We start from the raw sequence: 57,416 nt of genomic DNA on the forward strand, positions 1-57,416 counted from the left end.
TTTTTATTTGACGTTTCAAATCAGTTCGCTGCACCTGATACGGCTTCTTTGGCCAGCTCAGTAATCCGTACGTAATCGCCGCTTTCCAGCGCGTCCGCAGGCACCAGCCATGAACCGCCGATACACAACACGCTTTTCAGCGCCAGATAGTCACGGTAGTTCTTCGGTGTGATCCCGCCGGTCGGGCAGAAACGCACTTGCGGGAACGGCCCTGCGATCGCCTGCAACGCTTTCACGCCGCCGTTGGCTTCCGCCGGGAAGAATTTGAACTCGCGCAGGCCGGCATCCAGACCCATCATCAGTTCAGACACGGTGCAGATCCCCGGAATAAGCGGGATGGAACCGGCATTGGCCGCTTTTAGCAGCGCGTCGGTCAGGCCCGGGCTGATGGCAAACTGCGCACCGGCTTCAGTGACGTCGGCCAGTTGCTGTGGATTCAGTACGGTACCGGCACCAATGATCGCTTCAGGCACTTCTTTCGCAATGGCACGGATAGCGTCCATCGCACACGCAGTACGCAAGGTGACTTCCAGTACACGCACGCCGCCGGCAACCAGTGCCTTCGCCAGCGGAACCGCGTGTTCCAGCTTATTGATCACAATCACAGGAACAACCGGCCCTGAGGTCAGAATTTGTTCCGCGCTTGTTTTCCAGTTTTTCATCTTGTTCTCCGTTCATGCCCGCAGGCATCGTTGTGATTGATGGCGCGCCCCTGCCACAGGGTCCGGCAAATGAAACTTTGCCGGAAACCGACCACACCCGATTGGACAATACTACTATTCCTAACTGCTAAAAGCCTTGATGTGACATAAAAAAACGCTGCATAAGCAGCGTTTTTCTGATGAAGCCTAGTTACTCGAACTCGTTCCATGAACGGCCGTCGCGGGTGATCATCGCCACAGACGCCACCGGACCCCATGTCCCGGACTGGTACGGTTTTGGTGCTTCGCTTTCCGCCGCCCACGCGTTCATGATGGAGTCGACCCATTTCCAGGCTTCTTCCACTTCATCACGACGGACGAACAGTGCCTGGATCCCACGCATGGTTTCCAGCAGCAGACGCTCGTAAGCATCGGCGATGTGCTGCTCGTTGAAGGTTTCGGTGAAGCTCAAGTCCAGCTTGGTGGTTTGCAGACGGTGTTTGTGTTCAAGACCCGGTACTTTGTTCAGCACTTCGATCTCGATACCTTCATCCGGTTGCAGACGAATGGTCAGCTTGTTTTGCGGCAACTGCTGGTAAGAATCACGGAACAGGTTCAGTGCAGGGTTTTTGAAATACACCACGACTTCAGAACATTTGCTCGGCAGACGTTTACCGGTACGCAGGTAGAACGGCACGCCCGCCCACTGCCAGTTATCGATATCTACGCGAATAGAAACGAAGGTTTCCGTGGTACTGGATTTTTTTGCACCCTCTTCTTCCAGATAGCCAGGGACTTTTTTGCCCTGCACAAAACCGGCGGTGTACTGACCGCGCACGGTATTTTCGCGCACGTTGGACTGGTCGATGCGGCGCAGAGAGCGCAGCACTTTCACTTTTTCGTCACGGATGCGGTCAGTGCTCAGATCAGCCGGTGGAGACATGGCGATCATGGTCAGGATTTGCAGCAAGTGGTTCTGGATCATATCGCGCATCTGACCCGCTTCATCGAAGTAACCCCAACGGCCTTCGATACCCACTTCTTCCGCCACGGTGATTTGCACGTGATCAATGGTACGGTTGTCCCAGTTACTGGCGAACAGGTTGTTGGCGAAACGCAGCGCCAGCAGGTTCAGAACCGTTTCTTTACCCAGATAGTGGTCGATACGGTAAACCTGAGACTCGGCGAAGTATTCCGCAACCTGATCATTGATGACCTGAGAAGATTCGAGGGAATGGCCCAGCGGTTTTTCCATCACGACGCGCGCAGGTTCTTTATTCAGCCCTGCTTCACCCAGACCCCGGCAGATCGCCCCGAAGTGGCTTGGCGCAATGGCAAAATAGTTAATGGTGGCGCGATTTTTCTGGTCGAGCATCTTGCCCAACACTTTAAAATGCTTCAGATCGTTGACATCAAGGTTACAGAAATCAAGACGGGCACTGAGTTTTTCCCACAGTTCCGGATCAATTTTTTCTTTCATGAAGGTGGTCAGCGCTTCTTTGACCACTTCGGTATAGGCCGCTTTGTCCCATTCCGCACGTCCGACGCCGATGATTTTGGTGTCAGGGTGAATGTGACCTGCTTTCTCTAACTGATACAGGGAAGGCAACAGTTTACGGCGCGCAAGATCGCCTTTTGCACCGAAAATAACCAGGTCACACGCCTGGGCTGTCTGGGTTACCGCCATGTTCTTCTCCTTAATGCAGGAATACCTTTCATAGTTCGGGCTGCCAATGCTTAAGCTGCAAGCCGAATATCGCGGGTACATATTGTAATTTTATTTCAGCAACAATGTACTCTGATTGCCTGTAAGCCGTAAACCTTGATCTGACTGCGTGATAAGTCTCCGGAAAACCGTCTTTTTATCATAACTCTCTGGGATGCCGACAAAACACACCACATCCTGTAATTTTATGACAAAACCGAATGGAATTTACCATACTGAAAGTTAGACCTCGGTCAAACTCTGACAAAAAAAGCCGTTATTTCGCCTGACTGACGCTGCCAACGGGATAATGCGCGTAGTATATTTTCATCAAACAGACATGATTTCCTCTTTTCAAAGAAATCGTCGAAACCTATGAGTGGCATGCTTATGAATACGTTGGAAAAAATCCAGACCCATCTCGACATTCTGAGCAAATCAGAACGAAAAGTGGCCGAAGTTATCCTGGCATCACCAAACATAGCTATCCACTCCAGTATCGCCACTCTCGCCCGCATGGCCGATGTCAGCGAACCTACTGTAAACCGTTTTTGCCGTCGCCTCGACACAAAAGGGTTTCCAGATTTTAAATTGCATCTGGCCCAAAGTCTGGCAAACGGCACGCCTTACGTGAACCGTAACGTTGACGAAGGTGACAGCGTCAGCGCCTATACCAGTAAAATCTTCGAATCGGCCATGGCCAGCCTTGATCAGGTGAAAAACACCCTCGATATTGCCGCCATCAACCGCGCCGTTGATTTACTCACTCAGGCCAAAAAGATTTCTTTCTTTGGGCTGGGCGCTTCCGCCGCCGTGGCGCATGATGCCATGAACAAATTCTTCCGCTTCAACATCCCGGTGGTGTATTTCGACGACATCGTCATGCAACGTATGAGCTGCATGAATTCCAGTGAAGGCGACGTCGTGGTGCTGATTTCCCACACCGGGCGCACCAAGAATCTGGTTGAACTGGCGCAGCTGGCTCGTGAAAACGACGCCACTGTCATCGCCATCACCTCTTTTAATACACCGCTGGCGCACGAAGCAACGCTGGCGCTGTTACTGGATGTTCCGGAAGACACCGACGTTTACATGCCGATGGTATCTCGCATTGCCCAGCTCACGCTTATCGACGTACTGGCCACCGGTTTTACGCTGCGCCGGGGTACAAAATTCAGAGATAACCTGAAGCGCGTCAAAGAAGCGTTGAAAGAATCGCGCTTTGATAAAGGGACAGTCGTCTCTGTGCAGCCTGAATAAACCAATATCTCAGTAACAAGTTGCAGATTTAATAGGGAGTCTGGCCGGAAATCTTCGCGCAATGTGCGCAGGTTAAACGTCAGACACGAGGTCAGCGGGTCACACAGGTGAAACCCTTTTGTATTACAATTACACCTCAACCCAATGTGGACTCGCTGTTTTTTGCAGTAAAGGCACCAGTTAACGAACGGAGTAAGCATGTCCAGAAGACTCAGAAGAACGAAGATCGTTACCACACTCGGTCCCGCCACCGACCGCGATAATAACCTTGAAAAGATCATTGCTGCCGGCGCCAACGTCGTACGCATGAACTTCTCACACGGCACCGCTGAAGACCACATTTTGCGCGCTAACAAAGTGCGTGAAATCGCCGCCCGCCTTGGCCGCCACGTGGCAATTCTTGGCGATCTGCAAGGCCCGAAAATCCGCGTATCCACCTTTAAGGAAGGCAAAGTCTTCCTCAATATCGGTGACAAATTCCTGCTCGATGCCAACATGAGCAAAGGCGAAGGTGACAAAGAGAAAGTCGGCATCGACTACAAAGGTCTGCCCGCTGACGTTGTGCCGGGCGATATCCTGCTGCTCGACGATGGTCGCGTACAGCTGAAAGTGCTTGAAGTTCAGGGCATGAAAGTCTTCACAGAAGTGACCGTTGGCGGCCCGCTGTCCAACAACAAAGGCATCAATAAGCTGGGCGGCGGTCTTTCCGCTGAAGCCCTGACTGAGAAAGATAAAGCAGACATTATTACTGCGGCCAAAATGGACGTAGATTTCCTGGCAGTTTCTTTCCCACGCACCGGCGAAGATCTTAACTATGCACGCCGTCTGGCGCGTGCTGCAGGCTGTAACGCACAGATTGTCTCGAAAGTAGAACGTGCAGAAGCCGTGGCCAGTGATGCGGCGATGGATGACATCATTCTGGCGTCTGACGTCGTCATGGTCGCCCGCGGTGATTTAGGGGTAGAAATCGGTGACCCGGAACTGGTGGGTATTCAGAAGAAACTGATCCGCCGTGCCCGTCAGCTGAACCGTGCGGTGATAACCGCCACGCAGATGATGGAATCGATGATAACCAACCCGATGCCAACCCGTGCGGAAGTCATGGACGTGGCGAACGCCGTGCTTGACGGCACCGATGCGGTGATGCTTTCTGCCGAAACCGCCGCCGGTCAGTATCCGTCAGAAACGGTTGCCGCGATGGCACGCGTCTGTCTGGGTGCGGAAAAGATCCCAAGCATCAATGTGTCCAAACACCGTCTGGACGTTGAATTCGATAACACCGAAGAAGCCATCGCCATGTCCGCCATGTATGCGGCCAACCACCTGAAAGGCGTGACGGCGATAATCTCCATGACCGAATCCGGGCGCACTGCGCTGATGCTTTCCCGCATCAGCTCCGGTCTGCCTATCTTCGCCATGTCCCGTCATGAGCACACGCTGAACCTGACCGCTATCTACCGTGGCGTCACGCCAGTGTTCTTCGACAGCCATAACGACGGCGTGGCGGCGGCGCAGGACGCAGTGAACCTGCTGCGTGATAAAGGTTATCTGCTTTCCGGCGATCTGGTGATCATCACTCAGGGTGACGTCATGAGCACCATCGGTACGACAAATACCAGCCGCGTCTTACGTGTTGAATAAATGAAAGTGTAATAAGATATTTATTTCAAGCCCACAGCGATGTGGGCTTTTTTATTTAGACTGAAAATCATTTTCTCGCCCTGTTATTTATAAGGTCATAGACAGCCTCATATTGATCATTATTTTGCCATTCTGCTGTCATATTTTTAAGGTTTTGTTCCCTTCTCGCTTCACCTGCGTAAAATACCCCTTTCCTTTCTGCGCCTAAATATAACTTTTTACCGTCTCAGGCCGCACTTTAAACGCATTAAAATGAATAAGAAATACAGATTACTCTGGTGTGATTATAAATAATTTAAATACTTTCAGCCTTTTTGTGTGATTCGCGTCACATAAAATCATGAAATCCGCGTGGATGTGATAAATGTTCAATGCCAACGTTGAATGATAATGATTTGCATTTATAATGATTCCCATTCGTTAAATCCTTGTATAAATCCGCACCAAGGAAATCACACAAGAGAAACCACTTTAAATTTACGTTAATAAAGACATAAAAATACATACCTGACAGGCATGGCCATAAGCCCTGCCCGATAACGCATACGTTCAAAACATGATCCCTGAAAAATCCGGGCGGACGCCCCACGCCCGCAGCGGAATAACCGCCACATAACAAGGTGCCAAACATGAGCCAGATAAATAATTGGGAACTGATGCAAACCTCTGCCATTTCCCCTGCCGGAATAAGCAAAAATGAGGGATTTATTTTCAATCAAAACAGCACATCGGAATGGCAGGCACACATTGAGCAAGGCATTGAATTAATTAAATCTCACATTAACCATACGGAAAAACCTTTTTCCGGCGTGTCCCCGGCGGAATTAGCGGAACAATTTCGCCATATTGATTTGACCAAACCTTTAGACGGAACGCGGCTGGCGCTGGAAGAACTGGATGATTTATATCTGCAACATGCGGTCTATTTTCATCACCCAAAATATCTCGCTCACCTCAACTGCCCGACCGTGGTGCCCTCACAGCTGGCAGAGCTGTTTATCAGCGCGATTAACTCCTCAGTGGATACCTGGGATCAGAGCGCAGGCGGCACGCTGATTGAGCAAAAGGTGATTGACTGGACGCTGGCACGTATCGGGTTTGGCGCGCAGTCGGACGGCATTTTCACCAGCGGCGGCACCCAGTCTAACCTGATGGCGATGCTGCTGGCACGCGACAGCCACTGCAAACGTACCCGCCCGCAGCACAGTATTAAATATCAGGGCCTGCCGCCGGAAGCCAACCGCTGGCGTATTTTCAGCTCACAGGTCAGCCACTTCAGCATTCAGAAATCCGCCGCCCTGCTCGGCCTGGGCTATGACGCCGTGGTACCGGTGGCCTGCGACAGCGCATTTCGCATGGACATCGGCGCGCTTAAAACTGAAATCGACCGCTGCCACGCAGAAGGCCTGATCCCGATTGCGATTGTCGCCACCGCCGGCACCACCGACTTCGGCAGTATCGATCCCCTTCATGAGATCGCCGAAATCTGCCGCAAGGAGAAAATCTGGATGCACGCCGACGCTGCTTACGGCTGTGGTTTGCTGGTTTCTCCTCAGCACCGCCAGCGCATTGACGGCATTCATCTGGCGGATTCCGTCACCGTTGATTATCACAAATCCTTCTTCCAGCCGGTGAGTTGCAGCGCATTTCTGGTTAACGACCACAGCCATCTGGAGCACGTGACGCATCACGCAGAATACCTCAATCCGCTCAGCGCCAAGCTCGAAGGAACGCCTAATCTGGTCAATAAAAGTATTCAGACCACCAAACGTTTTGATGCCCTGAAGATGTGGCTGACGCTGCGCGTGATGGGTCAGCAGGCGCTGGGCGAGTCTTTCGATGTGCTGCTCGAACGCGCCACACAAACCCATCAGATGATGGAGAACAACCCGAATATTGACGTCCTTCACAAGCCAGAACTCAGCACGCTGGTGTTCCGCTTTGTGCCGCGCATGTCGATGAGCCATGAACAAATTGACGCCATCAATGCCGACATCCGCAAAGCAATTTTCCGTGACGGCAGCGCCGTGATAGCAGGCACCAAAGTTCATCAGCGCCAGTACCTGAAATTCACCTTACTGAATCCGATGACCACCACCGAAGACATCGCCGACGTACTCGGTCTCATCACGCATTACGGCAAAGAACTGACTGCTGCCGCGCTGAGCGCCGCTAAAAACCGGTAACAGGAGTTGCACCATGAACATCAACCCGACCCAACAGACTTACGATTTTATCGCCATCGGCATAGGCCCGTTTAACCTCGGTCTGGCCTGTCTGACCGAGCCGGTCAAAGCGCTGAACGGCCTGTTTTTAGATCAAAATGACGGCTTCGACTGGCACACCGGCATGATGCTGGAAAGCGCCCATTTGCAGACGCCGTTCATGGCCGATTTAGTGACGCTGGCCGATCCGACCAGCCCTTATAGCTTCCTGAATTACCTGAAGCAGCAAGGCAAACTCTACTCTTTCTACATTCGTGAAAACTTCTTCATGATGCGCAAAGAGTTCAACCAGTACTGCCAGTGGGCGTGCGAACAACTGACCAGCCTGCAATTTTCCACACGCGTGGAGCTGGTGACCTGGGATGCCGCACAGGAATGCTATCTGGTGCAGGCGCGTTCGACTAAAAGCGGCGACAAGCAAATTTATCGCGCTAAACGTCTGGTGCTCGGCACCGGCCCTTCGCCGTGGGTACCCGCCTGCACCCGTGACGCCGGAAGCAACGTGCATCACTCCTCGGCGTACCTGCCAAACAAAGAACAGGTACAAAATTCCAAATCGATCACCGTGGTCGGCAGCGGACAGAGCGCGGCGGAGATTTACTACGACCTGCTCTCTGATATCGATAAGTACGATTATCAGCTGACGTGGGTGACGCGCGCGCCGCGCTTCTACCCGCTGGAATACAGCAAACTGACGCTGGAAATGACCTCGCCGGAATACATCGACTACTTCCACGATCTGCCGATGAGCAAACGCGACCAGCTGAACCGCGAGCAGAAAGGCTTGTATAAAGGCATTAACGCCAGCCTGATTAACGACATCTACGATCTGATGTACACCAAGCGTCTCGACGGACCGCTTAAGGTCGATATGTATACCCATTCAGAGCTGACCGCCCTGACCCGCAATCGCAGCGGTCAGCTCGAGATGAGCCTGTTGCATCACGAACAACAGCAGGAATATCGCCACAAAACCGAATCGGTGATCCTCGCCACCGGCTACAGCTATCAGCCGCCGCAGTTTATCGAAGGGATTTATAACCGCATTCAGTGGGACGACGCCGGACGCTACGCCGTTAACCGCAACTACAGCATTGATGCTCACAATCAGATCTTCGTACAAAACGCCGAGCTTCACACCCACGGCTTCGTCACGCCGGATCTGGGCATGGCGTGCTATCGCAACAGCTCGATCATCCGCGAAATGCTTGGCAAAGAATTTTACACAGTGGAGAAATCCATCGCGTTCCAGACGTTCTGCGCCCGTAGCCTGGCCGACCAATAACGGAGAAATCACCCATGTTTGATATGACTCCCGCATCCGTTTTCTCCTGCCCGCGCGAGGCCGGACTCCTGACGTTGCGCCCGCTTAATCTGGCGAAAGACGCCGCCGTGCTGCACGGCTGGATGACGCAGCCCTACGCCAGTTTCTGGGGAATGCAGAACAGCAGCGTCGGCGAAGTGGATGCGTTTTATCGCGACCTTACCGCCGGTAAACCGCACGCGGCGCTGATGGGCGAAATCGACGGCCAGCCGCGTTTTCTGATCGAATGCTATCCCGTGCAGGACGATCCGCTGCATGAACATTACGACGTGCAGCCGGGCGATATCGGCATGCATATTCTGCTCGCACCGGCAAACCCGCCGGTCGCCGGTTTCAGCTGGCAGGTGTTTTCCGCCGTAATGGAATACCTGTTCAGTCTGCCCGACGTGAAACGTGTGGTCGTTGAACCGGATGTCCGCAACGAGAAGATCCACAAACTGAATAAACGCGCCGGTTTCCGCTATCAGAAACAAGTGCAACTGACACACAAAACTGCATGGCTGGCGTTCTGCCAGCACGAAGATTTTTTGCAGGCCAGCCAGAAGGAACACGCCACCATGACGACCTCAACACTGCAATCCGGCCAGCACTTACAGCCTGAAATCTGGGCGAAAGCCAACGCCCTGTTACTGCGTAAATGCCTGTCCGAGCTGACTCACGAACGCCTGCTCGAACCGAAAGCGTTACAGTCCAGCGGCACCTGGACTGACTATCAGCTGGCGGTTCCGGCATCAGAAGTCGAATACCGTTTCCGCGCGCGCCAGCTTCCGCTTAACGACTGGATGATCGATCTGGACAGCATTCAGCGTCTGGACAATTTAACCGGGCAGCCGCTCGATGCGCTGAAATTCATTATTGAATTCGCTGAACAAATTGGCATTTCACAAGCCATGCTGCCGACTTATATGGAAGAAATCAGCAGCACGCTCTACAGCAGCGCGTATAAGCTGGCGAACAATCACATCACTGCCAAACAGCTGACGGAGGCGGATTTCCAGACAGTGGAAACCAGCATGACCGAAGGCCATCCGAGCTTTATCGCCAACAACGGTCGCATCGGTTTTGACGCCGGTGACTACGTGCGTTACGCACCGGAAGCGGCGAATCCGCTGAAATTAGTGTGGGTGGCGGTACATCATGACAAAGCCCATTTCGCCACCACCGAAGGTTTGCCGTACGAAAAACTTATCGCCGAAGAACTGGGCGATGCGCAGATTTGTGCCTTCACACAGAAGCTGGTGGATATCGGCGTCGACCCGAAAAACTATTACTTCATGCCGGTACATCCCTGGCAGTGGCAGAACAAACTTCTGACGGTATTCGCCCCGGACATCGCCCGTCAGTTCCTGATTTATCTCGGCGAAGGCGAAGATCAGTATCTGGCGCAGCAGTCGATCCGCACCTTCTTTAATGCCAGCCAGCCCACGCACCGTTACGTGAAAACTGCACTGTCGATTCTGAATATGGGCTTTATGCGCGGGCTCTCTCCGTACTACATGGCGACCACGCCGGGCATCAACGAATGGCTGGCAGAGCTGGTGGAAAACGATTCCTATCTGCAATCCACCGGTTTTAAGATTTTGCAGGAAGTCGCCTCGCTCGGGTATCACAACCATTACTTCGAAGAGGCGATCAAAGGCGACAGCGCTTACAAGAAAATGTTTGCCGCGCTGTGGCGTGAAAATCCCGTGGCTCAGCTGCAACCCAATCAGCGCCTGATGACCATGGCTGCGCTGCTGCATACCGATAAACACGGCGATGCGCTGATTGTGGAGATGATTAAATCCTCCGGTCTGGCGACCGGCGACTGGCTGAAGCGTTACATGCACGCCTACCTCAGCCCGCTGCTGCACTGCTTCTATCAGTATGATCTGGTGTTTATGCCGCACGGCGAAAACCTGATCCTGCGCTTTGAAAACAATATTCCGGTAAACGCATTCATGAAGGATATTGCCGAAGAAATCGCGGTGATGAACCCTGACGCCAGGCTGCCGGAAAAAGCCAAACGTCTGGCGGTGGATGTGCCTGAAGAACTGAAGATCCTGTCGATCTTCACCGATGTCTTCGCCGGCGTATTCCGCTTTATCGCCCGTATTCTGGAAGAGCACGGCGACTATCCGGCCGGACAGTTCTGGGGCGTGGCGGCGGAAGTCGTGCGCGATTACCAGCTGCAATACCCGGAGCTGGCGGAGAAGTTTGCGCGCTATGACATGTTCGGCGCGGAGTTCACGCACTCTTGCCTCAATCGTCTGCAACTGGCAAATAACCAGCAGATGATCAACCTGGCGGATCCGGCACAAAACCTGAAATTCGCCGGGACGCTGGAGAACCCGATCGCGGCCTACGCCAACCGATATTAAGCAGACTTTTAATCCTGTGCGTTTTTTTAGCGCGGCCTGAGAGGGTCGCGCTTTTCTGATTTTGAGTGATGGAGAATTCTCGTTATGTCGTCCGTTTCTGAACCGGCCTCACGGCTGAGTTATCGCCAGTGGCTGTTCCCGCTGTCACTGGTATTATTCGAATTCGCCACCTACATCGCCCACGATATGATCCAGCCGGGCATGTTGCAGGTGATCAGCGATTTCAGCGCCAGCGCCGACTGGGTGTCGACCTCGCTGACCGCCTATCTGTGCGGCGGCATCTTACTGCAATGGCTGCTCGGTCCGCTGTCCGATCGCCTCGGGCGGCGACCGGTTTTGCTTACTGGCGTGGCCTTTTTCACTCTCACCTGTTTTCTGACCGTCTTCACACAAAGCATCGAGCAATTCATTTTAATGCGTTTCCTGCAAGGGATGAGCCTGTGCTTTATCGGCGCAGTCGGGTACGCCGCTATTCAGGAAGCATTCAATGAAACGCTGAGCGTCAAACTGATGGCGCTGATGGCCAACATCACGCTGATCGCCCCGCTGCTCGGGCCGCTGGCCGGTGCCGCCTTCATCCATTACGCGCCGTGGAAAGCCATGTTTGCGCTGTTCTCGCTGATTTCTGCGCTGGCGTTCTGGGGATTGTGGCGCAGCATGCCCGAAACCGCGACAGGCCGCGATGGCCGCTTTTCGATGCGCAGATTGCTGACGGATTACCGCGAAGTACTGACCAATCAGGGCGTCGTCACCGGCTCGCTGTCCATCGGGCTGGTCACCCTGCCGCTGCTGGCATGGGTGGCGCAGTCACCGGTGTTACTGATTCAGGACGCAGGCATGTCACCGCTGCGCTACGGCTGGTTGCAGGTGCCGGTATTTACCGGGCTGATTATCGGCAATATCGCACTCAGCAAACTCAGCGGAAAAGTGAACATCCGCACGCCAATCTGGCTGGGTATCGTTCCGATCACGCTGGGGCTGGCGATCGCCGCAGGTTCGGCGCTGTTTATGGTTCATGCATGGGATTGGATAATCGGCGGGCTGAGCCTGTACGCGCTGGGCACCGGGCTGGTGAACGCCGGGCTTTACCGCCTGACGCTGTTTTCAAGCCCGACAGGCAAAGGCACCGTCGCGGCGGCACTCGGGCTTATCACCATTGTGGTATTCGCCGTAGGGATCGAAGTGGCGAAGCAGCTGTACTTTGCGTGGGGTAACGGCATCTTTATGCTGGCGGGACTTATTTCCGGGCTGACCGGTGCGCTGATGATTACGGCGTTTATGAAAAGGCCCCAAAAAGCCTGATCGCGTTTTCTGCACGCTTTTCTGAAAACATAAAGGCTGAGGTTTTACACTCAGCCTTTTTCGTTATGCCCGTCGCAACTATTTTTTCGGGAACAACTCTTTGCGCGCGTAAGGTTCTGTCTCGCCCGGCTTACGGGTTTTGAGCAGCTTGAGGATCCAGGTGTATTGCTCAGGGTTTGGCCCGACCAATATTTCCACCTCTTCATTCATGCGGCGTGCAATGGTGACGTCATCGGCAGTCGCCAGATCGTCCATCGGCGGACGCACAAAGATATCCAGACGCTGTTCATGGCCGTTATACACCGGGAACAGAGGCACAATTGCGGCACGGCAGACTTTCATCAGACGCCCGACCGCCGGAAGCGTGGCTTTGTAGGTGGCGAAAAAATCCACGAACTCGCTGTGTTCCGCGCCATGATCCTGATCCGGCAAATAGTAGCCCCAGTAACCCTGACGCACAGAACTGATGAACGGCTTGATGCCGTCGTTGCGCGCATGCAACCGTCCGCCAAAACGACGGCGCACGGTGTTCCATAAATAATCGGTCAGCGGATTTTTCTGGTTGTGGAACATCGCCGCCATCGGCTGACCACTGGCGGCCATCAGCATCGCCGGGATATCTACGGCCCAGCCGTGGGGAACCAGAAAAATCACGTTTTTGCCGTCGGCCTGCATCTGATCGATAATTTCTTTGCCGTGCCAGTGCACGCGTTCCATGATTTTCTCTGGATTGCGCAGCGCCAGCTCGGCCATCATCACCATCGACTGCGGCGCACAGGCAAACATTTCATCGATGATGTGTTCGCGCTCGGCTTCCGGCGTTTCAGGCAGGCAGTACAACAGATTGATTTGCGCACGACGACGCGCGCCTTTGGCGAATTTCCCGGCCAAACGGCCAAGACTGCCTAACATAGGATCGCGCACTTTGGCAGGCACGTAAGCCATCCCCGCCATCGCACCAACGCCCAGCCAGACGCCCCAGTAACGCGGATGGTAAAAGGCTTTCTGAAATTGCGGAATAAATTCTGCGGTCGAACGTTTTTCTTTTTCTGGCTGCATGCTCAGGCTCTTATGACAAATTCTGGCTTAATGATAAGTGCAGTGATTTATTTTGCAATAAATCACTGCACATCAGCATTTAGCCGGGATGTATGTTCCTGAACAATCAGTCCAGCTTCAGTTGCGGAACGACCTGGCGAACGGTGGCCAGATACGTACTGCGATCTTTACCGGTCAGCCCTTCGGTGCGAGGCAATTTGGCGGTCAGAGGGTTGACGGCCAGCTGGTTGATCCACATTTCAAAGTGCAAATGAGGACCGGTAGAACGTCCGGTGTTGCCGGAAAGCGCAATGCGGTCGCCGCGTTTCACTTTCTGACCCGGCTTCACCAGCAACTTACGCAGGTGCATATAACGTGTCATGTACTGACGACCATGACGGATAGCCACGTAGTTACCTGCTGCTCCGCCATTTTTGGCGATCACTACTTCGCCATCACCGACCGCCAGCACTGGCGTACCGACCGGCACGGCGAAATCGACGCCACGGTGCGGCGCGATGCGACCCGTTACCGGGTTCAGACGACGTGGATTGAAGTTAGAGGAAACACGGTACTGTTTTCCGGTAGGGAAGCGCAGGAAGCCTTTCGCCAGCCCGCTGCCGGTGCGGTCATAAAACTTACCGTCTTCGGCACGCACGGCATAATAATCTTTGCCGCCGGTACGCATACGCACCGCTTGCAGTTCGCTTTGCTCATTCTTGCCGTCCAGCACTTCGTGAGACATCAGGACGGCGAAGTCATCACCTTTCTGCAATTTACGGAAATCGAGCTGCCACTGCAGCGCTTTGATAACGGCGCTGACTTCAGCACTGCTCAGCCCGGCAGCTCTGGCGCTGGTGACAAAACTGCCATTCAGCGTGCCCTTGATTACCGAGTCTTTCCATTCCCCTTGCAGGGTTTGTAACGAGGACTTAAAGGTGTTGCCTGAACGGTCAAAGGTATAGGTTTCGCGACGGGATTTCTCCCATGTCAGACGTTGTAAATCGCCCGCATCATTGAGCGTCCACGAGATTTGCTGCCCGATTTTCAGGTTACGCAAATCACGGTTCGCGTCAGACAATGCCGCGATTTCCGACATATCAATGCCGTACTGATTCAGGATGCTGCTGAGGGTATCGCCGGTGGAGACCACATACTCATGCACACCGGCTTCGTTGACGATTTTATCGTCCAGATCATCTTGCGGGATGTCATCGTCGGCAGGTGCGGTTTGATCGATAGGCTCACTGGCTTCAGGAAGCAGCGAACGTAACTGTTCGTGATCGAGGGCAATGCTTTTTACAATCGGTCGGGTATCTGAGAGGTCATTGTCCGGGTGATAGGCTAACGGTTTCCAGACGGCCACAGCCAGTGTGACGACGGTAAGCGACCCCAGCATGATGCGGTGGGGCCGTGGAAGGTTGCTATACGCCAGAGCGATAGATCGGGCTATCAGCTGCACTTAATTCTGTCCTTTTAGCTTACTTCAGGCAGCTCAGGTATTGGTTCGTCAGCTGTGACAGGAAGTTCACGTAGCTGTCCGCGCCCAATGCAATGCCGCTCCCCAGCGGATCCAATGTGCCCATACGCACTGTTGTTCCCTGGGCAACAGCCGTGATGACGGCTGGCCTGAATTGTGGCTCAGCAAAAACGCATGTCGCTTTTTGCTCAACCAACTGAGTTCGAATGAGATGTAAACGCTGTGCGCCGGGCTGTATTTCGGGATTGATCGTAAAGTGACCAAGTGGCGAAAGGCCGAAGTGTTTTTCAAAGTAGCCATAAGCATCGTGAAAAACAAAATATCCCTTACCCTGCACAGGCTGCAGCATATTACCAATATTTTTGTCAGTTTTTGTCAGGCTTTCCTCAAAACGTGACAAGTTTGCATCTAATTGTTGCTTCTTCTGCGGCATGAGTTCGAGAAGTTTGTTGTGGATCACAATCGCGGTCTCACGAGCGATCTCCGGCGACAGCCAGACATGCATATTGTACTGGCCGTGACTGTGTTCATCCTCGTCATGCCCTTCGCCGTGATCGTGGTCATGCTCGTCCTCGTCGGAGCCTTTCATCAACAGCGGTTTGACCGCCGCCAGCGTGGCAATTTCTACCTGACGATTGGGCGACAGCTGCGCCGCAGACTTGGTCATGAAGACTTCCATTTCCGGCCCGACCCACACCACCAGATCCGCACTGCGTATGCGCTGGATGTCAGAAGGACGCAGCGCAAAATCGTGTGGCGAGGCGCCATCCGGCAGCAAGATTTCCGTTGGCGTCACACCTTCCGCGATGGCTGAAGCGATAAAACCGAGTGGACGGACAGACGCCAGCACGGCGGCCTGCGCGCTGAAAGCCGCACCGGCACTCAGGATGGCGGCTGCCAGGAACAACCGTTTAACGCTTTTTTTCTGTATCATGCGGGGTGAACTCATCTTCATGTTGGGGGAAAACTGGTTATTTTTCGCGAAACGCAATATTATAACATCCGATTTGTTCTGCAAGACCCAATGACATGCCCACATTAGCGACACTTAAAAATATTTCGGTAACTTTCGGTTCCCGCCGCGTGTTGTCCAACATCTCGCTGGCTTTGCAACCGGGAAAAATACTCACCCTCCTTGGCCCGAACGGCGCGGGGAAATCGACATTAGTGCGCGTCGTGCTTGGCCTGATTGCGCCCTCCGAAGGCACGATGACCTGCGAACCCGGCTTACGCATCGGCTACGTTCCGCAAAAAATTCATCTTGATCCCACCATGCCACTGACCGTCAGCCGCTTTATGCGCCTGAAACCCGGTGTCAAAAAATCCGACATTCTGCCCGCGCTTAAACGCGTTCAGGCTGCGCATCTGCTGGATCAGCCTATGCAAAAATTGTCCGGTGGTGAGAATCAGCGCGTCCTGCTGGCGCGGGCATTAATGAACAGCCCGCAGTTACTGGTGCTTGATGAACCGACTCAGGGCGTGGACGTCAACGGGCAGCTGGCGCTGTATAACCTGATCGACAGCCTGCGCTGCGAGCTGGGTTGCGCGGTGCTGATGGTGTCACATGACCTGCATCTGGTGATGGCAAAAACCGACGAAGTGCTGTGCCTCAATCAGCACATCTGCTGTTCCGGTTCACCGGAAGTGGTCTCCACCCATCCCGAATTTATCGCTATGTTTGGCAACCGCGGCGCGGAGCAGCTGGCAATTTATCGCCACAATCACAACCATCGTCACGATTTGAAGGGAAAAGTCATTTTGCGCAACAGCGGAGGTCGTGACGCATGATCGCTCTATTATTACCGGGCTGGCTGGCCGGTGTTTTACTGGCGATCGCCGCCGGTCCGCTGGGCTCTTTTGTGGTCTGGCGCAGAATGTCTTATTTCGGTGATACGCTGGCGCACGCGTCATTGCTCGGCGTGGCATTTGGCCTGTTGCTGAATGTGAATCCGTTTTATACCGTGATCGCCGTGACCCTGCTGCTGGCAGTGGTACTGGTCGCGCTGGAACGTAAACCGCATCTGGCCGTCGATACTTTGCTCGGCATCATGGCGCACAGCGCGCTGTCGCTCGGTCTGGTGGTGGTCAGCCTGATGTCCGGTGTACGCGTTGATCTGATGGCGTATCTGTTCGGCGATCTGCTGTCGGTCACCTATAGCGATATCTGGATGATCGGCATTGGCGTCGCCGTCGTGATTGCGGTTCTCTGCTGGCAATGGCGTTCGCTGCTGTCCATGACCATCAGCCCTGAGCTGGCACACGTCGATGGCGTTAATCTGCAACGTTCGCGGGTGATCCTGATGCTGGTCACGGCCCTGACCATCGGGCTGGCGATGAAATTTGTCGGCGCACTGATCATCACCTCCCTGCTGATTATTCCTGCGGCCACCGCCCGCCGCTTTGCTAAGACGCCAGAGCAGATGGCGTCTTTCGCAGTGGTTATCGGGATGGTGGCGGTCACGGCGGGCCTGACGTTTTCAGCGTTTTACGACACGCCCGCTGGCCCCTCAGTCGTGCTCTCGGCCGCCGTGCTGTTTATGTTAAGCCTCGGCAAAAAACAGATCGCCTGACCTCAACGTCAGAAACAAAAACGGACGCCACTGAGCGTCCGTTTTTGCTAGTACGGCCAGGTTTACGTTTCCTGATCCTGTTCCTGCATAGCCTCACGCCTCGCCTGCCGCCAGTGCATCACCGGCGACACGGTCAGCCCGTGAACAACCACACTGGCGACAATCACCGTAAACGCAATATTGGTCATGTAACCGGCTTCCGCGCCCTGCAACCCGTGCGTATACGCGTAGGCGATGTAGTTCATGCTGCCGATCCCTCGGATCCCAAACCAGCCAATCATCAGCCGTCGTCCGCGCGGTACGCGCATCCCAAAGGTGGTGATGTACACCGAGAGCGGACGGATCACGATAAACAGTAACGCGGCGAAAACTAATCCCATCGGTTCCCAATGCTCGGCCAGCGTGATACCCAGCACCATCACAATCCCGGCGGCGAACAGCCGTTCAATGGTGTCACCAAAGGAGAGCGCATCCCCGACCATCAGCCCGATAGAGTTGGTTGGCCTCTCCGCCGACATGGAATGGCGCGTATGCGGATTTACCATCCCTTCTGCCGGCGGCGGTCGGGTGCCTTCGGTGAGATCGTCCGGCGGATTCAGTGTCACGACTCGCACCTCGGCACTGCGCAAACCGACGCCCGCCGCAAACGCGGCCAGGAACCCGGAGGCATCCAGACTTTGCGCAGCGGCGTAGCTCAGCGCGATCAGCGCCAGCGCCAGAAAATCACTGGGGGCGACTGAACGCTGACGGCTGTGAAAACGTGTGGCACTTAGCCCGACCAGCCGCCCCATGGCATAACCAATCGCCAGACCGCCCAGCAAGGCCCAGACGACATCGCGCCACGCCCAGTCCCAAATGGCCGCCGATGACAGGCCGTCGTGTGCGGTAAACAACATCAGCGCCAGCATCAAAATCGGCAGCGCGGAACCGTCGTTCATGCCCGCTTCGCTTGAGAGCGCTACGCGCAATCCGTCGTCATCATTAGCGTCATTGACGGCAATCATACTGGCCAGTACCGGATCTGTCGGCGCGATGATCGCCCCCAGCGCCAGCGCTAACGGCCAGGATATCCCCGCCAGATAATGCGCCAGTGCGGTCACACTCAGCACCGTCAGCAACATCGCCGGGAACGCCAGTAAGGCACCCACACGCCAGCTCTGCGAGCGAAACGGCAATCTGAGTTTAAGGCCGGTAATAAAGAGCGATGCGGCCATCGCGATTTCTGTGAACCGCGCGGTCAGCGTCGAGTACTCAACCAGATCCACGTGCAGCAGATTCAGCACCCACGGCCCGCAGACAATCCCTGCAGCCAGATACAGTCCAAAGGTGGTCACAGGCGCGCGCGAAATCCAGCCTGATGCCAATGACATAATTAACAGCAGTCCGCCGACTGCCGCCGTCCATCCTAAAAATCCCATGTAAGCTCCCTGAAAAATAACATCTTTTAAGCGTAGTACATCGGAGCCAACCGGCATGGCCGGGCACAAAAGGCGCGGCACAAGCCGTTATCGTGCGCTAATATTGATGCCTGACTTATGCAAAAAGGTTCATCAAAAATGATTAAATACAGCGTGTTATACCCAAATATCGAAAACGGAACCTTTGATCACGATTACTATCGCAATGTGCATTTACCGCTGATCAAAAAGAAGATGGGGGAATTTTGCCACTCCTACGCCATCGATAAAATTCAGGACAATGCCCCGGCGGACACGCCTTTTGTCGCGGCCTGCCATATCTATTGCCACTCAATGGAAGACTTCGAGAAAGGCATGAAAGATCACGCAGCAGAGTTTGTGGCTGACGTGGCGAACTTCACTAATATCGAACCCGTTAAAATGATTTTCGATGTAGTTGTGTGATTTTCTGTTCATTCTGTGAAATATAAAAAAAGCCATTTCCGTATTCAGTTACGGATAATGGCCTTTTTCACTGAGACTTCGAGGATGTGTTGTGTCGTTTTGTTTGCACTAAACGATCAATTTGATTTTGTTAGTAATTTTTTAATCGACGTACTTGGTTCCCGCTTAATCGTGTGCAAAAACTCCTGAGCTTTATCATTAGCCGCATATTCCGCACTGACACCGAAATCCTGCACCATCGCCCACTTTTCGAACATGGCCTCATCACATTCACGCATAAACCACAGCATTCTTACCGCCGTCACCGCCACCTGTGGAATTTGGGTCACCGTACCGTTTATCCACTTATTTAAGGTGCTCCGTGGCAGTCCCAGCAGAATGCATAACGCGGGCTGATCGATACCGAGTCTCTGAACATAGTCCAGAAACTCATTTGCGTTATCTGCCATTGCCTTACCTCCTGTTTTCTAAAACCACACGCATTGTACAGGAATCTCATAGAGATTTCAGCCTGTCGCTATTCGCTACGAAAACTTTTGAATACGATTCATTTCGACACTGGATTTCGTGTCCACTAGCTACAAATAAGCGCGCTAAGTGAAACAATTTCATGTAGCGGTATAAGCTTACGTTTCTTGACATAAGTCAAACATGCAGTGGATGTGTGAAGCAAGTCACATTCACCGTATGTATGATTTATGAAAAGAGACAATTAAAGCGTTCTGTGAGCGCGTTAATACGTCGCTAACAGATACTTATTTCAATGTGGGAAAAAACTCATGAAAGCACAGCTTACAGAACGTAACACTCAGATCATTGCGGCTTACATCGCGGGCAACACCAACAAAATCGAACTGGCTCATTATTTCGGTGTATCGGCTTCGACAATCCGACGTGTACTGGCAGGTTTTGCAATGGCTGTGGCTATGGTTCCACTGGCTCAGGCGAGTTTGCTTGATGATGTTAACAATGGCATTAGCTTTCAGGAATTCACGGCAAAATGGGAAAGCATGACGTTAAGTCAGCAGCAAACTGAACGTGCACTTCTGCGAGCTGCGGGTGAAGAGAATATTTTACAAGACCTTAGGGACAATGTTGCGATACATGCACCCGATGCTATCCCTCAAGCTACACCACAATTATCACCGCAGGCGATCCCACAGGCCATCCCGCAAGCTACGCCACAGTTAACGCCGGTCGCGCCTGTTCAGACTGTACAACTGACGCCGCAGGCCATCCCGCAAGCTACGCCGCAGTTAACACCAGTCGCGCCTGTTCAGACGGCACAAGCCACGCCGCAGGCTGCGCCACACGCTACGCCGGAGAAAATCCCCTCCAGGGAGCCAGTTCATCCGGACGGTCAGCATTTTACTTCTGAACCACAGGCTCATTTAGATGGCAAACACAATGTTGAAATCAACCCTGGTCACGCCAATCCTGAAGGCACCCCTGTTGATAACAGAGCCATAGCACAACGCCAACTCACAGCGGATAAATACATTTCTGCCAGCCGACAAACCGTAGCGGAAACTACCGCAACCCCTGCCCAACAACCTGTTATCCCTCAGCAGGTTCGTTCAGCTTATTACGACAAACAGATCACCGCGCTTAATGCAGAAGCTGAGCAGAACCACGCTGAAGTATTAGCAGAGTCTCATAGCCGCGCAGTGGGCGATGCGCAGACGCTGAGCCAGGCCAATGACTACACTAATAAGAGATTCTCTGATCTGAAATCTCAGGTTGATGACAACAAGGATCAGGCTAACGCAGGTACCGCTTCTGCTCTGGCCGCTACCGGTATCCCACAGGTAGAGGCAGGGTCTGATTTCATGGTCGGCGCAGGCGCCGGGACTTATGGTAATCAGTCCGCCATCGCCGTTGGTGTATCGGGACACCTGACGGCAAAGACGGTCACCAAACTGGCGGTTTCCGGCGATACGAACAACGGTTTTGGTGCATCTGCCGGCATTGGCTGGAACTTCTGATTGTTCATGCGGCTGGCTCAGTCCGGGCTGGCCGCCTTTAATGTGAGAAATGACTATGACTAAATTTTTCGTACTGACCGCCGTTATTTTGCTTGCCGGGTGTTCATCTCAGGCTTCAAGAATGGCCGATTGTCAGGCTCAGGGTGTGTCTCGCGATGCATGTTATATCGCTGAACAAAACCGTCAGACCAGTATTACCGCTGCCGCAGAAAAACAGGCAATGGAAAATGCCGCTAAACAGTATGCACAGGCGACGTCTAAGGTCGTTAAAGTCCGCATCGCCGGTGTCGCGTTGAAAATCTATCCTGCCGATAAGCAGTGCTATGTCGATGGCGTAGCTGCAGCGATGACCGAAGATAACGTCGACGCGACCACCTATAAGCAGGGTTTCTACGATGTTATCCATTACAAGCGCACCCACAAAATTGTGTTGCTCAATAAAGGACAGATTATCGGGCGAGCCAAAGGATGAATAGACAGCATTCTGACCAGTTCCGTCACCTTCCCCCTGACCAGCAATACGCCTGTCTGCTGATGCTCAGACGGCTCGAAGAAACGCAGTTACCGGCAGGCGTGAACTGTCTGGCTTTTTCGGTGGTCATGCAAAATGGTCATATGGCGACACTCAGTAAATTCGATGTAAAACCGGATGAAATCTCTGTGGTCGTGAGCTGGGATAAAGACCGTCAGCTCACACAAGCACTTCCGCTATGAACAGCAATGAAACACGTAGTTAATTGTCCTGACAGGTCTTTAGATTTTAAACAGCGCGCCCGACGTTCTACCGGCGTGCTTTTTTTTTGCATCCGTTAAAAGTGTCGCTTTGCAGGCAACATTATTGACGTGAGAAGTGAGTCGGTCATACTGCATTCGAAAAATAGCCCTGATGAACGGTGCCCACTACATTCATCTTCAAACGCGGTGGAAAGCATTATGTTTTCACTCAAGAAACCTTTTCCTTATCTCAAGTGACAACTGATGAAAACCACAAAGACTCTTACTCAAGGCCAACTGAAAAAAGTGCGCAGGCGGGAACGTCTGGCGGCGATGACGCCGGGTGAACGTAAAGCGAATGATAAGTACAGAGCGGAGAGTAAAGCGCAGGCAAAAGCGCAGAAGACCTCCCCTGTCGCCAACGCCCCCTCTTTAGCCCCGCAAGATGTGCAGGAATCAAATCCGGGAGTTATCCCTGGAGACATTCCAAACCATTATCAGGGAAAACCTGCTGTTCATCTGACTGGCGAGGCCGACCGTCAGACTCTCGCCTATCGCCCCCTCATCGCAGTGCAAAAACTTCAGGGCTCCTCCGCTCAGGATGAGGAAAAAATACCCGAAGCCTACCACTACAAGCCACGCAAAGTTCGTGCAGGTGCCGAGGGGGATTTTGACCGTTATTGGAACGACGCTGTAAAGAAGAAGCTTAATCCTTACGTGTACGTTGAAGAAATCACTGCACGCCGTAAAGCAGAAAAATTAACCGAACAAGCGAAACTGGCTGCTGATTGAAAATCACAGGTTCTGTACCTCGATACCGACTCCCAGGATTCTCTGCTTCAGAGGATCCTAACTGCATTTCATCCCCACCAACTCTCGCCAGTCACTACACTTTCAATACCCATTGCCCTAATTAATTGATGAGTCTGTTCAAAAATTTGCGTTTGTAACCCTGGCGTCATGCGCGGAGGATGGAATCTCTTGCTCATCACGGCGCAGACCACCGCGCAGGAGTCAATGTGGGATTTCTCAACGAATTTTTCTCGCGCATTTTTGGCAGTACATCGGTCGAAAAAGCGCAACGAACACCACCACATGAGGAGTTGAAAATGGCAAAAGTACTGGTTCTCTATCATTCCATGTATGGTCATACTGAAACGATGGCGCAAAGCATTGCCGAAGGTGCCCGCAGCGTTCCCGGCGTTGAAGTAACGGTAAAACGCGTGCCGGAAACCATGCCAGAGGAAGCTTTTAAAGCGGCTGGCGGTAAAACCGGACAAACAGCGGACATTGCATCACCGGGCGAACTCGCCGATTACGATGCCATTATTCTCGGTACCCCAACCCGCTTTGGTAACATGACCGGGCAAATGCGTAATTTCCTCGACCAGACCGGTGGACTGTGGGCGAAAGGTGCGCTGGCCGGTAAAGTCGCCAGTGTATTTACCTCAACAGGTACAGGCGGCGGGCAGGAGATGACCATCACCTCCACCTGGACCACTCTTGCCCATCACGGGATGATCATCGTTCCAATCGGTTACACCACGCCGGAACTGTTTGATATCTCGCAGGTTCGCGGTGGCACGCCTTACGGTGCATCAACCATCGCCGGTGGCGACGGTTCGCGTCAGCCAAGCGCTGAAGAGCTGCGGATCGCCGTGCATCAGGGTAAACATGTCGCGACCATTACCCGCAAGCTGGTGAGTTAGTCTTCCCGAAAGCAGAAGGCGCAGAACTTGCGCCTTACATGCCCTTCACTTATGAATCCATCGCGACGCTCACATCACCGCGATGGATTTTGCATTCATGACAAGATTTCCCCGTAACGCAGAGGCACTGACGCCGGGCTATGCAGAACGAAAAAAAACGGCCCTTTCGGACCGTTTTGTATCAGACGCAAAGTACACGTTTGAGATCTTTAACCCCGCGACGCGATGATATTTTCCGCGACGTTACGAGGTGCCTCAGCGTAGTGGTTGAACTCCATGCTATAGGTTGCACGACCCTGCGACATGGAGCGTAATACGGTGGAATAACCGAACATCTCAGAGAGCGGCACTTCGGCTTTGATGATTTTACCGCCGCCGCCCGCAATCTCGTCCATGCCCTGCACCGTGCCGCGACGGGAGGATAAATCGCCCATCACGCCACCGGCGTACTCTTCCGGAGTTTCCACTTCCACTTTCATCATCGGCTCAAGAATAACCGGATCCGCCTGTCTGGCCGCTTCTTTGAATCCAAAGATGGCCGCCATTTTGAACGCCATTTCCGAAGAATCGACCTCATGGTACGAGCCGAAGGTCAGCGTGACTTTCACATCCACCACCGGATACCCGGCCAGAATGCCGTTGTTCAGGGCTTCCGTGACGCCTTTCTCGACGGCCGGAATAAACTCACGCGGCACCACGCCGCCCTTAGTGGCATCGGCGAACTGGAAACCCGTCCCTGCCGGTAACGGTTCAAGCGTAAAGACCACATGGCCGTACTGCCCTTTACCGCCGGACTGACGCACAAACTTGCCGTCCACATCTTTGACCGTTTTACGCACCGTCTCCCGATACGTGACCTGCGGTTTACCGATGTTGGCCTCCACGCCGAACTCGCGTTTCATGCGGTCAACAATGATTTCCAGATGCAACTCACCCATCCCGGAAATGATCGTCTGGCCGGACTCTTCGTCAGTCCGGATTCGGAACGACGGATCCTCTGACGCCAGCCTGGAGAGCGCAATGCCCATCCGTTCCTGATCGGCTTTGGTCTTCGGCTCGATGGCCTGCGAAATCACCGGATCCGGAAACTCCATGCGCACCAGCGTGATGATGTCGGTCGGATCGCATAACGTTTCACCGGTGGTGACATCCTTCAGCCCGACGCACGCCGCAATATCACCGGCGCGGATTTCGTCGATTTCAATCCGGTCATTAGCGTGCATCTGCACAATACGGCCAATGCGTTCTTTTTTACCGCGAACCGGGTTGTAAACACTGTCGCCTTTTTTCAGCACGCCGGAATACACACGTACAAACGTCAGCTGACCGACATACGGATCCGTCATCAGTTTGAACGCCAGCGCCGAGAACTTCTCGCTGTCGTCTGAATGGCGGAAAATTTCGTTGCCGTCTTCATCAGTCCCTGCGATCGGCGGAATATCCAGCGGTGAAGGCATCAGTTCGACCACGGCGTCGAGCATGCGCTGCACGCCTTTATTCTTGAATGCGCTGCCGCACAGCATCGGCTGGATTTCGCCGGCGATAGTGCGAATACGCAGACCCTCGGTGATTTCATCCTCGGTCAGCGCGCCTTCTTCGAGATATTTATCCATCAGCGCATCCGTCGCTTCGGCGGCGGCCGAAACCATTTTTTCGCGCCACTCTTCTGCCTGCGCCTGCAACTCTGCCGGGATCGGCGCGTAGCTGAACGTCATGCCCTGAGTTGCGTCATCCCACAAGATGGCGCGCATTTTGCGCAGATCGACCACGCCGGTGAAATGCTCCTCGCTGCCGATCGGGATAACAATCGGGACAGGATTGGCTTTCAGGCGATCAACCATCATCTGGCGCACCCGGAAGAAATCTGCGCCCTGACGGTCCATTTTGTTGACGAAGGCCAGACGCGGCACTTTGTATTTATTCGCCTGACGCCAGACGGTTTCAGACTGCGGCTGCACGCCGCCGACCGCGTCATACACCATCACGGCACCGTCGAGTACGCGCATGGAACGTTCCACCTCAATGGTGAAATCCACGTGCCCCGGCGTGTCGATAATGTTGATGCGATGTTCATCAAACGAATGATCCATTCCGCGCCAAAAACAGGTCACAGCCGCCGACGTAATGGTGATGCCGCGTTCCTGTTCCTGAGCCATCCAGTCCGTGGTCGCACCGCCGTCATGCACTTCGCCCAGCTTATGGTTCATGCCGGTATAAAAAAGAATACGCTCGGTGGTCGTGGTTTTACCTGCGTCGATGTGTGCTGAGATACCGATATTGCGGTAGCGCTCGATTGGCGTTTTGCGAGCCATATAACGTCCTTACTGGTTGATGGCTAAGTTGGCGGGGAGTGTTTTCACGGCCCGTCACAAAGTTCTGGGTTGTCGATCATAAGTAATAAAATTCTTAACACGGAGAGTATACTACAATTGTACGAGTATATTCGTACAATAAGTTTTTCTATCGATGAAATCGGTGGGACGTCGTCACGTTGTACAGTGAAGGAGGGATACGTTATATTGCGCGGCCGCCGATAAATGCACATTCATGAGGATAAGCCAATGATAGCCAACCACCCTGAGCGCGAGCAGATCCGCCTCGAAAATGTGCTGACGGCGCTGGGAAATCCGCTGCGCCTGGCAGTCGTTCGCACGCTGGCCAAAGGCGGTGAACATCCCTGCGGCACCCTGTTGCAGGGTTTATCGAAATCGACGCTCACGCATCACTGGCGTGTGCTGCGTGACAGTGGCGTTATCTGGCAACGTCCGGACGGACGCGCGAATTTACTCTCTTTGCGCCGCGACGATCTCGACGCCCGCTTCCCCGGCCTGCTTGATTCCCTGCTGAACGCCATCGAATCCGACGGCATCACGCTGGAATCCACACAGAAGCATATCTCCGAGCAACACCTTTAGTTTCCGCTAAGCTGCGATTTCACCAGCTGACAGAACGTATTGATTATAGACGATGCGTGGCTGTCCACCCTGCGGGCGAGATACAGCGGCGCGCTAAGCTGCGTGCTCGCTGCCAGCGGCAGAAAAACCACGCCGTCGCCGCCCAGCCGGGTCATAGATTCCGGCACAATCGAAATCCCCAGCCCCGCGCCGACCAGGCTCAGACACGACGTCAGGCGCGGCGCTTCCTGCACAATGTGCGGGCTGAATCCGGCGCGGACATACGCGGCGAGTATCGCATCGTACAGCCCTTGCCCCGCCCGTCGCCGGTATAACACAAATGGCTCGTTGCTGAGATCCTCCAGCTTCAATGGCTGCTCAGCCGGTTGTGATGCCAGCCGGTGCCCGGCAGGCACCGCCACCCACATCGGCTCTTCCAGCACTTTTTCCATCACTAATTCAGGCTTGTCTTTTACGCGCATTCGCACAAACGCGACGTCCAGCTGCCCGGCGACGACCGCCGCCAGTAATTCCCCGCTGCCACTTTCCTCCAGCTGAGTACTGACCGAAGGGTAAATCTCACGATAGCGCCGCAGCAGCGCAGGCACGAAGGTATGCAGCGCGGCGGAGCTGGTGAAACCGATGCGGATCCGCCCCTGTTCCCCCAGTGCGGCACGCTGCATGGCGGCACTTAGCTGCCCGGCGCGCGCCAGCACCGCACGAGCTTCGTGCAGCAGCACTTCTCCGGCTTCGGTCGGGATCACCCCGCGTGGCAGACGCTGTAACAGCGGCACGCCAAAATCATGCTCCAGACTCTGCAAAAGGCGGGTAAGCGGCGGTTGCTGGATAAACAACAGTTCGGCGGCGCGGGTAATACTTCCGGCTTCCACCACCGTCACGAAAGCGTTGAGACGTTTCAGTTCAATCATTGCCATATCTTCCGGGTATCTTTCATTACTATTATAGGCATTAGACATCATGGCATGTCGGCGCGCATCATCCATATGAAATTTATGCCTTTGGCGTGTCTGGATACTATTGTAGGGAGAGTGGGAAAAATGGCTGATGTCACGCAGGAAAAAATAATGCTCGATACCGATAATGACACCGCGCCGCAACCCGATTGCGGACAACTGTTTATGGGATTTTTTGTGCTCGGACTGACCGGGTTTGGCGGCGTACTGCCGATGGCGCGCCACATGCTGGTGGATAAACGACGCTGGCTGACGGCAGATCAGTTCACCGAACTACTCGGGCTCTGCCAGTTTTTGCCAGGCGGCAACATCATCAACTTGTCGGTGGCGTTAGGGATGGAGTTTCGCGGGCTTCGCGGCGCGCTGTCGGCCATTCTCGGGCTGATCCTCGCCCCGACCCTTTGCGTGGTACTGCTCGGTCTGGTGTATGCCCGCTATCAGAATGAGCCTCTGGTGGAACATCTGTTCGCTGGCATGGCAGCGGCGGCGGCCGGTTTACTGCTTTCGACTGGCATTAAAATGCTTAGCCCGCTGCGGGGGAAATGGCTGCAACTGGCGCTGGTCGCCGCGGGCATCATCGCCATCGCTCTGTTTCGCCTGCCGATGTTGCCAGTCATGCTGGTGCTGGCGCCGGTGAGTATTTTCATCTGCGCAAAAGGGAAATTCTGATGACGGTTTTATTCTCTCTTGCCCTGTTATTCACCGAACTTTCCCTGCTGGCCTTTGGTGGCGGCAATACGATTTTGCCCGAAATGCAGCGCGCCGTGGTCGATGTGCATCACTGGATGAGCGCGCAGGAGTTCAGCGCGCTGTTTGCGCTGGCACAGGCGGCACCCGGCCCGAATATGATGATCGTACCGCTGATTGGCTGGCAGGTGGCCGGATGGTCAGGATTGCTGGTCTCCTCGCTGGCGAAGTTCGGTCCGTCTTCCATTGTGACGCTGATCGTCATGGGTGGCTGGAAACGCTACAAAGACCGCCCGTGGCGGCAGGTTGTCCAGCGCGGGCTGGTGCCGGTCACCGTCGGGCTGGTGGTGTCGAGCGGACTGCTGATCGCCGAAGCCTCCGCTACCACGGCTGTCATGGGCGGCATCATCATTTTGTGTACCCTGCTGGCAATGAATAAGCGCATCCATCCGCTGTGGGTACTGGCGGCAGGCGCGGTGCTGGGGCTGCTGTTGGGGTAGATATTGGAATAGATGTTTGAGTAACAAAAAAGGCTGCCGTTTGGCAGCCTGAATCATTCGAACTGGATAACTTAAGAACAGAACACGCGTGCTTCACGTGGGGTATAGATCCCGAACGTCACCAGACCCAGAAGACCGTTAACAAAAGTCTGTTGAGTTTCAACGCGAACGACTTTATCTGCGCCACCGCAGACTTTCGCAGCATCAATGGATTTCTTCTGACCAATACCGCTGACGAAGAAGTGATGCGTGGTCACTTGCTTAGGCGCGGTGGCAATACCCTGACCCATGTTGAAAGTTTGCTGTGCACAGCCGGATAACAGTACGGCAACTGCCGCTGCAAAAATAACTTTTTTCATGACAATCCCTTATAGAAGACCCCAATGGCCATTAAGAACCCGTTTCAACCTGCCGGTACGATTTTTTTATAAAAACCAATAACACCGGCTGGCTAATTTTGGTTATCGGAGATTTTACTGAAATATTTAAGGGAAAGAAGTAAATCATCGCAAATATTGTGGATTTTTAATTGCGAACCCGATCGCAGCATTCATCCGACAAATAGAGTATTGATCCGATATTGAGTATCTATATATATCAATCATTAAGGATGATAATGAACATTAAACCTCTTAGCCTCGCCGTTTCCGCCCTTCTGCTTTCAGCAACTGCCTCTGCCGATAACACTCAGCCCGAACTCAGCCAGCGTGAAGTGACGCTGCTGACCGTCGATGGCCTGCAGTTTAAAGATCTGAATCATTCCGGAAAACTGGAACCCTACGAGGACTGGCGGCTGACGCCACAAGAGCGCGCAGCAGATCTGGTCAAACGTATGACGCTGGAAGAAAAAGCGGGTGTGATGATGCATGGCTCAGCACCGACGGCAAACAGCCCGATCGGCGCAGGCACGCATTATGATATGGCGGCTGCGAGAAAGATGATCGAAGGTGCCAAAGTCAACAGCCTGATTACCCGGCTGTCGGCGGAAGATCCGGCGGTGATGGCAGAAGAAAATAACAAACTCCAGCAAATCGCCGAAACCTCGCGGCTTGGCATCCCGGTCACCATCAGCAGCGATCCGCGTAACTCGTTCGAATATCTGATTGGCGCCAGCACCTCTTCCGGCAAATTCACCCAATGGCCGGAAACGCTGGGGCTGGCCGCGATCGGCAATGAGAAAGTCACACGCCGTTATGCAGATATCGTCCGTCAGGAATATCTGGCCGTGGGGATCCGCGAAGCGCTTTCACCGCAGGCGGATCTGGCGACCGAACCCCGCTGGGCACGCATCAGCGGTACTTTCGGCGAAGACCCGACCCGCGTTCATCATATGGTGCGCGGCTACGTCGAAGGGATGCAAAACGGCGCGGATGGCCTGAATTCTGGCAGCGTCATTTCGGTCGTCAAACACTGGGTCGGCTACGGCGCGGCTGAAAATGGTTTCGACAGCCACAATGTCTACGGCAAAAACGCCGTGTTCCCCGGCAATAATCTCAAAGAGCACATTTATCCGTTTACCGGCGCGTTTGAAGCTAACGTCGCCAGCGTCATGCCCACGTACTCGATCCTAAAAAATGTCTCCATCGAAGGTAAACCGCTGGAACAGGCAGGCGCAGGCTTCAGCCATCAGCTTCTGACCGATATTTTGCGCGGGCAATATGGCTTCAAAGGCGTGATCCTCAGCGACTGGCTAATCACCAGCACCTGCGATGACGTCTGCACCCACGGCACGCCGGAAGGTAAAGAGCCGGTACCGGGCGGGATGTCATGGGGAGTCGAAAATCTGACGCCGCAGCAGCGATTCGTCAAAGCGGTCAAAGCCGGTGTCGATCAGTTTGGCGGTGTGACCGACTCGCAGTTGCTGGTCAGCGCGGTGAAAGAAAAACAGTTGACTGAAGAACGCCTCAACGAATCGGTGATACGCATTCTTGAGCAAAAATTCCAGACCGGCCTGTTTGAAAATCCGTACGTCGATGTGCAGAAAGCGGTACAAACCGTTGGCCGCGCGGACTGGCAGAAAGAAGCCGATGCCGCACAGGGGCATTCGCTGGTGCTGCTGCAAAATACCGGCGATCTGTTACCGCTGAAAAAGGGCCAGAAAATCTGGCTGTACGGTATTGCACCGAAAGCCGCCGAGGCCGCCGGATTTACCGTGGTAGATTCACCGGAGAAAGCCGACGTGGCGCTCATCCGCGCGCAAACCCCTTATGAAAAACTGCATCAGGCGTGGTTCTTTGGTAAGCGTCATCACGAGGGCTCGCTGGAGTTTACCGGCGATAATGCCGATTATCAGGCCATCGTTAACGCCAGCAAACATGTGCCAACGGTAGTGACGGTGTATCTGGATCGCCCGGCGATTCTGAGCAATGTGAAGGATAAAGCCAAGGCCATCGTGGGGAATTTTGGCGTCAGCGACGCCGTGCTGTTTACCCGCCTCACCAGCGGCGAAGCCTTTACCGGCAAACTGCCATTCGAACTGCCGTCGTCGATGGAAGCGGTGCTAAAACAACAGTCTGATATGCCGCACGACAGCGAATCTCCGCTGTTTGATATTGGTTTTGGGCTGGCGCGCTGATCCCTTCAATTTCTGCGCCGTCACGGCTTTCGTCGTGGCGGCGCATCTTCTGGCAATGATCTGCACCGCCATTAAACACCCTGTTCGCTGATAATATCGCCCGGCCATTCCCTCCATTCCGCTCAAACAAAAACCACAAAACCCATGAATTTCATGCGGATAAAATGTCGCCACTTCACACTTTTTGAATAAAGTTCACTTGAATTTGTAAAATAATAATGATAACAATTATCATTAAGTTTAACATTCGTCTCGTTTTCGTAAATACCCTGCCTCTTTCTGGCCGGGCTTTCGTGCGGAACGTGGTTGGCTTCCGGGTTTATTTACACACGCATCAATTAATTACTCGAATAATGATCGGGTTATTTATAGGGATTATTACTATGTTGTTGGCTTTTCCCCTCAAACGCTCGGTGCTTTTGTGCGCCATGGCCCTTCCGGCCTCCTCGCTGGCCGCAGAAGATACAGTGGTTATCAAGGCATCACAGGCTGATACCGCTGATGCACCGACGCAGGGTTACAGTGCAAAAACGTCGAAAAGCGCGACTAAAACCGACCAGCCGCTGATCACCACCGGTCAGGCCGTTTCGGTCGTAACCCGTCAGCAGATGACGGATCAGAATGCGACGACAGTCAACGCAGCACTGAACTATACGCCAGGCGTATTCACTAACTTTGCCGGCGGCGCGACGCGTTATGACACGATCTCCCTGCGTGGTTTCCACGGCGGCGACGTCAACAACACTTTCCTTGATGGCCTGCGTATTCTGAGCGATGGCGCGAGCTATAACTCTATTCAGGTTGATCCTTGGTTCCTCGAACGTATTGATGTGGTAAAAGGCCCGTCTTCTGCCCTCTACGGCCAGAGCATTCCCGGCGGCGTCGTGGTTGAAACCACCAAGCGTCCGCAGTTCGCTGAAGAAGGTCATTTCCAGCTTTCCGGCGGCACGCAAAATACCAAAGGTGGCGCATTCGATTACACCAATGCCATCAACGACCAGTGGGCATTTCGCCTGACCGGTATGACCCGCAGCAGCGATACCCAATACGATCATCAGCGCGAAGAGCGTTATGCGATTTCCCCGCAGCTGATGTGGCAGCCGGATGAAAACACCTCGCTGTTGCTGCGCGCCTATCTGCAAAAAGATCCGTCCGGCGGTTATCATGCCGCCGTGCCTGCCGACGGCAGCCTGTACGGACAGAAACTGAGCCGTGGCTTCTTCGACGGTGAAACGGATCGCAACCAGTTCAAGCGCTGGGAGCAGATCTACAGCTACGAATTCCAGCACGCGTTCAACGACGTCTGGTCATTCCGCCAGAACGCCAACTACACTCACTCCAATACCGAACTGGATCAGGTGTATCAGGCGGGCTGGAACGCAGATCGCACGCTGATGAACCGTTATTATTCCGGCGAGAAATCCTCTCTGGATACTTTCGCGATTGATAACCAGCTTGAAGCCGATTTCGCCACCGGCGAACTGGCGCACAAAGTGGTGCTGGGCTTTGACTATTCTCACTTCGTCAACGATCTGAAGTCTGACGGCGCCACTGCCGGTACGCTGAACCCGTACACCGGCGTTGGCATCGATACCCTCGATTATTACAGCCACACCCGCGGCAAAAACCGTTACGAGCAGATGGGCACGTATCTGCAGGACGAAATGAACTGGAACAAGTGGTTCCTGACCTTGTCAGGCCGCTACGATACGCTGAAAACCGACAGTCGCAGCTACGAAAGCATCTATGGCACCGACAGCCACAGCGAGCGTAAAGACAGCCACTTCAACAGCCGCGCTTCCCTGTTGTATGCATTTGATAACGGGATCTCTCCTTACGTCAGCTACAGTCAGGCGATGACGCCATCTGCCCTGCCGGGTGCCGACGGCACGTTGCTCAAACCGATGCAAAGTGAGCAATACGAAGCCGGGATCAAATACCAGCCGGTCGGTACGTCCGACATGTACACCGCAGCACTGTATGATCTGACGCAGGACGACGTGGGTAACCGCGTAGTGGTCGGCAGCTATTACGAGCCAGCGGGTAAAATCCGTTCGCAGGGTCTGGAGCTGGAAGCCAAGAAACAGGTCACCGAGCGCTTCAACGTGATGGCCGGTTATACCTACAACAAAGTCCGTATCCGCGATGCCAGCCAGAACAACGGCAACACGCCATACGTCACGCCAAAACAAATGGCTTCCATCTGGGGTCAGTATAAGACGCCGGTCGGTGTGGATCTGGGGGCGGGTGTGCGTTACATCGGTACACAGTGGGCGGATAACGAGAACACGCGCCACATGCCTTCCGCCACGCTGGTGGATGCTTCACTGCGTATGAATCTGGTGCAGTTCAACCCGCAGCTGAAAGGTGCCTACGTGCAGCTGAACGCCAACAACCTGTTCGATAAGAAATATGTCGCAGCCTGTTATGGCACCAGCTATTGCTACTGGGGTCAGGAACGTACCGTGGTCGCAACCGTGGGTTACGATTTCTGATAGCTAAAGTTATTGATTGTTTTCACTCCCCCTGCACAGGGGGAGTTGGATCAGACCGGCAGGAGACGCTTTACAGACCGCCGGCAAATTTCACAGACCTAATACAGACGCCCCCTACCCGAAGTCGCCCGCCCTGAATGATCGACGTTATCCACACCCTCAACCTCGGCACGTGGACAGAAGCGCATTAAGCGTTATTTGCACGTGGAGGTATTATTAAGAATCAATGAAGTGTATGGCTGAAAAATTTGAGCGAATTAATCCAACCTGAACAATGTTGTCGCAAAGGATCAATACGGTCAGTATGGCGGCTGCCTGACACAATAATAAATAAGGGATTTTAATGTTGCGAAAATCAACTCTGATGGCTTTACCTTTGCTGACAACGGCGGTATTCCTGCTGACAGGATGTCCCCCGGCACCGGATCTGACACAGTGGCAGCGTCCTGATACAGACATCGACGGCGTGCGCATCGCAATGGGTAAATGCGGCGTACAACTGCCGGGCCCCGATATCCCTAAAACAAATAATGAGTCAGTTCTGTACTACCAATGCATGGAGAATATGGGGTTTACCCGTAAAGACGGATTCGAAATTTGCAGCATTCGTGTTTACCATGATACCCCAGCCTGCCTTGAGCAAGAGCAGGGGCATCCTTTAAGTCAGAGCCAGCTGGAAGCGCTGCCGTTTGTCGCAGACAGTGGGTTTCATCCGATTAAACCGGATTCTGGCATAAGCCCGTATTCCCTGATTACCTGGCGCAAAAAAGGGGCTTCGCTGCATTTTTCTCATAAAGTTGAAAACGACAAACAAGCACTGGCGGTAATGTACCAATGCGGTTATCCACAACCCTTGGGCTCGGTGCCTTACGTACCGACGCTGCGCAAAGCCGCTGATGTTCAAAAATGCATGCTGGATAAAGGTTTCGAGCCTAAATACGAACTCAATCTGGTCTGTCGTAATTACCCGAAAGTCACAGGCTGCCCAAAAACCTGATTATTTCTTCTGACATTACCCTGGGACGCTGTATTAACACTGGAGAAATCTGCCCCGGCATCGCCTTTCACTGCCCGGCGGCTTGTTCCCTTCGTATCTCAATGAAAATAGAGGTTCAGCGTTCTTTCTCATCAATCCAGGCAATGAGATCGGCCAGCCTGTTCTCAGAAAACACGGCTATGCCATGTTCAGTAAGCAGGGATGCTGCGATCCCCATACCTGCCTTACGCTTGCCGCTAAATGAACCGTCATAGATAAATTGGCTACCGCATGTTGGACTGCCATCGGTTAACAGCGCAGCGGTACAGCCTGACTCCTGAGCGGTACGCAGCGCCAGCCAGGCGCCAAGCTGATATTGCTCCGTGACATCTTGCCCGGTAATTTCAACTATTCTGACCTGCTTCGGCATGACGTCTTTACCTTCAGCAGACACAATCTCAGCCGGTGGACGCGGCGTTGGCAGCCCGGCGGCGAGTTCAGGACAGTGGATCACAAGACGCTGCTCTTTCTGCCAACGGTGCAACTGATCGACCATTTGTGCTTTCTCGCTACCGTCATAGCGGACTTTGAACCCCATGAGGCAGGCACTTACCAGGATTTTATTCATCATCGTTATCGTATATCAGGGCAATTTAAGGCCGGGATTATAACACCTTCGCTTTATACACCGGCTTTGCTGTAGCAGTGTCAACCGGCGGCTCAGAGCGAAGAGCAGATGCTGATAAAGTGACCCACCGCCTGTATCTTGCAGTCACATCGTTTTAAACCTCTGACCTGCTGCCACTGATATACGCGATGATTTCATTGATTTTTTCAAAATCAATAGTGAACTAATCCGCCGTCCACAGCATATTGGCTTCCGGTGACATAAGCCGCATCATCTGAGAGCAGAAACAGTGCGACGGCGGCCGCTTCATCAGCGGTACCGGCTCGCCTGAGTGGCACCTGGTTCACCACAAAATCCTCAAACTGTTGCCGCGACTCCTCGGGCATGAAGTGTCTGAAATTAGTCTCGATGGGTCCCGGTACCAGCGTGTTGGCGCGAATGTTGCGTGTAGCCAGCGAGGCGGCCCAGCTTTTTACCATGGCGACAACGGCGCCTTTGGTTGCAGCATACAGGCTGGTCATTGCCGCGCCTTCATAGACCGAAGACGACGCGGTGACTAACACTGATGCGCCAGGATTCAAAGCCCTGGAAAGCGATGCAAGCTGGAGCATAGGCCCGCGAACATTGGCATTCATCATGCGATTAAAGGCGTCGGCCGTAACAGATTCCGGTGTCCCCACTTCTGCGTAACCCGCATTCAACCACAATCCGTCGAGGTGCCCCCAGTCGTTGACAGCCGTTGTCAGCGCATCGATATCAGCCTCACTGGCTGCATCACTTTTCAGAACCAGTGCGGTGCCCGGTAACAGCTTGCGAGCCTGGGCCAGCCGTTCTTCATTGAGTCCCGTGAGGGCAATTTCCCCTCCCTCTTTCACAATTCGCAGCGCGCCTGCCAGCCCTATACCGCTGGTGCCGCCCGTTATAAGTACACGTTTACCGTCAAATCTGCCCATTATCGATCCCTTTTAATCCTTAAAGTTGCCATTTACCTTACGAAAGATACGCACAGTCGTCATCTGTTTCATCCGGTCGCAATGGCATTAAGTCCTTCCTGATCAGGATATTTAGTATGATGATTAACCGCCGGTTGAGGGTAGTCGTGAGATAAACAGCTTTCACCCTGAATGTATGGCAGAGGAACGCAGTAACAACTAGCCCGAAGACAGATCAGCTTTTCCGACCCTGACCACACGCCCTTCTTTGAAGGTTTTGGCAGCATGGCGAAAAGGCGCAGAAAGTGTTTTCCCCCGCGCGGGTCGTGGTGCCGTTTTGCCGTAAATAAGCGGTTAAATGTGAAGGAATTGTGCAGGACTCCGCAAAAAATGCGGTCGGTGCAGGGAACTTTTCGAACAGCATGAGAAAGCTTTGGCCTGTTGGCAATAAATCCTTATAATTAGCGACCCTGAAATGTGATTCGTTACACATACTGAGTCTCATTAAAGTGCTCTGTGAAAGTACCGTGTCTCTCCGGTGGTAAGCCTGCCGGGGGGAAATCAACATTCTGACAACAACTGCCAGTGTGGCATTAACGACCAACGAAAATATGAAAATGAGCATTCGCGCGATAGTTACCCTGGTTTTGGCAGTTGCTGCGTACAGCCAGGCATCTTTTGCTGTGGTATATCCTCTTCCGGCGAACAATGGTCGTCTGGTCGGTGAAAATATTACGGTCACTGTTCCACAGGGCAGCAGCCTGCCTCTCGAACATTTTGCAGCGCAATACCAGATGGGTTTGAGCAACATGCTTGAAGCCAACCCTGGCGTTGATCCGTTCCTGCCAACCCCTGGCACCGTGCTGACTATTCCGCAACAGTTAATCCTGCCGGATACGCCGCACGAAGGTGTTGTCATCAACAGCGCAGAAATGCGTTTGTACTACTACCCGAAAGGCAGCAATACCGTTGTCGTTCTGCCAATCGGTATCGGTGAGCTGGGCAAAGACACCCCGCTGAACTGGGTGACCACTATCCAGCGTAAGAAAGCCGGCCCGACCTGGACCCCGACGGCAAAAATGCATGAAGAATATGCCGCCCGCGGCGAGTTCCTGCCTGCCGTCTTCCCTGCCGGCCCGGACAACCCGATGGGTCTGTACGCGCTGTACGTAGGCCGCCTGTATGCTGTTCACGGCACCAATGCCAACTTTGGTATCGGTCTGCGCGTCAGCCACGGTTGTGTACGTCTGCGTGATGCTGACATCAAATGGCTGTACGACAACGTGCCACAAGGCACCCGCGTTCAGTTCATCAACGAGCCGGTGAAAGCCACCGTTGAGCCAGACGGCAAGCGTTATGTTGAGATCCATAACCCGCTGTCTTCCAACCAGGAAGAATTCGACTCCCAACAGCCGATTCCAATCAGCCTGACCGGCAGCTCCAACGCCGTGGCGATGGATCCAAGTGTGAATCAGACAGTGGTTCAGCGCGCGATCGAGATGCGTGCAGGCATGCCGGTTCAAATCAACTAAGCGTTAAGGCTTGGAGTGGTGTGAGACGTTGGAAAGCCCCGAAACTTTTTCGGGGCTTTTTTTTGGGGATTTTTTGGACTGCCATCCAATGGCGGCTAAAAAAATAACCGAGAAAGTTTCGGTTTCTCAATAGCAGTGATCACTTAACTCGCTGCGCCGAAACCGCCCAAAGAGGTCCAAGACGGGCCCTCTTTGAAATCTCCACGTCTTTTTAAAACATGCGCTACCGCTGGAACGATGGACCTGTTCTGTTGCTGACGCGTGTGGCGCAAAATCACGCCGCAGGAAGAGGTGGAAAACCGCGAGTTTTTGCGCGGGTTGTAACCCGACCGGAGGGAACCGCGCAGCGGCGGGATTTTGCGGCAACAGGAGGAGTTTCTGAAACAGAGCCGGGATGCATGGCACGTGTTTTAAAGATCCGGGGATTCTTAAGGGGGGCGGCGATAAGCCCCCTTTAAGGCCGGTTTGGGTGGCAGCCCAAGGTCTTAACCTTAAGGCCAGTTTGGGGTCTTGACCTTGAGGCCAGTTTGGGTGGCAACCCACGCTCTTGAATTTAGTGGGCGAGGAACTTCTCCAGAAACTGCTTAGTTCTCGCGTGCTGCGGATTCGAGAACAACTCCTTCGCAGGCCCCTGCTCCACGATCCTTCCCTGATCCATAAAGATCGCCCTGTCCGCCACATCGCGCGCAAAACTCATTTCATGCGTCACGATAACCATTGTGCGGTGCTCGAGCGCCAGCGCGCGGATAGTGTTGAGGACTTCGCCGACAAGCTCCGGGTCGAGGGCAGACGTCGGTTCATCGAACAAAATGACTTCAGGATTCATTGCCAGTGCGCGGGCGATCGCCACACGCTGCTGCTGACCGCCGGACAAACGGCGCGGGTAGGCGTCTTCTTTACCGCTCAGGCCGACTTTTTCCAGCAGTTTGCGCGCGGCGGCAATCGCTTTCTCTTTCGATTCACCTTTTACGATAACCGGGCCTTCAATGATGTTTTCCAGCACGGAACGGTGTGGGAACAGATTAAAGTTCTGGAATACAAAGCCGACCTGCTGACGCAGTTCGCGGACTTTGTTTTTCTGCTTGCTGACAGGCTTGTTACCGTCAATTTCGATTTTACCGACCTTGATGGTGCCACCGTCCGGCTCTTCCAGCAGATTGATGCTGCGCAGCAGCGTGGTTTTACCGGAACCGCTCGGGCCGATAATCGCCACCACTTCTCCGGCATTCACCTGTAAATCAATACCGTGTAACACCGTTTGGCCGTTGAATTTCTTAGTCAGTTGCTTAACGTCAATGGTACTCATGAAGGCTCCTGATCCTGACGGTTAACGCGGTCTTCCAGACGGTTTTGCAGGAAGGATAAAACGGTTGCCAGCACCCAGTAGATGATCGAGGCGGCAAGATACATGGTGAACACTTCCAGCGTGCGCGAGGTGACCAGCTGCGCCTGACGGAACAGCTCAGGTACCTGAATGGTCGCGGCCAGCGAAGTGTCTTTCACCAGACCGATAAAACTGTTGCCAAGCGGTGGCAGCGCGGTACGGGCTGCCTGCGGTAAAATCACGCGGCGCAGCGTCTGCCAGTGGTTCATCCCAATGCTGGAGGCGGCTTCCCACTGCCCTTTTTCGATCGACGAAATCGCCGCACGCAGGGTTTCAGAGGTGTAAGCCGCTGTATTAAGCGACAGGCCGATCATGGCAGCCGGTATAGGATCCAGCTCAATGCCAAACTGCGGCAGGCCGTAATAAATCATAAACAGCTGTGCGATAAGCGGCGTACCACGAAATACTGACACGTAAAAACGTGACAACCATGACAGCGGCCAGAAACGCGAAAGGCGCATCAGCGCCAGCATAAAGCCCAGTAATAACCCGAAAATCATCCCGCCAATACTTAGCTGGAGCGTAAACAGGGTTCCCTTCAATAAAAATGGTGCTGAATCCAGCACCAGTTGAATACTTTCTTGCATCCGATAAAGACCTTTTGGATGTTTGCTCTAAGAGTACCGGGAGCAACATCAGCTCCCGGTGCAACGAGCATTATTTGGTGACGTCAGCCCCGAACCACTTCTCAGAAATTTTGGTCAGTGAGCCGTCTTTTTGCATCTCGGCAATGGCTTTGTTGATTGCAGCCAGCAGTTCCGGGTTGTCTTTACGCAGCGCCACGCCCGCTTCCAGACGGGAGAACGGTGCGCCCGCAACGGCTAAGGTGTTGCCGGTTTTCTTCACCAGATCCAGCGCTGCCAGACGGTCTACCAGAATCGCATCAATACGGCCTACGCGCAGATCCTGATATTTTGTCGGGTCATCATCATAGGTACGAATATCCACGCCCTGAACATTTTCACGCAACCACTGCTCGTAGTTACTGCCCAGACCCACGCCTACTTTCTTACCTTTCAGGTCTTCAGGTTTAGCAAAATTGGCCTCATTGCCTTTTTTGGTCAGCGCCTGAATGCCGGAAACGGTGTACGGGGTGGAGAAATCATATTTCTTCTTACGCTCAGGAGAAATCGTCACCTGGTTAATCGCCACGTCGATACGCTTGGATTCCAGTGAGGCCAGCATGCCGTCCCACTTGGTCGGTTGCAGCTTGGCTTTTACGCCCATGTGCTGCGCCAGCGCATCAGCAAACTCCACTTCAAAACCGGTCAGTTTGCCGTCTTCACCCTGAAAACTGAACGGAGGATAAGTGCCTTCCAGCCCGACGATCAGCGTGCCGCGTTCTTTAACTTTCTTCAGTAAACCTTCATCAGCGAAGCTGTTGCTGACCATGCCGACAGTTAACGTCACCGCCACAGCACCCAGGAGTAAACGACGACGCAGTGTAGAAAAACCCATATTCACCTCATTTATAGTTAATTATAAAACGTTATATACCCTATGGATTTGCGCACAGTAGCACCCGTCGCATCAGTTATCAGGAATATAATTCTATAATCTTAGCTCAAAATGGAATAAGCACACTTTAAGCCATCAAAACGATCACTTCCACCCATCACAGCGATATGTGATGCCTATACAAACGGGTGATAGGCAAACAGCGCTGGTGCCCCGCCGGTGTGAATAAACAGGATCGGGCCGTCTTCCGGGAAGAGACCGCGTTCGATGCCATCGAGTAAACCCGCCATCGCTTTGCCGGTGTAGACCGGGTCGAGCAACATCGCTTCCTGTTCGGCCAGCAGTTTAACCGCCGCCATACCCGCTTCGTTCGGCTCGCCGTAGCGCGGCGCGAAGTATTCATCCCACAAAACTATCGACGGAATGTTTTCATCCAGTTGCAGATGAGTGGCAACCTCGCGGGCAATCGCCTCCACTTTCGGACGTTGCTCGTGGGCTTTACGTGACACCGTCACGCCAATCAGGGCGGTATCCGGCATCAGATGGCTCAATGCCACCGCCAGACCGGCGTGCGTCCCGGCGCTGCCGGAAGCGACAACCACGGCGCTGAAATCCACAAAGCTGGCGGAAGATTGCTCAGCGATTTCCAGCGCACATTGCACGTAGCCCAGCGCGCCTAATGCATTTGAGCCACCGACCGGCACCACGTAAGGACGAAAACCCTGTGCTTCCAGACGCTCTGCCTGCTCTGCCAGCTGCGCCATCGGATCGTGCAAAGCCTCGCACATCACCACTTCGACGTTGAACAGGTCCAGCAACAAACGGTTGCCGTTGGTCAGATAATTTGTCTCGGCGGTGCCAATCGGGTTTTCCAGCAGCGCGACGCATTTTAGCCCGAGTTTTGCGGCCACGGCGGCGGTCTGGCGTACGTGGTTTGACTGAATAGCCCCGGCGGTCACCAGCGTATCCGCGCCCTCTGCCAGCGCGTCGGCGACCAGATATTCCAGCTTTCTGAGCTTGTTGCCGCCCATTGCCAGCGGAGTGACGTCGTCGCGTTTGATGTAAATGTCGCGGCCAACGTGTTCTGAAAGACGGTGTAATTTTTCCAGCGGCGTGCTGTTACCCAATAAATCGAGACGATCAAAGGCATCCAGCCGGTTTTTAAGCATTGAAATTTGAGCAGGCACAGTGTTCCCCTGACGCGCAGCCGCAGGGCTGAGCGAAACCGTAAAAAGAATTATTCGGATATGAAATGATATTGATGATTAAGTATATAAAGAATGTATACAAACTGGAGACAAAAAAACAGGCTCCCGGAGGAACCTGTTTAGGGTGTTTCATTGTCATTCTGTGCGAAACGGACTCAGGCGGATTTCTGCCAGGCCAGATACTGATCGTATTTGCGCAGGGCAATACGGTAGTTATCGTGTGCCGCCACCGGTACATCACTAATGATCCGCTGGTGGATGCTGTCCCCTTTCAGTTTATCGAGAGGATAGTTGCTGGCAGATAAAATCTCATCCAGACGGCGGAGGCGGACAACGTACTCGCGCACCGTGCTGTGATTCATTTCAGTCTGTTCAAACAGATATTGCTTAAACGCCATGATGTCGAAATACGACGAATGGCTGTTACAGCTAATCTCACTGCAAAAACGACACAGTGCGGTCAGTTCTTGCGACAGGTTGTGCCACACGTCGTCATCAATAGGCTGGTCCATCTTAGCGATGGCCTCTTTATTGATGATTTGCCCGCGAAACACCAGTGCCATCCTGTCGAGTTCTTTTGCACACTGTGAGCAATGAGTCTGACTATGTTTAAAATCTTTAAGATAACGGCTTAAAGGCCTTGTTTTGATTCCCGCTGGCATAAATTTATTCCTGATAAGGGACATAAAATGTATAACCGGCCAGGAAAAAGCGGATCAGTGGTCGTTGGCCAGGCGCGTTCGCAATCGCTTAATCGCCTGACTGTGCAGCTGGCTTACCCGGGATTCCCCGACTTCCAGCACTGCCCCGATCTCTTTTAAATTCAACTCTTCCTGGTAGTAAAGCGTAAGAACTAACTTTTCCCGTTCTGGTAACGCATCGATAGCTTCCATCACCCGGTGGCGTAAATTGCCCTCCAACAGATGATGTAACGGGTTGGCCTCTTCGTGCCCTTCCATCAATGCCTCGGCTGAATCGCCGTGCTCTTCACGCCACTCGTCATAAGAAAACAACTGGCTACTGTTCGTGTCCATGAGTATTTGCCGGTATTCCTCGATGGGAATATCCAGCGCCTGCGCCACCTCTCCTTCGCTCGGTGGACGCCCTAATCGTTGTTCTGCATGATGCATTGCCTGGGACACTTCACGCGCATTGCGTCGCACGCTGCGCGGCACCCAGTCGCGGCTGCGCAACTCATCAAGCATCGCGCCGCGAATACGCTGAACGGCGTAGGTGGTAAACGCCGTGCCCTGCATCGCATCAAATCGCTCAACCGCATTCAACAGGCCGATTCCCCCCGCCTGCAGTAGATCATCAAGCTCTACGCTGGCGGGAAGCCGTACCTGCAAACGCAGGGCTTCGTGGCGCACCAGGGGAACATAGCGCTGCCACAAAGAATTTTTGTCTATCACGCCGTCGGCGGTATACAGATCGCTCACTGTCGTAACCTGTAAAATTAAGGGTCTGTAGCATTGTGACAGTGGAAAGCCTGTTCAATCGGCAGAATAAGGACAAAAAAGCGCGGCTATTTTGATTATGTCTCGAACATCGCCTGTCGCCATCCCTCTGCCTGCCGGTCGTGATAGCTTAAATTTTGTTCTAAATATAAAGATTATCCTAAATTATACCAGCCTGCCCGCCAAAGGGATTGTACAAATTCGTAAGTTTTGGTTAAAAAAAAACCCCGCCGAAGCGGGGTTGGACTGAGTTTTTCGGGTTATCCGAAAAATTAGCCTTGCAGCAGGGTCAGTACGGACTGAGGAACCTGGTTAGCTTTAGACAATACTGAAGTACCAGCCTGTTGCAGGATCTGCGCTTTGGACATTGCAGAAACTTCAGTTGCGTAGTCAGCATCCTGAATACGGCTCTGTGCAGATGCCAGGTTAGTAGTGGTGTTGTCCAGGTTGGTGATGGCAGAATCGAAACGGTTCTGAACCGCACCCAGTGAAGAACGGAATGTATCAACTTTAGCGATTGCAGCGTCGATTGCTTTCAGTGGGTCTGAAGTTGCAGTACCAGTGTAAGCATTGGCGTTAGCAGCATCAGAGATATCACCGATGGTGCTGGCAACGTTTGCAGTACCGGTTGCGCCGCCGTCAGCGATTGCTGCAGTTGCAGTTTTGTAGTCTTTACCCTGTACTGAAACGTAACCTACTGCTGCGCCAGTTGCATCAGCGCCAACTTTAACCAGTTTGCCAGTCTGAGTACCCGCAGTAACACCGTTAGTGGTGTCAGTGTAAGATACGTCAGTGGTGTTCAGTGTCACGTTACCGGTAGTATCATCAACAGATGCTGCATAGTTGTTAGTACCATCAGAAACAACGTAAGTTGCAGTCGCTGCGCCAGCTGCAGTCTGAACGTTTTTCAGAGACAGTTTGCTTGCGTCCAGACCCAGAGAAGTAGCAGCAGCAGACAGGTTAACATCTTTCAGGGAGCCGCTTGCGCCAACCTGAGTGATAGCATCGCTGGTTTTCAGTGCGTTTTTAGAAACAGAGAAACCGTTCAGACCCAGAGTCGTTGAGTCAATTTTCTGCAGGTCGATGTCGATAGTCTGACCGTCGTTAGCGCCAACCTGAATTTTCATGGTCTGGTTAGAAGCCAATACGTTCACGCCGTTGAACTGAGTCTGACCAGATACGCGGTCGATTTCAGACAGACGGGATGTGATTTCGTCCTGGATTGAGGTCAGGTCGGAATCGGAGTTGGTGCCGTTAGCAGCCTGAACGGACAGCTCACGAATACGTTGTAAGTTGTTGTTGATTTCGCTCAGTGAACCTTCAGTGGTCTGCGCAACGGAGATACCGTCGTTGGCGTTACGTGAAGCCTGAGTCAGACCATTGATGTTTGAAGTGAAGCGGTTAGCAATCGCCTGACCCGCTGCATCGTCTTTCGCGCTGTTGATACGCAGACCAGAAGACAGACGCTCGATAGCAGTGCTCAGTGCAGACTGGGATTTGTTCAGGTTGTTCTGAGTCATCAGAGACAGCGTGTTGGTATTGATTACTTGACCCATGAGTGTATTCCTTCAAAGTCTGGTTAAGGGGTTCGGGCTTATTGCCCACGGCGTTCATCACCGTCCAAACTTGTATCGGCGATACTCCAGCAACCTTTAGAATTATTTCTCAAAAAAGCTCACTTTCTTACTTTGAGAATTACCCCTCCTTATACCGGCTATTCACGCCATTACTTTTTGTTGCAATCCATTAAACTTTTTCTCCGTCGTGCCGATAGGGCTTAAAGACTCTTATACAACCCGTAAAGGATACATATGGCCACTATTTCTTCATTAGGCATCGGTTCAGGCTTAGACCTCAATACCCTGCTCGCTAACCTGACGACCGCAGAAAAAGCACGCCTGACCCCTATCAGCTCCGCGCAAAGCAGCTACAGCGCCAAATTAACAGCCTATGGCACGATGCAAAGCGCATTGCAGACCTTTGCTGACGCTGCTACCGCGTTGTCATCGACGAATACTTACGGCGCGACCACAGCCACATCGAACAACACCGCGGCATTCAATGCCACGACGTCCACCGGTGCCGCCCCCGGCAAATATTCCCTGTCTGTGACCAGCCTCGCCTCGTCTCAGTCTTTAATTTCTACCACACAAGCCAGCAACACCACTGCGCTGGGTGCCACGACCACCGGTAACTCCCGTACGCTGACCATCAGTCAGGGCGACGGCAGCAAACCGCTGAGTATTAATCTGACCGATTCACAAACCTCCCTGACCGGCGTTCGCGATGCGATCAACAAAGCCGGCGGCGGCGTAACCGCCAGTATCGTGAAAGTCACCGACAGCAGCTACAAATTAGTGCTGAGCGCGAATAACACCGGTACCAATTCAGAAATGACCGTCAGCGTGACCGGCGATGACCAGTTGAATAACATTATTGGTTATAACTCTTCCACCGGTACTGGCGCGATGACGGAGAACGCAGCAGCAGCTAATGCAAAACTGACGTTCAATGGCATCGATCTGGAACGTCAAAGCAACACCATCAGCGACGCGCAGGACGGCATTACATTAAGTCTGACCGGCACGACCACCACGCCAGCAACGCTGACTGTGGCAAAAGATACCGGTACAGCTACCACGGCGATTCAGACCTTTGTTGATTCCTACAATGCGTTGCAGGATACCTTCACCAGTCTGACCAAATTCACAGCAACAGCGACCAACTCGGATACCGCAGACACCACCAACGGTGCGTTGCTGGGTGACAGCGCCCTGCGCACTATCCAGACCCGTCTGAAATCTGCACTTGGCGCAGCGTCTGGCTCCGGCACCATCACTTCCCTGTCGAATATTGGTATTACCACCGATCCTGATACCGGCAAACTGGAAATTGACAGCGCAAAACTGAAAACCGCACTGACCGATAACACCAGTTCGGTGCAAACCATGATGGTAGGCGACGGGAAAACCACCGGCGTGATGACCAACATCACTAACCTGAACAGCGGTTTCCTGAACGCCAGCACCGGCACCATCGCCAACGCAGAAACGGCAGTCAACGCCACGCTGAAAACGCTGACCACGCAGTACAACAAGGTCAATGACAGCATCAACACCACCATTGCCCGCTATAAAACGCAGTTCACTGCGCTCGACGTTGCGATTCAGAAGCTCAACAGCACGGCCGATTATCTGACCAAGCAGTTCGATGCCATGACCACGTCCAGTTCAAGCTAGTCAGGAAGGAAGAAAAATTATGTATAACGCTAAAGGAACCCAGGCCTACGCACAGGTAGGCTTAGAAAGTGGCGTAATGAGTGCCAGTCCGCATCAGTTAGTGGTGATGTTATTTGACGGGGCGCGCAGCGCCCTTATCCGTGCTGGCATTTTTATGCAGCAGGGAAATATTGCCGATAAAGGCAAAGCGCTCTCTAAGGCCATTAATATTATCGACAGCGGACTGAAAGCCGGAATGAGCCGCGAGAAAGGCGATCCCGATTTAGTGGATAACCTCGAAGCGCTCTATTCCTATATGGTTCGTCGTTTATTGCATGCCAATTTACACAACGATCAGGAAGCCATCACGGAAGTGCTGGGCTTACTGGAAAATATTGCCGATGCCTGGCGGCAAATCGGCCCAAACTATCACCCGTCGCAGGACCAATATAATGGATCAACATCAGTATCTGGTTAATGAATATCAACTGATCCTGACTTTAAGCGAGCAGATGTTGCGGCTGGCGAAAGAAGAGAAATGGGATGAGCTGGTCGAGCTCGAAGTCAGTTATCTGAAAGCCGTGGAAGCGACCACCACGTTACCGGTATCCGAAAGCACGTCGATGGCTATTCAGTATGAAGTACGCAAATATTTGCGTCAGATTCTGGATAACGAAAATATGATCAAAACATTATTACAAGCCCGGATGAATCAACTCACCGAGCTGATTGGACAGTCGTCAAGACAACAACAAGTGAATATGACTTACGGAAAAATCGATCTCCGTTCGATCGCGTTTGGCGATCGCCAATAATTAATACTTTTGTTTTAATTTATATTGTTCTATTTTATCAAATATTTCTTGTACATACTAAGGTTTCAGAGGCAGAGAGCACACAGCTGCCAGGGCTAATTCTCTCTGTCTCCATCCCTGACTTTCGCCTCAACCGGTGACCAGTTTGTATTAGTAACAAAGTCGCGCAGCTTTGATTTATATTCAGGCAACTGGACGCCGTCGTCGTCATATTCGGGCATCATCACCATGGTACGTAAAATAAAAGTCACCCCAGGGATAGGATCGACCTCGCTACTTATTCAGCACAGTGAACTTTTTATTCAAGATGTGTATATCGACAAACCTCAGTTACTCCTGATCCAAAATGGTAGCATGACGGTTCATTATCAGCATCAGGAAGTGTCCCTGCAAACGGGTGAAATGCTGGTGCTCAACAGCGGGCAAACGCTGGGGCTTACTCATCAGCTTTCTGAAAACGGGCCATTTAGCTGCGCGATTATGGCGTGGGATAATGCCCTGCTGACCGATGCAGGATTGCACACTCCGGCGTTTAAACCCCCGCTGATTACTGTCGATCACCTGCAGGTCATCCCCCACGTTCCCGGCGCTTTCAGACAAAGTTTTATCGATACACACAATGCCATTCTCTGGCATCACGGTTTACCTGCGCCGATTACCCGTCACCGGATGCTTGAGCAGTTGCTGTGGCTGTCGCAGCTCGGCGTGCGCTATTCCCTGCAACACAGCGAAAGTATGACCCAGCGGGTGCGCGAACTGCTGGTCAACAATCTGCATAAAGCCTTTACGGCTGCGGAAGTGGCCGAGCAACTGATGATGAATGAAGTGATGCTGCGCCGCCGGTTGGCAGCCGAAAACAGTGTACTGCGTAATCTGATGATTGATGTTCGCATGACCCACGCCCTGCGCTTGTTGCAATGCACGGATCTGGCCATCTCCCACATCGCGCATCAGGTCGGCTATGAAAGCGGTTCGCGTTTTGCTGAGCGGTTTCGCAAACGTTTCGGTTTTGCACCCACCGCCATTCGGGGGCATTTACGCGCGCAGTCGGTTCATTCCCCCATCACAAGTGATGTTCAATAACAATCAATGCCAAATACTTACATTACAAAATCATGAGTAACATCACACAATAATTGATTACCAGATGTTAACGGAATATCATACCCGCCGGTTTTTATGAATGGTCAGGGGTTGGTTGTGCACGTTTGGTGGGAAGTGATTAAAACGATTTACTGGGGCGGGCTGGGTATCGCCGTACTGTTCACCCTGCTGGTGAGCCGCGATACGATCAAGATCAGGCTATTAACGTCCGGCATTATTGGATTTACCTGGCCGATGAGCCTTCCTGTGGTCCTCCTCTTCTCTCTGTTCTGACCCTCGAAAAAGAAAACCCGGCATTCAGACCGGGTTTTCAGATGACGTGTTATGTCAGTCGACGTGTTATGTCAGTCTTCGTGCTGCGATGACAAGGCTTGTTATTTACGCGTCTGTACCCAAAAACCGTGGATCAGACCCGGGAAATAGCCCAGTAAAGTCAGCAAAATATTCAGCAGAAATGCTCCGCCTAAACCATTACCTATCAGTACGCCCAACGGCGGTACCAGAATGGTGATCAGTACTCTCCAAAATCCCATTTTGTATCTCCCTTTGGTTATCATCGTGTTAATGATAGTTCATCCCTAAAAAGACAGACATCAGAAGAAACCTAATTGATCAGCTCCAGCATAATTTCCATATCCCGCCGGGTTTTTTCCAGAATTTCCACATCGCCTTGCCGGTGTTCAGCATCGGTCACCTGATGGATCTGGCGCATCTGCCATCTCACTTGATTTTTTTGCTCTTCGGTCATGCTCCGGCACATCACGATAATAAAATTGCGCAGCATCAGATGTTGCATGGCAGTTTCTTCGACGTGTTTATTGACCGACATGACCAAATCTATAACCTGTTTATCTGCCATTGCATTTCCTGCGCGAGTAAAAGAGTCAACGTAGCCAAAGTAGCACGACATACCTGACTTCTAAGCCCGCAGCACAAGGGATTAACCCCCCTATTTCAACCGCTGACCTCTGCGGCGACCTCACGAAAAATCCCTTCATTCACAATGGCCTGACGGAATGTCTGCGCACAATCACAATCATGGAAAAATATAAAGTGACGCAGGTCACATTTCACCCATATTTCTTCCCCCATCTTGTGATCTGCTCTATAGTTTACGTAATAAAAAATGTGTTCTTCGGGTTGTTTCGGCGCCCGTTATTGTCTCTCTTGTTTTGTTTTCGGGTTGAAATTCCAGGTAGTTTCCTTGTAGTCAGGACAATTACCCCATCATATTTGGGGTTCAGGAGGCAGTATGTCTGAATATCATTATTTACTGGTTGGCGGAAGCCGCGACGGACAACGGCATGTCGATGCATGTCATCAGTTTTCGCTGTGTTTCTGGGAAGATGCATCAAAGAATGTGGATCGTGAATTTTACGGTAAGCGTAACGAGCGTTACAAAGTGAATCCGGAGAAAGGCGCTGACGGAAGATGGTATCTGGTGGGGTATTGCGGCAGTTGTTCAAAAATTCCCGCAGACGTTCTGACGACTCAGGCGAACACCAAACACGTGAAGCCAATGATGTAACTGACGCCATGTCAGCGTGAAGTGAAAGTGTGAAGTAGTTAAAGACCCCGCCACTAAAGCGGGGTTTTGTTTTTTATGCCTCGGGGGCCATACCCTGAATATTTCTGGCATAGAAAGCGACCTGCCCGCCGAGCGCAAAATGCGCCTGCTCGTGCCCCTGCCGGCCAAGGGTGGCGATGCGGACAATCTCGCCCTCGAACTCACCGTCATGGATGGCGGTAATCGCCACATCCAGCTGATAGCTGGCAGGATGAATGCCCACGGGAAAAGTGAGTAACTTCACCCTGTCTCCCACCTGAAAACGGGTTAACAGCGGTAAGGGTGCCTGTTCGAACAAGTCCTGATCCATTTGTGACTCCTTGTTTTTCAGTAGGATTAATTAGAGGATAGGACATGTTGCGTCGTTTTGCAGAAACACGACGTGAGGCACTTCTCCCTTTTCAACATCTTTTCAGAAACTTTTAACACTTTTAAAAATTCTGCTTTTAAAAATCGCTTAAGGAACTCAACGTGACGAAACTAACACCCGAGCAATGCATCATCCTCACCGGTTTTACCGGCATTCTGCACGGAGAGTTTGAGGGATTTCACGAGGATTTAGAAAAACGTTTGGGACGTGATGTGCAGACATCCGAACTGGGCTATCCGGAGTTTATCCAGGAGTGCCGCGAGCTGTACGAAGAGGATTTTAACGCGCTGATGCCTGACTGACTGGGGCACAAAACATGACCGGTCAGGCAGCAGCTACGCAGCCTGACCGGTCATATTGTTAAGGTTTTATAATTCCGCGAATGAAGTTCTCATTCACTCTGATCACATTGCCAGTCTCAACATTCATCAACTGATACTGCACCGGCGATACCTCATTCAAAATCGTGATTACTTCAAACAAACCTGGTGTAAAAGTAAGCGTGACAAAAACGCCAACAGGATAGACAGCCATAATTTTATCCTTTATTCAAACACTTATAATGTGTCTCGTTCATCTCACTGTGATTGCAGGGTGTGAATTAATCACGGTGAGTTATTGCATTGTATACACTTCTTACAGTGGAAGAATATGAGGTAAAAGAAATAGGGATGACAGACAAAGTGATCACATTTTGATCAATTCAGATAACTCTGACAGACGTGGCCAAGACTTCTTCAATTATTACGATTTCCTTACACCTTCGAGTGCCCCCTTCCCTTCATCCCTCTGGCAGTCCCTTGTTTTTGGGGCGATTTCGGTTAAGAATATAAATCCAAAATGTTGCATTGAGAGCCACGCCGTGAGTGCCCAGATTTTTGAAACCGATGTCGCCCACCCGCATTTAGCCCGTCTGATTGCCGAACTGGACGCTTATCAGTACCCGCTCTATCCACCCGAATCGTTTTACGGTGTCAATATTACGGAGCTGGATGAAGGCGATATCACCTGTTTTATGGCGCGTGTCGATGACGACTGGGCCGGATGCGCCTGCCTGTACATCTCAAAACATCGCATCGCTGAGATGAAGCGGGTGTACGTCAATCCCTTATTTCGCGGGCAAGGGATCGCTTCACTGCTTATCGCCGCGATGGAAAAGAAATTGAAAGAATTGGGGCACACAGATCTTTATCTGGAAACGGGCGTGTTTCAGGAAAAAGCCATCACGCTGTATGAGAAACTCGGCTATGCACGTACGGATGCCTTTGGCGATTACAACCAGTCGCCGGATCCGCTGAGCGTCTATATGATGAAAACCGTGGCTTAGAGGAGTCCTCCATAACACTGTCGGTATGGCAGTGCTATGGAGACTGTATCACATCAGGACGTTGCTTTTGGTGGCAGGCAGGTCATTAGAAGGAATGACCCATTTTTTGAGTGTGATAACAAAGAAATTCTTACCCTTGGTGATTTTCGCACCGCGATCTCCGCATTCCAGCGCAAGTTTGAAAAACTCATCACTGTTAATACTAAAAGCCAGTTCGACTTTTTTCACCATACCGGAATTCAGCAGGTCTTCGGCTTCGTGCAGGGATTTGGCCTGAATGACTGACATAAATACCTCGAAAATGCTTGGGGACGTTATACAGCGGACCCGTCCACGCTATTTCATTTTTGTTGCGTATTTATGACAGTCTTATGAATCTTACCCAAACCGTGACACTCGCCACCTAGGTCAGACGATAATGCGCGTCCGGCATCGGCGTGTCCGGTAGCTGCGACTGGTTGTTCATCTCCAGCAAATTGATTTCGATGTTGGTACACATCGCATCCATCGGCAGGTGATTGTTGGCATAACCAAACGGCATCTCCAGCTCTTCAGCCAGCGTATCGAGCGACAGAAATGTATAGGAGATAAAACCCGACACCAGCAGCGTCATGTAATGCAAATCCACCACCAGGGCGAACGGCAGCAGGCTACAAAAGAGATACACCGTGCGGTGCAACAGCAGCCCGTAAGCGAAAGGGATAGGCATACTGACGATGCGCTCGCAACCGCCGACAACCTGAGAAAGCTGTGACAGCGTGGTGTCCATGTGCGCGTAAACCACATCCGACATTTCGCCGGTCCGGCGGCGTTCCGCCAGCCATTGCGACAACCGCAGCTGCACCATGTTGGTCGGTGCGCGCCGTGAAAGAATATCCTCCGCATCATCCCCTAACAAACGTTCAAGATCAGGCCGTGAATCGCTGTGGCGCAGCTGATGCTTGAGACTGTAACAGAACGCCAGCAGCAACGCCGTCACCCGATGCGCTTCGCCCGGACAGACGGCCATCACCTGACTTTGCAGCGTACGGCAGGCAATCAGCAACCCGCCCCACAGCTGACGCGCTTCGATATAACGCGAATACGCTACACTATTTCTGAACCCCAAAAAGATCGCAATCGAGACGCCAAGCAGGCTGAAAGGCGCAAGAGTCAGCTTAACGCCAAGCGTTTCGTACCAGGGCAGACAAAGGATGGCGGCCAGTGACATCAGAAGATTAAGACTCAGCCGGAACATAATGCTGGGCAGCACAGAGCCGTGCCAGACGAACAAACGCAAGAACCAGTGACGGGGTGGGCGGATTATCATTTTGTGCAGGTGCTTTTGGCAGGTGGAAACATTTTTTCGCGATTTTGGCAAATAAACCTGCACAAGCAAAGGACAATTTTGTGACATCGGTAACATTTATTTTTTAGAAAACTCATTTTCGTTCACAACGTAACCTTCACGTTGAACAATAAATTGAAACAATTCTTCCCTGCCTATCAAGTTGTAGTTGTTTGCGGTCGATAATAATATCAGAACGTGACTATTCAAAAACTAAGTCAGGATCTTATGACTGTAACAAAACAGTCCTAAGCTCGGGAAAATGACGGACGTCCTGTGAGAACCTTCGCAAAAGTGAAATGAAGGAATTGGGCTATGATAATTTTGTTTATTGTTTTGGCATTGCTGGGTCTGGCTGTGTGGTGGGTGATCCGTTCGGCCATGCAGGATATTGATAACGATTATTAACAGTTAAGGTTCGAATTTTTTTGCGAAGTTTGTCTTTGCTGCTCCTGTTATTTCCTTCCCCCTCAAAAAACCCAATAAATTGCCCCCGCCATGCCCCACAGGGCAACAGGTAGCAATTCTTTTATCATTATTTCGTTCACTTAATACATTACACCGACATATTCATGACATCCTGATAAGCCGCCACCAGCTTGTTGCGTACCTGCACGCCCAGTTGCAATGAGATCGAGGATTTTTGCAGATCGACCATTACATCGTTGAGGCTGACGCCCGGCACACCCATTTCGAGTTTTTCAGCCTGCAACTTTGCGTTGTTTTGCGTTTCACTAATTTTGCCTAATGCGGCTTTCAGCTCACTGGCGAAACCAGCTTCTGAGGTGGCATCGGGTTGCTTTATTGCTCCCGCTTGCACTGCCGTAGCCTGCATTTGCTGTAAAACGCTCTCAATGCCTTGAATTGACATGCTTTCTCCGCTTATCGCTGTATCGGTAACCAATGGGGTTCTTTCATGGAATGACACCCTATCACATCAGTTTTTTCCTAAACGCCGTAATTGACCGCAAAAACCATGGCTTATCGGGCCATTAACTTTGCCTTGCGCGACAAATAATGGCTCACCTAGAAAATAGGCCTGCCTGTATGGAGGTTTGAAAAATATCACGCTTCAACGATTGCGCACTTGGGAGTCTGTTTTGTTACGAGACAACATGAACACCACCATCCAACAGCTAAATAGGGATCTTGTATGAGTTCCGCAATAGCCGGCGCAGAAAACCCTCGAAGCGGTTTTACTGCGTTGCTTAATCGCCTGCGCGCCAACCCAAAAATTCCTATCGCCATTGCTGCTGCCGCTGCCGTGGCTGTTATTGTTGTTATGACACTGTGGGCCAAGCAACCGACGTATAAGGTGCTGTTCAGTAACCTCAACGATAAAGATGGTGGCGCAGTCGTCACACAGCTCACGCAGATGAACATCCCCTATCAGTTTTCTGATAACGGCGGCGCGGTTCTGATCCCTGCGGACAAAGTGTATGAAACGCGTCTCAAACTGGCTGCGGCCGGTTTGCCGAAGGGCGGCGCCGTCGGTTTTGAACTGATGGATCAGGAGAAGTTTGGTATCAGTCAGTTCAGTGAGCAGATTAACTATCAGCGCGCACTGGAAGGTGAACTCTCCCGCACCATCGAAACGCTCGGCCCGGTCTCCAGCGCCCGCGTTCACTTAGCCATTCCGAAACCTTCTTTATTTGTCCGCGAGCAGAAAAACCCTTCCGCTTCCGTCACCCTGAATTTGCAACCGGGCCGCGCCCTGGATGATGGTCAGATCAACGCCATCGTTTATATGGTGTCGAGCAGCGTCTCCGGTCTGCCGCCTGCCAGCGTCACAGTGGTCGATCAAAGCGGTCATCTGCTGACCCAGTCTGACAGCAACGGGCGTGATCTGAATGCTTCGCAGCTGAAATATGCCAACGAAGTGGAAGGCCGCCTGCAACGTCGCATCGAAGCGATTCTGCAACCTGTGGTCGGTAACGGTAACGTTCACGCGCAAATCACCGCGCAGATTGATTACGCCACCCGCGAACAGACCGATGAAAATTACCAGCCGAACGGCGCTGCGGATAAAGCAGCAGTACGTTCCCGCCAGCTCAGCACCAGCGATCAGATTGGTGGTTCAGCAGTCGGCGGCGTTCCGGGAGCGCTGAGCAACCAGCCAGCCCCGGCTGCCACCGCGCCAGTGACGACGCCTGCACCCGCCAATACGGCGAACGGTGCGCAGAATCAGGCAGCCAATGGTCAGAACGCGGCCCAAAACAGCACGGCGAACCGTTCAACGGTGCCGTCGAACAGCCGTCGTGATGAAACCACAAACTACGAAGTCGATCGCACCATCACTCACACCCAGCATAGCGCCGGTGCGGTACAGCGCCTGTCTGCGGCGGTAGTCGTCAACTATCAGACCGGTGCAGATGGCAAATCTAAGCCGCTGACCGACGAGCAGTTGAAGAAGATTGACGATCTGGTGCGCGAAGCGATGGGCTTCTCCACCGAACGCGGCGATACGCTGAACGTGGTAAATACGCCGTTCAATGAAGCGAGCGACGACTCTGCTGAATTGCCGTTCTGGAAACAACAGGCGTTCTTCGATCAGCTGATCGACGCAGGCCGCTGGTTACTGGTGCTGATTGTTGCCTGGCTGTTGTGGCGCAAAATGGTTCGTCCGATGCTGCGCAAACAGCAGGCCGAGAAAGACGCCGTTGCCGCTGCTGTTCTGGCCGCGTCCCAGCCTCAACCTGAAGGCAGCAAACCGGTGAAACTCAGCAACGACGAGCTGGAGAAACGCAAGCGTTCACAGCAGCGCGTCAGCGTCGAAGTGCAAACTCAACGCGTTCAGGAGCTGGCCGATAAAGATCCTCGTATCGTCGCCCTGGTTATCCGCCAATGGATGAGTACCGAACAACCATGACTATGACCGGAACTGAAAAAAGCGCCATTTTGATGATAACGCTGGGCGAAGACCGCGCGGTAGAGGTGTTCAAGCATCTCTCCCCGCGCGAAGTTCAGCAAATCAGTGGCGCGATGGCGAACATCCATCAGATCTCCAATAAGCAGCTGGCCGAAGTCCTGAATGAGTTCGAGGACGAATCCGAGCAGTACGCCGCGCTGAGCGTCAACACCAGTGAATACCTGCGTGCGGTACTGACCAAGGCGCTGGGCGAAGAACGTGCGTCCAGCCTGCTGGAAGATATTCTGGAATCCCGCGAAACCACCAGCGGCATGGAAACGCTCAACTTTATGGAGCCGGTGATTGCGGCAGATCTGATCCGCGACGAGCATCCGCAGATCATCGCCACCATCCTTGTGCACCTCAAACGCGGTCAGGCAGCCGATATTCTCGCGCTGTTCGACGAACGTCTGCGCAACGACGTCATGTTGCGTATCGCCACCTTCGGCGGTGTCCAGCCAGCGGCGCTGGCAGAGCTGACGGAAGTGCTCAACAACCTGCTCGACGGCCAGAACCTCAAGCGGGCGAAGATGGGCGGTGTTCGTACTGCGGCGGAAATCATCAACCTGATGAAAACCCAGCAGGAAGAAGCGGTTATCGAAGCAGTACGTGGTTACGACGGCGAACTGGCCCAGAAAATTATCGACGAGATGTTCCTGTTCGAAAACCTGGTGGACGTGGACGATCGCAGTATCCAGCGCCTGTTGCAGGAAATCGAAGGCGAATCGTTACTGGTCGCACTGAAAGGTGCCGAACAACCACTTCGCGAGAAATTCCTGCGCAACATGTCGCAGCGTGCGGCCGATATCCTGCGCGACGATCTGGCCAACCGCGGCCCGATGCGTATGTCTCTGGTCGAGAACGAACAGAAAGCGATCCTGCAAACGGTTCGCCGTCTGGCAGAGTCTGGCGAAATGATGGTTGGCGGCGGCGAGGACTCCTATGTCTGATAATCCAGCTCCGGAGAAGAAAACCGCTGAAGAGCGCCAGACAGAACGTCTTAACGCCCTGCCGTGGCAACCGTGGCGGCCAGGCGATCTGGCGATGCCTTCCTTTACCTCGCCCCTCGAACCTCTGTTCCAGGAAGGTGAGGAAGAGCAGGACGACGGCCAGCCGAAAGTGCAGGTCGATCAGAATGAACTGCAAAACTTGCAACGCCGCGCGGAACAACAAGGGTTCCAGCAGGGTCTGGAAGCCGGTCAAAAACAGGGCTACGCCGCAGGTTTTCAGTCTGGTCAGGAAGCCGGGCAGCAGCAGGCTTTAC

The 57,416-nt window shown here is 52.9% G+C and carries 58 protein-coding genes (1 of these 58 running past the window's edge); 32 read left to right on the top strand and 26 right to left on the bottom strand.

Annotation, left to right across the window (positions count from 1 at the left end; all coding sequences use genetic code 11):
- Nucleotides 1-20: 20 nt before the first annotated feature.
- A complete protein-coding gene (locus tag TU92_RS15100; protein ID WP_112168045.1) occupies nt 21-662 on the bottom strand; it encodes a bifunctional 4-hydroxy-2-oxoglutarate aldolase/2-dehydro-3-deoxy-phosphogluconate aldolase in 642 nt (213 codons plus the stop codon).
- A 190-nt stretch (nt 663-852) separates the two neighbouring features.
- The gene (gene zwf, locus TU92_RS15105) at nt 853-2,328 is read right to left on the bottom strand and encodes a glucose-6-phosphate dehydrogenase (RefSeq protein ID WP_112168046.1); all 1,476 of its coding nucleotides are present in this window, start codon (nt 2,326-2,328) and stop codon (nt 853-855) included.
- Nucleotides 2,329-2,736: 408 nt separating this feature from the next.
- On the opposite strand from zwf, the gene TU92_RS15110 reads away from it, so the two are divergent.
- From TU92_RS15110 to TU92_RS15135, 6 genes are all read left to right on the top strand, one after another.
- Nucleotides 2,737-3,606 carry a MurR/RpiR family transcriptional regulator gene (locus tag TU92_RS15110; protein ID WP_112168159.1) on the top strand — a complete coding sequence of 290 codons (870 nt, stop codon included), beginning with the start codon at nt 2,737-2,739 and terminating at the stop codon, nt 3,604-3,606.
- A 198-nt stretch (nt 3,607-3,804) separates the two neighbouring features.
- Complete coding sequence (gene pyk / locus TU92_RS15115; protein WP_112168047.1) at nt 3,805-5,247, top strand: pyruvate kinase; 1,443 nt, start codon at nt 3,805-3,807, stop codon at nt 5,245-5,247.
- A 629-nt stretch (nt 5,248-5,876) separates the two neighbouring features.
- Nucleotides 5,877-7,433 carry a pyridoxal phosphate-dependent decarboxylase family protein gene (locus TU92_RS15120; protein ID WP_112168048.1) on the top strand — a complete coding sequence of 519 codons (1,557 nt, stop codon included), beginning with the start codon at nt 5,877-5,879 and terminating at the stop codon, nt 7,431-7,433.
- Between the two features lie 13 nt (nt 7,434-7,446).
- A complete protein-coding gene (locus tag TU92_RS15125) occupies nt 7,447-8,757 on the top strand; it encodes a lysine N(6)-hydroxylase/L-ornithine N(5)-oxygenase family protein (RefSeq protein WP_112168049.1) in 1,311 nt (436 codons plus the stop codon).
- Between the two features lie 23 nt (nt 8,758-8,780).
- On the top strand, nt 8,781-11,156 hold the full coding sequence (locus TU92_RS15130) for a GNAT family N-acetyltransferase (RefSeq protein WP_112168160.1): 2,376 nt from the start codon (nt 8,781-8,783) through the stop codon (nt 11,154-11,156).
- Between the two features lie 84 nt (nt 11,157-11,240).
- Nucleotides 11,241-12,458 (top strand): MFS transporter, encoded by a 1,218-nt coding sequence (locus TU92_RS15135; protein ID WP_112168050.1) that lies wholly within the window; start codon nt 11,241-11,243, stop codon nt 12,456-12,458.
- 78 nt (nt 12,459-12,536) lie between these two features.
- On the opposite strand, the gene lpxM is transcribed toward TU92_RS15135, so the two are convergent.
- From lpxM to znuA, 3 genes are all read right to left on the bottom strand, one after another.
- A complete protein-coding gene (gene lpxM / locus TU92_RS15140) occupies nt 12,537-13,517 on the bottom strand; it encodes a lauroyl-Kdo(2)-lipid IV(A) myristoyltransferase (protein WP_112168051.1) in 981 nt (326 codons plus the stop codon).
- 106 nt (nt 13,518-13,623) lie between these two features.
- A complete protein-coding gene (gene mepM, locus TU92_RS15145) occupies nt 13,624-14,958 on the bottom strand; it encodes a murein DD-endopeptidase MepM (RefSeq protein WP_112168052.1) in 1,335 nt (444 codons plus the stop codon).
- A 19-nt stretch (nt 14,959-14,977) separates the two neighbouring features.
- Nucleotides 14,978-15,910, bottom strand: a complete 933-nt coding sequence (gene znuA / locus TU92_RS15150) for a zinc ABC transporter substrate-binding protein ZnuA (RefSeq protein ID WP_112168053.1) — start codon at nt 15,908-15,910, stop codon at nt 14,978-14,980.
- 95 nt (nt 15,911-16,005) lie between these two features.
- Here znuA and znuC point away from each other — a divergent pair, with 95 nt between their 5' ends.
- Together znuC and znuB are read left to right on the top strand one after the other, a co-directional pair.
- The gene (gene znuC / locus TU92_RS15155; RefSeq protein ID WP_112168054.1) at nt 16,006-16,764 is read left to right on the top strand and encodes a zinc ABC transporter ATP-binding protein ZnuC; all 759 of its coding nucleotides are present in this window, start codon (nt 16,006-16,008) and stop codon (nt 16,762-16,764) included.
- Entirely contained in the window at nt 16,761-17,546 is a 786-nt protein-coding gene (gene znuB, locus TU92_RS15160; protein WP_112168055.1) for a zinc ABC transporter permease subunit ZnuB, read from the top strand. Before znuC ends, znuB begins: the two co-directional genes overlap by 4 nt.
- A 62-nt stretch (nt 17,547-17,608) precedes the next feature.
- On the opposite strand, the gene TU92_RS15165 is transcribed toward znuB, so the two are convergent.
- The gene (locus TU92_RS15165; RefSeq protein ID WP_112168056.1) at nt 17,609-18,964 is read right to left on the bottom strand and encodes a cation:proton antiporter; all 1,356 of its coding nucleotides are present in this window, start codon (nt 18,962-18,964) and stop codon (nt 17,609-17,611) included.
- A gap of 138 nt (nt 18,965-19,102) precedes the next feature.
- On the opposite strand from TU92_RS15165, the gene TU92_RS15170 reads away from it, so the two are divergent.
- Nucleotides 19,103-19,408 carry an EthD family reductase gene (locus TU92_RS15170; RefSeq protein ID WP_112168057.1) on the top strand — a complete coding sequence of 102 codons (306 nt, stop codon included), beginning with the start codon at nt 19,103-19,105 and terminating at the stop codon, nt 19,406-19,408.
- A gap of 116 nt (nt 19,409-19,524) precedes the next feature.
- Here the strand turns inward: TU92_RS15170 and TU92_RS15175 are convergent, their stop codons facing one another.
- Nucleotides 19,525-19,857, bottom strand: coding sequence for a hypothetical protein (locus TU92_RS15175; protein ID WP_112168058.1), 333 nt, complete (start codon nt 19,855-19,857; stop codon nt 19,525-19,527).
- A gap of 330 nt (nt 19,858-20,187) precedes the next feature.
- Here TU92_RS15175 and TU92_RS15180 point away from each other — a divergent pair, with 330 nt between their 5' ends.
- From TU92_RS15180 to wrbA, 5 genes are all read left to right on the top strand, one after another.
- Nucleotides 20,188-21,393: a YadA C-terminal domain-containing protein gene (locus TU92_RS15180; protein WP_112168059.1), complete on the top strand. Its 1,206-nt coding sequence runs from the start codon at nt 20,188-20,190 to the stop codon at nt 21,391-21,393.
- A gap of 55 nt (nt 21,394-21,448) precedes the next feature.
- Nucleotides 21,449-21,865, top strand: a complete 417-nt coding sequence (locus TU92_RS15185) for a hypothetical protein (protein ID WP_112168060.1) — start codon at nt 21,449-21,451, stop codon at nt 21,863-21,865.
- Nucleotides 21,862-22,107, top strand: a complete 246-nt coding sequence (locus tag TU92_RS15190) for a hypothetical protein (protein ID WP_112168061.1) — start codon at nt 21,862-21,864, stop codon at nt 22,105-22,107. The genes TU92_RS15185 and TU92_RS15190 overlap by 4 nt, the downstream gene beginning before the upstream one ends.
- 264 nt (nt 22,108-22,371) lie before the next feature.
- The gene (locus TU92_RS15195) at nt 22,372-22,899 is read left to right on the top strand and encodes a hypothetical protein (RefSeq protein ID WP_112168062.1); all 528 of its coding nucleotides are present in this window, start codon (nt 22,372-22,374) and stop codon (nt 22,897-22,899) included.
- 317 nt (nt 22,900-23,216) lie between these two features.
- Entirely contained in the window at nt 23,217-23,816 is a 600-nt protein-coding gene (wrbA, locus tag TU92_RS15200) for an NAD(P)H:quinone oxidoreductase (RefSeq protein ID WP_112168161.1), read from the top strand.
- 209 nt (nt 23,817-24,025) lie between these two features.
- Here the strand turns inward: wrbA and fusA are convergent, their stop codons facing one another.
- Nucleotides 24,026-26,128 (bottom strand): elongation factor G, encoded by a 2,103-nt coding sequence (fusA, locus tag TU92_RS15205; protein WP_112168063.1) that lies wholly within the window; start codon nt 26,126-26,128, stop codon nt 24,026-24,028.
- A 249-nt stretch (nt 26,129-26,377) separates the two neighbouring features.
- Between fusA and TU92_RS15210 the strand changes: the two genes are divergently transcribed.
- The gene (locus TU92_RS15210; protein ID WP_056769964.1) at nt 26,378-26,731 is read left to right on the top strand and encodes an ArsR/SmtB family transcription factor; all 354 of its coding nucleotides are present in this window, start codon (nt 26,378-26,380) and stop codon (nt 26,729-26,731) included.
- On the opposite strand, the gene TU92_RS15215 is transcribed toward TU92_RS15210, so the two are convergent.
- Nucleotides 26,728-27,645 (bottom strand): LysR family transcriptional regulator, encoded by a 918-nt coding sequence (locus tag TU92_RS15215; RefSeq protein WP_208640417.1) that lies wholly within the window; start codon nt 27,643-27,645, stop codon nt 26,728-26,730. The genes TU92_RS15210 and TU92_RS15215 overlap by 4 nt on opposite strands.
- A 150-nt stretch (nt 27,646-27,795) precedes the next feature.
- Here TU92_RS15215 and TU92_RS15220 point away from each other — a divergent pair, with 150 nt between their 5' ends.
- Entirely contained in the window at nt 27,796-28,353 is a 558-nt protein-coding gene (locus tag TU92_RS15220) for a chromate transporter (protein ID WP_244207734.1), read from the top strand.
- Nucleotides 28,353-28,871, top strand: a complete 519-nt coding sequence (locus TU92_RS15225) for a chromate transporter (RefSeq protein WP_112168065.1) — start codon at nt 28,353-28,355, stop codon at nt 28,869-28,871. The genes TU92_RS15220 and TU92_RS15225 overlap by 1 nt, the downstream gene beginning before the upstream one ends.
- 71 nt (nt 28,872-28,942) lie before the next feature.
- Here TU92_RS15225 and TU92_RS15230 read toward each other — a convergent pair whose 3' ends face one another.
- Nucleotides 28,943-29,230 (bottom strand): Bor family protein, encoded by a 288-nt coding sequence (locus tag TU92_RS15230; protein WP_112168066.1) that lies wholly within the window; start codon nt 29,228-29,230, stop codon nt 28,943-28,945.
- Nucleotides 29,231-29,487: 257 nt separating this feature from the next.
- On the opposite strand from TU92_RS15230, the gene TU92_RS15235 reads away from it, so the two are divergent.
- From TU92_RS15235 to TU92_RS15245, 3 genes are all read left to right on the top strand, one after another.
- The gene (locus TU92_RS15235) at nt 29,488-31,446 is read left to right on the top strand and encodes a glycoside hydrolase family 3 protein (RefSeq protein ID WP_112168067.1); all 1,959 of its coding nucleotides are present in this window, start codon (nt 29,488-29,490) and stop codon (nt 31,444-31,446) included.
- Nucleotides 31,447-31,829: 383 nt separating this feature from the next.
- Nucleotides 31,830-33,941: a TonB-dependent siderophore receptor gene (locus TU92_RS15240; protein ID WP_112168068.1), complete on the top strand. Its 2,112-nt coding sequence runs from the start codon at nt 31,830-31,832 to the stop codon at nt 33,939-33,941.
- Nucleotides 33,942-34,284: 343 nt separating this feature from the next.
- The gene (locus tag TU92_RS15245; protein WP_112168069.1) at nt 34,285-34,938 is read left to right on the top strand and encodes a hypothetical protein; all 654 of its coding nucleotides are present in this window, start codon (nt 34,285-34,287) and stop codon (nt 34,936-34,938) included.
- Between the two features lie 115 nt (nt 34,939-35,053).
- Here TU92_RS15245 and TU92_RS15250 read toward each other — a convergent pair whose 3' ends face one another.
- Both TU92_RS15250 and TU92_RS15255 read right to left on the bottom strand, forming a co-directional pair.
- Nucleotides 35,054-35,548: a 2-thiouracil desulfurase family protein gene (locus TU92_RS15250; RefSeq protein WP_112168070.1), complete on the bottom strand. Its 495-nt coding sequence runs from the start codon at nt 35,546-35,548 to the stop codon at nt 35,054-35,056.
- Nucleotides 35,549-35,757: 209 nt separating this feature from the next.
- Complete coding sequence (locus TU92_RS15255) at nt 35,758-36,498, bottom strand: SDR family oxidoreductase (RefSeq protein ID WP_112168071.1); 741 nt, start codon at nt 36,496-36,498, stop codon at nt 35,758-35,760.
- A 590-nt stretch (nt 36,499-37,088) separates the two neighbouring features.
- On the opposite strand from TU92_RS15255, the gene TU92_RS15260 reads away from it, so the two are divergent.
- The gene (locus tag TU92_RS15260; protein ID WP_112168072.1) at nt 37,089-38,009 is read left to right on the top strand and encodes a L,D-transpeptidase family protein; all 921 of its coding nucleotides are present in this window, start codon (nt 37,089-37,091) and stop codon (nt 38,007-38,009) included.
- Between the two features lie 553 nt (nt 38,010-38,562).
- Here TU92_RS15260 and tcyN read toward each other — a convergent pair.
- The 7 genes from tcyN to TU92_RS15295 all read right to left on the bottom strand — a co-directional run bounded on the left by tcyN (nt 38,563) and on the right by TU92_RS15295 (nt 45,072).
- Nucleotides 38,563-39,315: an L-cystine ABC transporter ATP-binding protein TcyN gene (gene tcyN / locus TU92_RS15265; protein WP_112168073.1), complete on the bottom strand. Its 753-nt coding sequence runs from the start codon at nt 39,313-39,315 to the stop codon at nt 38,563-38,565.
- A complete protein-coding gene (tcyL, locus tag TU92_RS15270; RefSeq protein WP_112168074.1) occupies nt 39,312-39,980 on the bottom strand; it encodes a cystine ABC transporter permease in 669 nt (222 codons plus the stop codon). Before tcyL ends, tcyN begins: the two co-directional genes overlap by 4 nt.
- 70 nt (nt 39,981-40,050) lie before the next feature.
- Nucleotides 40,051-40,851 carry a cystine ABC transporter substrate-binding protein gene (gene tcyJ / locus TU92_RS15275; RefSeq protein WP_112168075.1) on the bottom strand — a complete coding sequence of 267 codons (801 nt, stop codon included), beginning with the start codon at nt 40,849-40,851 and terminating at the stop codon, nt 40,051-40,053.
- Nucleotides 40,852-41,027: 176 nt separating this feature from the next.
- Nucleotides 41,028-42,020, bottom strand: a complete 993-nt coding sequence (locus TU92_RS15280; protein ID WP_112168076.1) for a D-cysteine desulfhydrase — start codon at nt 42,018-42,020, stop codon at nt 41,028-41,030.
- Between the two features lie 194 nt (nt 42,021-42,214).
- A complete protein-coding gene (fliZ, locus tag TU92_RS15285) occupies nt 42,215-42,721 on the bottom strand; it encodes a flagella biosynthesis regulatory protein FliZ (protein ID WP_112168077.1) in 507 nt (168 codons plus the stop codon).
- A gap of 54 nt (nt 42,722-42,775) precedes the next feature.
- Nucleotides 42,776-43,498, bottom strand: coding sequence for an RNA polymerase sigma factor FliA (locus TU92_RS15290; protein WP_056769937.1), 723 nt, complete (start codon nt 43,496-43,498; stop codon nt 42,776-42,778).
- Between the two features lie 290 nt (nt 43,499-43,788).
- Nucleotides 43,789-45,072, bottom strand: coding sequence for a FliC/FljB family flagellin (locus TU92_RS15295; protein WP_112168078.1), 1,284 nt, complete (start codon nt 45,070-45,072; stop codon nt 43,789-43,791).
- Nucleotides 45,073-45,327: 255 nt separating this feature from the next.
- Between TU92_RS15295 and fliD the strand changes: the two genes are divergently transcribed.
- From fliD to TU92_RS15320, 5 genes are all read left to right on the top strand, one after another.
- Nucleotides 45,328-46,755, top strand: a complete 1,428-nt coding sequence (gene fliD, locus TU92_RS15300; RefSeq protein ID WP_112168079.1) for a flagellar filament capping protein FliD — start codon at nt 45,328-45,330, stop codon at nt 46,753-46,755.
- A gap of 19 nt (nt 46,756-46,774) precedes the next feature.
- Entirely contained in the window at nt 46,775-47,212 is a 438-nt protein-coding gene (gene fliS, locus TU92_RS15305) for a flagellar export chaperone FliS (protein WP_112168080.1), read from the top strand.
- Entirely contained in the window at nt 47,187-47,549 is a 363-nt protein-coding gene (fliT, locus tag TU92_RS15310; RefSeq protein ID WP_112168081.1) for a flagella biosynthesis regulatory protein FliT, read from the top strand. The genes fliS and fliT overlap by 26 nt, the downstream gene beginning before the upstream one ends.
- A 228-nt stretch (nt 47,550-47,777) precedes the next feature.
- A complete protein-coding gene (locus TU92_RS15315) occupies nt 47,778-48,632 on the top strand; it encodes a helix-turn-helix transcriptional regulator (RefSeq protein WP_112168082.1) in 855 nt (284 codons plus the stop codon).
- Nucleotides 48,633-48,749: 117 nt separating this feature from the next.
- On the top strand, nt 48,750-48,926 hold the full coding sequence (locus TU92_RS15320; RefSeq protein WP_013575783.1) for a GhoT/OrtT family toxin: 177 nt from the start codon (nt 48,750-48,752) through the stop codon (nt 48,924-48,926).
- Between the two features lie 101 nt (nt 48,927-49,027).
- On the opposite strand, the gene TU92_RS15325 is transcribed toward TU92_RS15320, so the two are convergent.
- Both TU92_RS15325 and TU92_RS15330 read right to left on the bottom strand, forming a co-directional pair.
- Entirely contained in the window at nt 49,028-49,186 is a 159-nt protein-coding gene (locus tag TU92_RS15325; protein ID WP_112168083.1) for a YqaE/Pmp3 family membrane protein, read from the bottom strand.
- A 71-nt stretch (nt 49,187-49,257) separates the two neighbouring features.
- Nucleotides 49,258-49,512 (bottom strand): hypothetical protein, encoded by a 255-nt coding sequence (locus TU92_RS15330; RefSeq protein WP_112168084.1) that lies wholly within the window; start codon nt 49,510-49,512, stop codon nt 49,258-49,260.
- 393 nt (nt 49,513-49,905) lie between these two features.
- Here TU92_RS15330 and TU92_RS15335 point away from each other — a divergent pair, with 393 nt between their 5' ends.
- On the top strand, nt 49,906-50,181 hold the full coding sequence (locus tag TU92_RS15335) for a hypothetical protein (protein WP_112168085.1): 276 nt from the start codon (nt 49,906-49,908) through the stop codon (nt 50,179-50,181).
- Between the two features lie 73 nt (nt 50,182-50,254).
- On the opposite strand, the gene TU92_RS15340 is transcribed toward TU92_RS15335, so the two are convergent.
- Nucleotides 50,255-50,530, bottom strand: a complete 276-nt coding sequence (locus tag TU92_RS15340) for a hypothetical protein (RefSeq protein ID WP_112168086.1) — start codon at nt 50,528-50,530, stop codon at nt 50,255-50,257.
- Nucleotides 50,531-50,691: 161 nt separating this feature from the next.
- Between TU92_RS15340 and TU92_RS15345 the strand changes: the two genes are divergently transcribed.
- Entirely contained in the window at nt 50,692-50,892 is a 201-nt protein-coding gene (locus tag TU92_RS15345) for a DUF7736 domain-containing protein (protein ID WP_112168087.1), read from the top strand.
- Between the two features lie 58 nt (nt 50,893-50,950).
- Here the strand turns inward: TU92_RS15345 and TU92_RS22315 are convergent, their stop codons facing one another.
- Nucleotides 50,951-51,124, bottom strand: a complete 174-nt coding sequence (locus TU92_RS22315; protein ID WP_167457463.1) for a hypothetical protein — start codon at nt 51,122-51,124, stop codon at nt 50,951-50,953.
- A gap of 328 nt (nt 51,125-51,452) precedes the next feature.
- On the opposite strand from TU92_RS22315, the gene TU92_RS15350 reads away from it, so the two are divergent.
- Entirely contained in the window at nt 51,453-51,917 is a 465-nt protein-coding gene (locus TU92_RS15350) for a GNAT family N-acetyltransferase (RefSeq protein ID WP_112168088.1), read from the top strand.
- Nucleotides 51,918-51,965: 48 nt separating this feature from the next.
- Here the strand turns inward: TU92_RS15350 and TU92_RS15355 are convergent, their stop codons facing one another.
- From TU92_RS15355 to fliE, 3 genes are all read right to left on the bottom strand, one after another.
- Nucleotides 51,966-52,205, bottom strand: a complete 240-nt coding sequence (locus TU92_RS15355; RefSeq protein WP_112168089.1) for a hypothetical protein — start codon at nt 52,203-52,205, stop codon at nt 51,966-51,968.
- Between the two features lie 115 nt (nt 52,206-52,320).
- Nucleotides 52,321-53,226, bottom strand: a complete 906-nt coding sequence (locus TU92_RS15360; protein WP_112168090.1) for a bestrophin family protein — start codon at nt 53,224-53,226, stop codon at nt 52,321-52,323.
- Between the two features lie 574 nt (nt 53,227-53,800).
- Entirely contained in the window at nt 53,801-54,115 is a 315-nt protein-coding gene (fliE, locus tag TU92_RS15365; protein WP_112168091.1) for a flagellar hook-basal body complex protein FliE, read from the bottom strand.
- A gap of 282 nt (nt 54,116-54,397) precedes the next feature.
- On the opposite strand from fliE, the gene fliF reads away from it, so the two are divergent.
- The 3 genes in view from fliF to fliH are tightly spaced (each overlapping or abutting the next) and all read left to right on the top strand, a layout consistent with a single transcriptional unit that may run on beyond the window.
- Nucleotides 54,398-56,113 carry a flagellar basal-body MS-ring/collar protein FliF gene (gene fliF / locus TU92_RS15370; protein WP_112168092.1) on the top strand — a complete coding sequence of 572 codons (1,716 nt, stop codon included), beginning with the start codon at nt 54,398-54,400 and terminating at the stop codon, nt 56,111-56,113.
- A complete protein-coding gene (gene fliG, locus TU92_RS15375; protein WP_112168093.1) occupies nt 56,110-57,102 on the top strand; it encodes a flagellar motor switch protein FliG in 993 nt (330 codons plus the stop codon). The genes fliF and fliG overlap by 4 nt, the downstream gene beginning before the upstream one ends.
- On the top strand, nt 57,095-57,416 hold the start of the coding sequence (fliH, locus tag TU92_RS15380) for a flagellar assembly protein FliH (RefSeq protein WP_112168094.1). 434 nt of this gene lie beyond the right edge of the window; 322 of the gene's 756 nt are visible here — the first part of the coding sequence; it begins with the start codon at nt 57,095-57,097; the stop codon falls past the right edge of the window. Before fliG ends, fliH begins: the two co-directional genes overlap by 8 nt.

The organism is Rahnella inusitata (genome assembly GCF_003263515.1).
GTDB lineage: Bacteria > Pseudomonadota > Gammaproteobacteria > Enterobacterales > Enterobacteriaceae > Rahnella > Rahnella inusitata.

Bases quoted from the DNA above. Each gene is read 5' to 3' on its own strand.
- TU92_RS15100 (WP_112168045.1), bottom strand. From the start codon at position 662: ATGAAAAACTGGAAAACAAGCGCGGAACAAATTCTGACCTCAGGGCCG.
- zwf (WP_112168046.1), bottom strand. From the start codon at position 2,328: ATGGCGGTAACCCAGACAGCCCAGGCGTGTGACCTGGTTATTTTCGGT.
- TU92_RS15110 (WP_112168159.1), top strand. From the start codon at position 2,737: ATGAATACGTTGGAAAAAATCCAGACCCATCTCGACATTCTGAGCAAA.
- pyk (WP_112168047.1), top strand. From the start codon at position 3,805: ATGTCCAGAAGACTCAGAAGAACGAAGATCGTTACCACACTCGGTCCC.
- TU92_RS15120 (WP_112168048.1), top strand. From the start codon at position 5,877: ATGAGCCAGATAAATAATTGGGAACTGATGCAAACCTCTGCCATTTCC.
- TU92_RS15125 (WP_112168049.1), top strand. From the start codon at position 7,447: ATGAACATCAACCCGACCCAACAGACTTACGATTTTATCGCCATCGGC.
- TU92_RS15130 (WP_112168160.1), top strand. From the start codon at position 8,781: ATGACTCCCGCATCCGTTTTCTCCTGCCCGCGCGAGGCCGGACTCCTG.
- TU92_RS15135 (WP_112168050.1), top strand. From the start codon at position 11,241: ATGTCGTCCGTTTCTGAACCGGCCTCACGGCTGAGTTATCGCCAGTGG.
- lpxM (WP_112168051.1), bottom strand. From the start codon at position 13,517: ATGCAGCCAGAAAAAGAAAAACGTTCGACCGCAGAATTTATTCCGCAA.
- znuA (WP_112168053.1), bottom strand. From the start codon at position 15,910: ATGATACAGAAAAAAAGCGTTAAACGGTTGTTCCTGGCAGCCGCCATC.
- znuC (WP_112168054.1), top strand. From the start codon at position 16,006: ATGCCCACATTAGCGACACTTAAAAATATTTCGGTAACTTTCGGTTCC.
- znuB (WP_112168055.1), top strand. From the start codon at position 16,761: ATGATCGCTCTATTATTACCGGGCTGGCTGGCCGGTGTTTTACTGGCG.
- TU92_RS15165 (WP_112168056.1), bottom strand. From the start codon at position 18,964: ATGGGATTTTTAGGATGGACGGCGGCAGTCGGCGGACTGCTGTTAATT.
- TU92_RS15170 (WP_112168057.1), top strand. From the start codon at position 19,103: ATGATTAAATACAGCGTGTTATACCCAAATATCGAAAACGGAACCTTT.
- TU92_RS15175 (WP_112168058.1), bottom strand. From the start codon at position 19,857: ATGGCAGATAACGCAAATGAGTTTCTGGACTATGTTCAGAGACTCGGT.
- TU92_RS15180 (WP_112168059.1), top strand. From the start codon at position 20,188: ATGAAAGCACAGCTTACAGAACGTAACACTCAGATCATTGCGGCTTAC.
- TU92_RS15185 (WP_112168060.1), top strand. From the start codon at position 21,449: ATGACTAAATTTTTCGTACTGACCGCCGTTATTTTGCTTGCCGGGTGT.
- TU92_RS15190 (WP_112168061.1), top strand. From the start codon at position 21,862: ATGAATAGACAGCATTCTGACCAGTTCCGTCACCTTCCCCCTGACCAG.
- TU92_RS15195 (WP_112168062.1), top strand. From the start codon at position 22,372: ATGAAAACCACAAAGACTCTTACTCAAGGCCAACTGAAAAAAGTGCGC.
- wrbA (WP_112168161.1), top strand. From the start codon at position 23,217: ATGGCAAAAGTACTGGTTCTCTATCATTCCATGTATGGTCATACTGAA.
- fusA (WP_112168063.1), bottom strand. From the start codon at position 26,128: ATGGCTCGCAAAACGCCAATCGAGCGCTACCGCAATATCGGTATCTCA.
- TU92_RS15210 (WP_056769964.1), top strand. From the start codon at position 26,378: ATGATAGCCAACCACCCTGAGCGCGAGCAGATCCGCCTCGAAAATGTG.
- TU92_RS15215 (WP_208640417.1), bottom strand. From the start codon at position 27,645: ATGGCAATGATTGAACTGAAACGTCTCAACGCTTTCGTGACGGTGGTG.
- TU92_RS15220 (WP_244207734.1), top strand. From the start codon at position 27,796: ATGCTCGATACCGATAATGACACCGCGCCGCAACCCGATTGCGGACAA.
- TU92_RS15225 (WP_112168065.1), top strand. From the start codon at position 28,353: ATGACGGTTTTATTCTCTCTTGCCCTGTTATTCACCGAACTTTCCCTG.
- TU92_RS15230 (WP_112168066.1), bottom strand. From the start codon at position 29,230: ATGAAAAAAGTTATTTTTGCAGCGGCAGTTGCCGTACTGTTATCCGGC.
- TU92_RS15235 (WP_112168067.1), top strand. From the start codon at position 29,488: ATGAACATTAAACCTCTTAGCCTCGCCGTTTCCGCCCTTCTGCTTTCA.
- TU92_RS15240 (WP_112168068.1), top strand. From the start codon at position 31,830: ATGTTGTTGGCTTTTCCCCTCAAACGCTCGGTGCTTTTGTGCGCCATG.
- TU92_RS15245 (WP_112168069.1), top strand. From the start codon at position 34,285: ATGTTGCGAAAATCAACTCTGATGGCTTTACCTTTGCTGACAACGGCG.
- TU92_RS15250 (WP_112168070.1), bottom strand. From the start codon at position 35,548: ATGATGAATAAAATCCTGGTAAGTGCCTGCCTCATGGGGTTCAAAGTC.
- TU92_RS15255 (WP_112168071.1), bottom strand. From the start codon at position 36,498: ATGGGCAGATTTGACGGTAAACGTGTACTTATAACGGGCGGCACCAGC.
- TU92_RS15260 (WP_112168072.1), top strand. From the start codon at position 37,089: ATGAAAATGAGCATTCGCGCGATAGTTACCCTGGTTTTGGCAGTTGCT.
- tcyN (WP_112168073.1), bottom strand. From the start codon at position 39,315: ATGAGTACCATTGACGTTAAGCAACTGACTAAGAAATTCAACGGCCAA.
- tcyL (WP_112168074.1), bottom strand. From the start codon at position 39,980: ATGCAAGAAAGTATTCAACTGGTGCTGGATTCAGCACCATTTTTATTG.
- tcyJ (WP_112168075.1), bottom strand. From the start codon at position 40,851: ATGGGTTTTTCTACACTGCGTCGTCGTTTACTCCTGGGTGCTGTGGCG.
- TU92_RS15280 (WP_112168076.1), bottom strand. From the start codon at position 42,020: ATGCTTAAAAACCGGCTGGATGCCTTTGATCGTCTCGATTTATTGGGT.
- fliZ (WP_112168077.1), bottom strand. From the start codon at position 42,721: ATGCCAGCGGGAATCAAAACAAGGCCTTTAAGCCGTTATCTTAAAGAT.
- TU92_RS15295 (WP_112168078.1), bottom strand. From the start codon at position 45,072: ATGGGTCAAGTAATCAATACCAACACGCTGTCTCTGATGACTCAGAAC.
- fliD (WP_112168079.1), top strand. From the start codon at position 45,328: ATGGCCACTATTTCTTCATTAGGCATCGGTTCAGGCTTAGACCTCAAT.
- fliS (WP_112168080.1), top strand. From the start codon at position 46,775: ATGTATAACGCTAAAGGAACCCAGGCCTACGCACAGGTAGGCTTAGAA.
- fliT (WP_112168081.1), top strand. From the start codon at position 47,187: ATGGATCAACATCAGTATCTGGTTAATGAATATCAACTGATCCTGACT.
- TU92_RS15315 (WP_112168082.1), top strand. From the start codon at position 47,778: ATGGTACGTAAAATAAAAGTCACCCCAGGGATAGGATCGACCTCGCTA.
- TU92_RS15325 (WP_112168083.1), bottom strand. From the start codon at position 49,186: ATGGGATTTTGGAGAGTACTGATCACCATTCTGGTACCGCCGTTGGGC.
- TU92_RS15330 (WP_112168084.1), bottom strand. From the start codon at position 49,512: ATGGCAGATAAACAGGTTATAGATTTGGTCATGTCGGTCAATAAACAC.
- TU92_RS15335 (WP_112168085.1), top strand. From the start codon at position 49,906: ATGTCTGAATATCATTATTTACTGGTTGGCGGAAGCCGCGACGGACAA.
- TU92_RS15340 (WP_112168086.1), bottom strand. From the start codon at position 50,530: ATGGATCAGGACTTGTTCGAACAGGCACCCTTACCGCTGTTAACCCGT.
- TU92_RS22315 (WP_167457463.1), bottom strand. From the start codon at position 51,124: ATGGCTGTCTATCCTGTTGGCGTTTTTGTCACGCTTACTTTTACACCA.
- TU92_RS15355 (WP_112168089.1), bottom strand. From the start codon at position 52,205: ATGTCAGTCATTCAGGCCAAATCCCTGCACGAAGCCGAAGACCTGCTG.
- TU92_RS15360 (WP_112168090.1), bottom strand. From the start codon at position 53,226: ATGATAATCCGCCCACCCCGTCACTGGTTCTTGCGTTTGTTCGTCTGG.
- fliE (WP_112168091.1), bottom strand. From the start codon at position 54,115: ATGTCAATTCAAGGCATTGAGAGCGTTTTACAGCAAATGCAGGCTACG.
- fliF (WP_112168092.1), top strand. From the start codon at position 54,398: ATGAGTTCCGCAATAGCCGGCGCAGAAAACCCTCGAAGCGGTTTTACT.
- fliG (WP_112168093.1), top strand. From the start codon at position 56,110: ATGACTATGACCGGAACTGAAAAAAGCGCCATTTTGATGATAACGCTG.